50 protein-coding genes (2 of these 50 cut by a window edge) are annotated in these 57,671 nt (G+C 59.7%); 11 read left to right on the forward strand and 39 right to left on the reverse strand.

The window, feature by feature from the left end; genetic code table 11:
- Both ADB02_RS07430 and ADB02_RS07435 read right to left on the reverse strand, forming a co-directional pair.
- Positions 1–490, reverse strand: partial view of an alpha/beta hydrolase family protein gene (locus ADB02_RS07430; RefSeq protein ID WP_049190334.1) — the start only. It extends 1,475 nt beyond the left edge of the window; 490 of the gene's 1,965 nt are visible here — the first part of the coding sequence; it begins with the start codon at positions 488–490; its stop codon lies off the left edge, out of view.
- 18 nt (positions 491–508) lie between these two features.
- Positions 509–3,748 carry an error-prone DNA polymerase gene (locus ADB02_RS07435; RefSeq protein ID WP_049190335.1) on the reverse strand — a complete coding sequence of 1,080 codons (3,240 nt, stop codon included), beginning with the start codon at positions 3,746–3,748 and terminating at the stop codon, positions 509–511.
- Between the two features lie 247 nt (positions 3,749–3,995).
- Between ADB02_RS07435 and ADB02_RS07440 the strand changes: the two genes are divergently transcribed.
- The 3 genes from ADB02_RS07440 to ADB02_RS07450 all read left to right on the forward strand — a co-directional run bounded on the left by ADB02_RS07440 (position 3,996) and on the right by ADB02_RS07450 (position 6,674).
- Positions 3,996–4,862, forward strand: a complete 867-nt coding sequence (locus tag ADB02_RS07440) for a MetQ/NlpA family ABC transporter substrate-binding protein (RefSeq protein ID WP_049190337.1) — start codon at positions 3,996–3,998, stop codon at positions 4,860–4,862.
- Between the two features lie 64 nt (positions 4,863–4,926).
- Complete coding sequence (locus ADB02_RS07445; protein WP_049190340.1) at positions 4,927–5,976, forward strand: methionine ABC transporter ATP-binding protein; 1,050 nt, start codon at positions 4,927–4,929, stop codon at positions 5,974–5,976.
- A 65-nt stretch (positions 5,977–6,041) separates the two neighbouring features.
- The gene (locus ADB02_RS07450) at positions 6,042–6,674 is read left to right on the forward strand and encodes a methionine ABC transporter permease (protein ID WP_224433327.1); all 633 of its coding nucleotides are present in this window, start codon (positions 6,042–6,044) and stop codon (positions 6,672–6,674) included.
- Between the two features lie 24 nt (positions 6,675–6,698).
- On the opposite strand, the gene ADB02_RS07455 is transcribed toward ADB02_RS07450, so the two are convergent.
- Positions 6,699–7,610, reverse strand: a complete 912-nt coding sequence (locus tag ADB02_RS07455) for a sucrase ferredoxin (protein WP_049190343.1) — start codon at positions 7,608–7,610, stop codon at positions 6,699–6,701.
- A gap of 163 nt (positions 7,611–7,773) precedes the next feature.
- Here ADB02_RS07455 and ADB02_RS07460 point away from each other — a divergent pair, with 163 nt between their 5' ends.
- The gene (locus tag ADB02_RS07460; protein ID WP_049190345.1) at positions 7,774–8,454 is read left to right on the forward strand and encodes an AMIN-like domain-containing (lipo)protein; all 681 of its coding nucleotides are present in this window, start codon (positions 7,774–7,776) and stop codon (positions 8,452–8,454) included.
- A gap of 39 nt (positions 8,455–8,493) precedes the next feature.
- Here ADB02_RS07460 and ADB02_RS07465 read toward each other — a convergent pair whose 3' ends face one another.
- The 3 genes from ADB02_RS07465 to ADB02_RS07475 all read right to left on the reverse strand — a co-directional run bounded on the left by ADB02_RS07465 (position 8,494) and on the right by ADB02_RS07475 (position 11,375).
- A complete protein-coding gene (locus ADB02_RS07465) occupies positions 8,494–10,158 on the reverse strand; it encodes a Y-family DNA polymerase (protein WP_049190346.1) in 1,665 nt (554 codons plus the stop codon).
- Positions 10,158–10,853: a hypothetical protein gene (locus ADB02_RS07470; protein WP_049169941.1), complete on the reverse strand. Its 696-nt coding sequence runs from the start codon at positions 10,851–10,853 to the stop codon at positions 10,158–10,160. The genes ADB02_RS07465 and ADB02_RS07470 overlap by 1 nt, the downstream gene beginning before the upstream one ends.
- A gap of 216 nt (positions 10,854–11,069) precedes the next feature.
- Positions 11,070–11,375 carry an antibiotic biosynthesis monooxygenase family protein gene (locus ADB02_RS07475; protein WP_038629377.1) on the reverse strand — a complete coding sequence of 102 codons (306 nt, stop codon included), beginning with the start codon at positions 11,373–11,375 and terminating at the stop codon, positions 11,070–11,072.
- Between the two features lie 65 nt (positions 11,376–11,440).
- On the opposite strand from ADB02_RS07475, the gene ADB02_RS07480 reads away from it, so the two are divergent.
- On the forward strand, positions 11,441–12,202 hold the full coding sequence (locus tag ADB02_RS07480; RefSeq protein WP_049190350.1) for a hypothetical protein: 762 nt from the start codon (positions 11,441–11,443) through the stop codon (positions 12,200–12,202).
- Positions 12,203–12,206: 4 nt separating this feature from the next.
- Here ADB02_RS07480 and guaA read toward each other — a convergent pair whose 3' ends face one another.
- The 4 genes from guaA to guaB all read right to left on the reverse strand — a co-directional run bounded on the left by guaA (position 12,207) and on the right by guaB (position 18,391).
- Entirely contained in the window at positions 12,207–13,781 is a 1,575-nt protein-coding gene (gene guaA, locus ADB02_RS07485) for a glutamine-hydrolyzing GMP synthase (protein ID WP_049190353.1), read from the reverse strand.
- A gap of 13 nt (positions 13,782–13,794) precedes the next feature.
- The gene (locus tag ADB02_RS07490) at positions 13,795–15,543 is read right to left on the reverse strand and encodes an FAD-dependent oxidoreductase (RefSeq protein ID WP_049169947.1); all 1,749 of its coding nucleotides are present in this window, start codon (positions 15,541–15,543) and stop codon (positions 13,795–13,797) included.
- Between the two features lie 119 nt (positions 15,544–15,662).
- Positions 15,663–16,811, reverse strand: coding sequence for a GuaB3 family IMP dehydrogenase-related protein (locus ADB02_RS07495; RefSeq protein WP_048731529.1), 1,149 nt, complete (start codon positions 16,809–16,811; stop codon positions 15,663–15,665).
- 50 nt (positions 16,812–16,861) lie between these two features.
- Positions 16,862–18,391, reverse strand: coding sequence for an IMP dehydrogenase (gene guaB, locus ADB02_RS07500; RefSeq protein ID WP_016422119.1), 1,530 nt, complete (start codon positions 18,389–18,391; stop codon positions 16,862–16,864).
- 263 nt (positions 18,392–18,654) lie between these two features.
- Between guaB and ADB02_RS07505 the strand changes: the two genes are divergently transcribed.
- Positions 18,655–19,023, forward strand: a complete 369-nt coding sequence (locus tag ADB02_RS07505) for a DUF5319 domain-containing protein (protein WP_038629374.1) — start codon at positions 18,655–18,657, stop codon at positions 19,021–19,023.
- A 137-nt stretch (positions 19,024–19,160) separates the two neighbouring features.
- Positions 19,161–19,484 (forward strand): WhiB family transcriptional regulator, encoded by a 324-nt coding sequence (locus ADB02_RS07510; protein ID WP_016422117.1) that lies wholly within the window; start codon positions 19,161–19,163, stop codon positions 19,482–19,484.
- A 119-nt stretch (positions 19,485–19,603) separates the two neighbouring features.
- On the opposite strand, the gene groL is transcribed toward ADB02_RS07510, so the two are convergent.
- The 10 genes from groL to ADB02_RS07560 form a co-directional block, all read right to left on the reverse strand.
- Positions 19,604–21,208, reverse strand: coding sequence for a chaperonin GroEL (gene groL, locus ADB02_RS07515; protein ID WP_049190355.1), 1,605 nt, complete (start codon positions 21,206–21,208; stop codon positions 19,604–19,606).
- Between the two features lie 19 nt (positions 21,209–21,227).
- A complete protein-coding gene (gene groES, locus ADB02_RS07520) occupies positions 21,228–21,527 on the reverse strand; it encodes a co-chaperone GroES (RefSeq protein WP_005510054.1) in 300 nt (99 codons plus the stop codon).
- 156 nt (positions 21,528–21,683) lie between these two features.
- The gene (locus ADB02_RS07525; RefSeq protein ID WP_049190356.1) at positions 21,684–22,337 is read right to left on the reverse strand and encodes a hypothetical protein; all 654 of its coding nucleotides are present in this window, start codon (positions 22,335–22,337) and stop codon (positions 21,684–21,686) included.
- Positions 22,338–22,440: 103 nt separating this feature from the next.
- Positions 22,441–23,520 (reverse strand): tRNA (adenosine(37)-N6)-threonylcarbamoyltransferase complex transferase subunit TsaD, encoded by a 1,080-nt coding sequence (gene tsaD, locus ADB02_RS07530; RefSeq protein ID WP_049190412.1) that lies wholly within the window; start codon positions 23,518–23,520, stop codon positions 22,441–22,443.
- A 58-nt stretch (positions 23,521–23,578) separates the two neighbouring features.
- The gene (locus tag ADB02_RS07535) at positions 23,579–24,007 is read right to left on the reverse strand and encodes a hypothetical protein (protein ID WP_042388422.1); all 429 of its coding nucleotides are present in this window, start codon (positions 24,005–24,007) and stop codon (positions 23,579–23,581) included.
- A 55-nt stretch (positions 24,008–24,062) separates the two neighbouring features.
- Positions 24,063–25,799 (reverse strand): pyruvate dehydrogenase, encoded by a 1,737-nt coding sequence (locus ADB02_RS07540; RefSeq protein WP_016422112.1) that lies wholly within the window; start codon positions 25,797–25,799, stop codon positions 24,063–24,065.
- Positions 25,800–25,837: 38 nt separating this feature from the next.
- Positions 25,838–26,317 (reverse strand): ribosomal protein S18-alanine N-acetyltransferase, encoded by a 480-nt coding sequence (rimI, locus tag ADB02_RS07545; RefSeq protein ID WP_049190359.1) that lies wholly within the window; start codon positions 26,315–26,317, stop codon positions 25,838–25,840.
- Positions 26,314–26,964, reverse strand: a complete 651-nt coding sequence (gene tsaB, locus ADB02_RS07550) for a tRNA (adenosine(37)-N6)-threonylcarbamoyltransferase complex dimerization subunit type 1 TsaB (protein ID WP_049190362.1) — start codon at positions 26,962–26,964, stop codon at positions 26,314–26,316. The genes rimI and tsaB overlap by 4 nt, the downstream gene beginning before the upstream one ends.
- Positions 26,965–26,994: 30 nt before the next feature.
- On the reverse strand, positions 26,995–28,608 hold the full coding sequence (gene alr, locus ADB02_RS07555; RefSeq protein ID WP_049190365.1) for an alanine racemase: 1,614 nt from the start codon (positions 28,606–28,608) through the stop codon (positions 26,995–26,997).
- Complete coding sequence (locus tag ADB02_RS07560; RefSeq protein WP_049190367.1) at positions 28,605–30,275, reverse strand: bifunctional ADP-dependent NAD(P)H-hydrate dehydratase/NAD(P)H-hydrate epimerase; 1,671 nt, start codon at positions 30,273–30,275, stop codon at positions 28,605–28,607. The genes alr and ADB02_RS07560 overlap by 4 nt, the downstream gene beginning before the upstream one ends.
- Before the next feature lie 24 nt (positions 30,276–30,299).
- On the opposite strand from ADB02_RS07560, the gene ADB02_RS07565 reads away from it, so the two are divergent.
- Positions 30,300–31,361, forward strand: coding sequence for an esterase/lipase family protein (locus ADB02_RS07565; protein ID WP_049190370.1), 1,062 nt, complete (start codon positions 30,300–30,302; stop codon positions 31,359–31,361).
- 218 nt (positions 31,362–31,579) lie between these two features.
- Positions 31,580–32,932: an HNH endonuclease signature motif containing protein gene (locus ADB02_RS07570; protein WP_049190373.1), complete on the forward strand. Its 1,353-nt coding sequence runs from the start codon at positions 31,580–31,582 to the stop codon at positions 32,930–32,932.
- On the opposite strand, the gene glmS is transcribed toward ADB02_RS07570, so the two are convergent.
- Complete coding sequence (glmS, locus tag ADB02_RS07575) at positions 32,915–34,789, reverse strand: glutamine--fructose-6-phosphate transaminase (isomerizing) (protein WP_049190374.1); 1,875 nt, start codon at positions 34,787–34,789, stop codon at positions 32,915–32,917. The two genes, ADB02_RS07570 and glmS, sit on opposite strands and share 18 nt — an antisense overlap.
- 111 nt (positions 34,790–34,900) lie before the next feature.
- On the opposite strand from glmS, the gene ADB02_RS07580 reads away from it, so the two are divergent.
- Positions 34,901–35,752, forward strand: coding sequence for a dienelactone hydrolase family protein (locus tag ADB02_RS07580; protein WP_049169967.1), 852 nt, complete (start codon positions 34,901–34,903; stop codon positions 35,750–35,752).
- A 15-nt stretch (positions 35,753–35,767) separates the two neighbouring features.
- Here the strand turns inward: ADB02_RS07580 and ADB02_RS07585 are convergent, their stop codons facing one another.
- The 18 genes from ADB02_RS07585 to eccCa all read right to left on the reverse strand — a co-directional run bounded on the left by ADB02_RS07585 (position 35,768) and on the right by eccCa (position 56,851).
- A complete protein-coding gene (locus ADB02_RS07585; protein ID WP_049190377.1) occupies positions 35,768–36,049 on the reverse strand; it encodes a hypothetical protein in 282 nt (93 codons plus the stop codon).
- Complete coding sequence (locus tag ADB02_RS07590; protein ID WP_241482434.1) at positions 36,049–37,311, reverse strand: procyclic acidic repetitive family protein; 1,263 nt, start codon at positions 37,309–37,311, stop codon at positions 36,049–36,051. Before ADB02_RS07590 ends, ADB02_RS07585 begins: the two co-directional genes overlap by 1 nt.
- Before the next feature lie 32 nt (positions 37,312–37,343).
- Complete coding sequence (locus tag ADB02_RS07595) at positions 37,344–37,679, reverse strand: hypothetical protein (RefSeq protein WP_049190380.1); 336 nt, start codon at positions 37,677–37,679, stop codon at positions 37,344–37,346.
- A 99-nt stretch (positions 37,680–37,778) separates the two neighbouring features.
- Positions 37,779–38,969 carry a hydroxymethylglutaryl-CoA synthase gene (locus ADB02_RS07600; protein ID WP_016422100.1) on the reverse strand — a complete coding sequence of 397 codons (1,191 nt, stop codon included), beginning with the start codon at positions 38,967–38,969 and terminating at the stop codon, positions 37,779–37,781.
- Positions 38,970–39,180: 211 nt separating this feature from the next.
- Positions 39,181–40,236 carry a hydroxymethylglutaryl-CoA reductase gene (locus ADB02_RS07605; protein WP_049190384.1) on the reverse strand — a complete coding sequence of 352 codons (1,056 nt, stop codon included), beginning with the start codon at positions 40,234–40,236 and terminating at the stop codon, positions 39,181–39,183.
- 93 nt (positions 40,237–40,329) lie between these two features.
- Positions 40,330–41,415 carry a phosphomevalonate kinase gene (locus ADB02_RS07610; RefSeq protein ID WP_049190387.1) on the reverse strand — a complete coding sequence of 362 codons (1,086 nt, stop codon included), beginning with the start codon at positions 41,413–41,415 and terminating at the stop codon, positions 40,330–40,332.
- Positions 41,416–41,427: 12 nt separating this feature from the next.
- Positions 41,428–42,405: a diphosphomevalonate decarboxylase gene (gene mvaD, locus ADB02_RS07615; RefSeq protein WP_049190390.1), complete on the reverse strand. Its 978-nt coding sequence runs from the start codon at positions 42,403–42,405 to the stop codon at positions 41,428–41,430.
- Positions 42,402–43,427 (reverse strand): mevalonate kinase, encoded by a 1,026-nt coding sequence (mvk, locus tag ADB02_RS07620; protein WP_101687816.1) that lies wholly within the window; start codon positions 43,425–43,427, stop codon positions 42,402–42,404. The genes mvaD and mvk overlap by 4 nt, the downstream gene beginning before the upstream one ends.
- A 4-nt stretch (positions 43,428–43,431) precedes the next feature.
- Positions 43,432–44,088, reverse strand: coding sequence for an isopentenyl-diphosphate Delta-isomerase (gene idi / locus ADB02_RS07625; protein WP_016422095.1), 657 nt, complete (start codon positions 44,086–44,088; stop codon positions 43,432–43,434).
- A 16-nt stretch (positions 44,089–44,104) separates the two neighbouring features.
- Positions 44,105–45,448, reverse strand: a complete 1,344-nt coding sequence (gene glmM, locus ADB02_RS07630; protein WP_016422094.1) for a phosphoglucosamine mutase — start codon at positions 45,446–45,448, stop codon at positions 44,105–44,107.
- Positions 45,449–45,550: 102 nt separating this feature from the next.
- Entirely contained in the window at positions 45,551–47,239 is a 1,689-nt protein-coding gene (locus tag ADB02_RS07635) for a VanW family protein (protein WP_049170058.1), read from the reverse strand.
- A gap of 43 nt (positions 47,240–47,282) precedes the next feature.
- Complete coding sequence (locus tag ADB02_RS07640) at positions 47,283–49,205, reverse strand: acyltransferase family protein (RefSeq protein WP_049190393.1); 1,923 nt, start codon at positions 49,203–49,205, stop codon at positions 47,283–47,285.
- Positions 49,206–49,425: 220 nt separating this feature from the next.
- Entirely contained in the window at positions 49,426–49,986 is a 561-nt protein-coding gene (gene rpsI / locus ADB02_RS07645; protein ID WP_016422091.1) for a 30S ribosomal protein S9, read from the reverse strand.
- Positions 49,983–50,426, reverse strand: coding sequence for a 50S ribosomal protein L13 (gene rplM / locus ADB02_RS07650; protein WP_049170060.1), 444 nt, complete (start codon positions 50,424–50,426; stop codon positions 49,983–49,985). Before rplM ends, rpsI begins: the two co-directional genes overlap by 4 nt.
- Before the next feature lie 319 nt (positions 50,427–50,745).
- A complete protein-coding gene (locus ADB02_RS07655) occupies positions 50,746–51,033 on the reverse strand; it encodes a WXG100 family type VII secretion target (RefSeq protein ID WP_016422090.1) in 288 nt (95 codons plus the stop codon).
- 73 nt (positions 51,034–51,106) lie between these two features.
- Positions 51,107–51,433: a WXG100 family type VII secretion target gene (locus ADB02_RS07660; protein WP_005510029.1), complete on the reverse strand. Its 327-nt coding sequence runs from the start codon at positions 51,431–51,433 to the stop codon at positions 51,107–51,109.
- 202 nt (positions 51,434–51,635) lie between these two features.
- A complete protein-coding gene (locus ADB02_RS07665) occupies positions 51,636–53,024 on the reverse strand; it encodes a type VII secretion-associated protein (protein ID WP_049190394.1) in 1,389 nt (462 codons plus the stop codon).
- Positions 53,024–56,851, reverse strand: a complete 3,828-nt coding sequence (eccCa, locus tag ADB02_RS07670; protein WP_160310023.1) for a type VII secretion protein EccCa — start codon at positions 56,849–56,851, stop codon at positions 53,024–53,026. The genes ADB02_RS07665 and eccCa overlap by 1 nt, the downstream gene beginning before the upstream one ends.
- A 194-nt stretch (positions 56,852–57,045) precedes the next feature.
- Here eccCa and eccD point away from each other — a divergent pair, with 194 nt between their 5' ends.
- Positions 57,046–57,671, forward strand: the 5' portion of a protein-coding gene (eccD, locus tag ADB02_RS07675; RefSeq protein WP_224783772.1) for a type VII secretion integral membrane protein EccD. The gene runs 790 nt beyond the window's last position; the window shows 626 of its 1,416 coding nt (coding positions 1–626); the start codon lies at positions 57,046–57,048; the stop codon falls past the right edge of the window.

Raw genomic sequence — 57,671 nt, forward strand, 5'->3', positions numbered from 1 at the left:
CACGGTGGCCTCGCGGCCCCACCCGCACGAGGCCAAACCCGCCTTCAGCCGCTACCAGCTGGCTGTCAGTGCGTTTATCAATGACCTCATACTTTGAGTTCGTCGGGTTGACCAAACGCGCATAGTTAATGCCCTGGGCATCGACCGCGTTCATCGCTAGGAGATCGTTATCCCATTCCACCAGTGTGGCGCGCATATCCGCATCCATACGCAGGGGGCGGGCACCGTCGACCTCCGGATCGGTGGATACCAGCCAGGTCTGCAGTCGCTCCGTACCGTACGGAGAGACCTCGCAGGCGATCCACTTTCCATCCGGGGAGTGCAGCACCCTGGTAACCGGGCCTTCCACCGGCAGTTTCACGGGGCGCTCCGCCCCTAGCCCCTCCGGAGTAATCTCCTGCTGTACCGCACGCGGGTAGCCGCTATCGCGGACAATAAAGGCGATTGCACTCCCATCCGGTGCTAACGAGGATTCATAGGTCTGGCGCATGACAATCCATTCTAGTAGTCAGCGAAAATCTCTACTTCGACCTGCCACCACTGGCTGCCCCAGAGCCTCGGACATATCCACCAGACGATCGGCCACGATTGTCACCGCACCAGAGGCTGTCTGCGCGATACCGCGCACCACCATCGCCCGCGAATTCACCGCTACCGGCCGAAATCGATTCCACAGCCCCGGCGTACACAGCACATTCACCAGCCCAGTTTCGTCCTCCATTCCCAAAAATGTCACTCCGCCAGCGGTCCCCGGACGTTGCCTATGCGTCACGACTCCCGCCACTTCTACTCGTGTTCCATCGGGCACTGTTTTCAGTTCCGCCGCAGGCACCACTCCACGTTCCTGCAGGTCTGCCCGCAACGCGGCCACCGGGTACTGCCCCGGGGTCACTCCCGTTGCCGTCAAATCGGCAGCTGCCAGCTCAAACTCCGTCATGCCGGGCAACGCAGGTGCGTCGGCAAGCGTGAGCCCCGGCAGCATGCCCTCACTTTCCGTCGCCGCCACGCCCGCCGCCCACAGTGCTTGACGACGGTCAATCCCCAGCGACCCAAGTGCTCCTGCGCGCGCCAGTGCTTCCATGTGCCCAACACCCAGCCGAGCTCTGCGGGCGACATCTGCTGCGTTGACAAATGGCCGCGCTGCGACGATACGTTCCGCCACGTCATTGCCCACACCGGCAATGGCGCCGAGCCCCAACCGAATACGCCCATCGATGACGCTGGCTTCCACGCCTGAAACCGAGATATCCGGACCATCGCAGCCGATACCGTGCCGGCGAGCATCGGCAATCAACGACTGCGGAGAGTAAAACCCCATGGGCTGGGCACGGAGCAATGCGACACAGAACTCCGCCGGATAGTGGTACTTAAACCAAGCCGAGAAATACACCAAGGAGGCAAACGACTGCGCGTGTGATTCCGGGAAACCGTAGGCGGCAAAGGCCACTATCTTGTTCCACAGTTGTTCCCCAATATCCGCATCAATGCCACTGGTGCGCTCCAGCCCAGCCAGAAAACGGGCATGAAGCGCTTCCATTTTGGCCACTGAGCGCTTCGACCCCATAGCGCGACGCAGCGAGTCCGCTTCCGCCCCACTGAAACCCGCCGCATCGACGGCCATTTGCATCAGCTGCTCTTGAAATAGCGGGATGCCCAGTGTCTTCCCGAGGGACTTCTCCAGCACTGGATGCTCATAGGTCACTGGTTCGAGTCCATTTCGGCGGCGAATGTAGGGGTGCACGCTACCGCCTTGAATGGGGCCTGGGCGAATGAGTGCCACCTCCACCACCAGATCAAAGAACTCCCTCGGCTTCAGTCGGGGCAAGGTGGCCAGCTGCGCGCGCGATTCCACCTGAAACACGCCCACCGCGTCCGCGCGTGCCAACATCTCGTAAACCTCCGGTTCAGCGACATCTATTTCCCACAGGTTCACTCGGCGCCCATGCTGTTCATAGACCAAGTCAATGCAATGGTGGATGGCCTCCAGCATTCCGAGGCCAAGCAGGTCGAATTTCACCAGTCCCGCTGCCGCACAGTCATCCTTATCCCACTGCACTACCGAACGACCTTCCATGCGTGCCCATTCCACTGGCACGACATCCGCAATCGGCCGATCACAAATCACCATTCCGCCAGAGTGAATGCCTAAATGACGAGGCTGCCCACGAAGCTGCTCCGCCAGTTGCTGCACCGGCTCCGGCGGGCACGCTTCCCGGTCTCTGACCCACGCATCGATAACGCCCGGCGAGTACCCCAACACCCGCGCCGCATCGCGCAATGCACCGCGCCGCCGGTAGGTAATGACATTGGCCACCTGCGCGGCATTGTCACGACCATACTTTTCATAGACGTATTGGATGACCTCTTCCCTACGACCAGACTCGATGTCTACATCGATATCCGGCGGCCCATCCCGTTCTGGCGACAAAAACCTCTCGAACAACAGCCCGGCACTAATGGGGTCAACATTGGTGATCCCCAGCGCAAAACACACCACCGAGTTAGCCGCCGAACCGCGCCCCTGTGCCAGAATTCCCGCCCGGCGACAGAACTCACAGATGTCGTGCACGATGAGGAAGTAGCCTGGAAAACCCAGCTCTCGAATCACAGTCAGCTCATTCTCTAACTGCGCCCACGCCCGCGCTTGCACGGAGCCGTCCCGAGCTCCATCGGCCGGACCATACCGCCGCCGCGCCCCCGCACGAGCAATTTCCCGCAACCATGAGTCCTCATCGTGACCAGCAGGAACCTCCCAGCGAGGCAACTCAGGCGCAATGAGATCAAGCGTAAAAGCAGACTCACCTGCAATGTCCTGTGTTGCCTGCAGTACCTGCGCCCCCAGATACCGTGTTGCCGCCGATAGCTCCTCCCACGAACGCAACCAAGCTCCGCCTGCGGGCTCCAGCCGTGACTCGAACCCGTCTAGGTCCTCCCGCACAGCAAGGGACTGCTTCGCCCCGGCCAACCGGCTTGCCGCAGGCGAGGCCGCCGTCGCAGCAGAGGAAACCACCTCCCGCAGGCCATACTTCACAGCTGCGGCCGAAATCGCCTCCGCATCATCGGCCGCCTGTGCTGTGGGGCTCAGGCGGTGCTCGAGCGCCACGTTCTCCGCACCGAAGGCCGCAATGAGCTCTTCCAAGTCGCCGACCCAGCTGACGTCGGCAAGCACCTGCCAGAAACCGCCTGCAACCTCCCCCAATTCTGGCAGCGAGGGATAGCGGACGACGGATTTCTCCCCTGCCGACATATGCGCATCACACAGCGTGTGACTCAGGCGCCGATAGCCCTCAGGACCCCGCCCCAGCACCGTGAGGGGCCGCTGCGGAAGCCCCAGCTCCGCGCCGATGATTGTGGCGATACCAGCCTCCGCTGCAGCCTCGGCAAAACGAGCGATTCCATAGAAACCATCGCGATCTGCGAGCCCCAACACGTTTAACCCCAAACGCGCAGCCTCGGACACCAATTCTTCCGGGTCCGATGCGCCATGCAGGAATGAATAGCTCGAACGACAGTGCAATTCCGCCTTAATGTGCGCAGGCGTAAATGACACACTACCGCTGCCACTAGCACCGCTTTCCGGAGCTTCAAAAGCCCCAACGATGGAATCTGACAGCTGCCCCCGCCAGCCATTGAAGCTGCCATTAGGCTGTAGTTTTCCTGAAAATTTACCCGATAGAATACGCTCAATCCGCGACCAGCTCAGTGGCCGACCGGACTGCTCCGATTGTCCGCCCGAGATGTTTTCCATGCCACGAACATTAACCCATCCTCCGGACTGTATTCAAACGTATTTTCGATTAATATGCATATTAAGCACCACCCCCGGGACGCATCCGTAAGTCACACCTCAGCCACGCTCGACTGTTTAGGCTGAAGTTGAATTTTCAGCACTACCTGGGCAAGTGCTAGCCTTAACCCCAGAATTAAAGACAGCTTGGTCTAGTTCTGCCTTAAAACTTCAGCTAACAAATCCCATTAAATAAGGAGACCCCTCGATGAACCTCAAGCGTTTTTCCGCCGGTGTACTTACTGTCGCGTTCGCCGCAACCGGCCTTACCGCCTGTGGCAGCTCGGATGATGCCATTCGCATCGGCACCACGGATGCCGGCAAGAAGGCCTGGACCGTTTTCGAGCAGAAGGCTTCCGAACAGGGCATCGATCTGGATGTTCAGCCCTTCTCCGACTACCAGACCCCGAACCGCGCACTCGATGAGGGCCAGCTCGACGTCAATCTCTTCCAGCACATCAAGTTCTTGGCTGAGTACAACGTCGGCGCTAAGTCGGACCTGACTCCGATTGGCTCGAGCGAAATTGTCCCGCTGGCTCTGTTCTGGAAGGACCACAAGTCGGTTGATGAGCTGAAGAAGGGCACCGAGGTCGTCATCCCGAACGACCCGTCCAACCAGGGCCGCGCTATTAACGTGCTGGTTCAGGCTGGCCTGCTGAAGCTGAAGCAGGATGACCTGCTGACCCCGTCCCCTGCTGACATCGATAAGGAAGCTTCCAAGATCACGGTTCTGCCGGTGGATGCCGCTCAGACTCCGGCCGCCTACGGCGAGGGTAAGCCCGCCATTATCAATAACTCCTTCCTGGACCGCGCCGGCATCGACCCGAACACCGCTATCTTCCAGGATGACCCGAACTCCACGGAGGCAGAGCCGTACATCAACGTCTTTGTCACCAAAGCTGAAAATGCTGACAACCCGAAGTACGCGGAGCTCTCCAAGATCTGGCACTCCAAGGAGGTCCAGGACGCAGTCGCAGAGGACTCCAAGGGCACCTCGGTTCCGGTTGACCGTTCGGCTGAGGAGCTGCAGGACATTCTGAATCGCGTCGAAGAGCAGCAGCGCGAGCAGAACTAACGCCACTGCCACCTAAGCACCGCCCAACACCAGGGAACACAGACCAAGGGGCACTGATTCACTCGTGACCAACAAGGGAACGAAGCTCGAATTCCGCGAGCTGAACAAGCAATTCGGCGACGTCACCGCGCTCGCCGACATCAACCTAACCGTTGAACCCGGCGAAATCCTCGGCGTCATCGGTTATTCCGGCGCTGGTAAATCAACGCTCATCCGTATGATTAACGGCCTGGAAAAGCCAACCTCCGGGCAGGTTTTGCTGGATGACACCGACATCGTCGGCATCTCCGAGCGCCAGCTACGGGGTCTGCGCCGCAATATCGGCATGATTTTCCAGCACTTCAACCTCTTCCATTCGCGCAACGCGATTCGCAACGTTGAATATCCGCTGGAACTGGCCGGTATGCCGAAGGCTAAGCGCCGCGCTCGCGCCCAGGAGCTGCTGGAGTTCGTCGGTCTCGGCGACAAGGCGGAGTCCTTCCCCGAGCAGCTCTCGGGTGGGCAGAAGCAGCGTGTCGGCATCGCCCGTGCGCTCGCCACCGAACCGACGCTCTTGCTTGCCGACGAAGCCACCTCGGCACTCGACCCGGAAACTACTTCCGGCGTCCTGGATCTGCTGCGTCGCATCAATCGCGAAATGGGTGTCACTATCGTGCTGATTACTCATGACATGTCGGTTGTACGCGGTATTGCTGACCGCATGGCCATCATGGAAAATGGTCACATCGTCGAAACCGGTACGGTCCACGAGGTCTTTGCCAACCCCAAGACTGAGGTTGGCCGCCGCTTCGCCACCACCGCACTGCGCGATGTTCCAATTGGTCGTGAACGCGATTCGGTGAATCAGTCTGCCGAGAGCGCAGCAGCTCGCCTGGTCACCATCACTATCAATGACGGTGTTGACCTCGGTGCCCTGGCACAGGCCACTAGTGCCCACGGTGTCGCCGCCTCGGTGGCACACGGCGCGGTCGCCAATGTGCAGGCGAAGTCCTACGGCCGCCTTACTTTGCGGTTGACTCCGCTGACAGGTAATTCCGCCTCGGATTCCTCTGATTTCGATGCCGCCATTGCTGCTATTTCCGAACTGACACAGGTAGAGGAGCTTGCATCATGATCGGTCTCTTAAACTCTCTGCCATCGGTGAGTGGCAAGGACACCAACTGGGATAGCCTCGGCCCGATGCTGGGCGAGGCATTCGGCCAGACGCTCTACATGGTCTGTGTCGCCATGCTGATTGGCGGTGTCGCAGGTCTAGCAATCGGCGTGCTGCTCTACACCACCCGCGATGGTGGCGTACTGCGCAACAAGTTTGTCTACCAGGTCCTCAATGTCCTGATTAACTTTGTTCGACCAATCCCGTTCATCATCCTGGTTACGGCCATCGGCCCACTGACAAAGAACGTGGTCGGCACCACGATCGGCACCGAAGCCGCAGTGTTCGTCATGTCGATTGCCGCCACCTTCGCCATCGCGCGCCTGGTGGAGCAGAACTTGATGTCCATCGACCCCGGCGTGATTGAGGCCGCCCGTGCGATGGGCGCAAGTCCGTGGCGCATCATCCGGACGGTCGTCGTGCCGGAGGCACTGGGCCCGCTGGTACTGGGCTACACCTTCGCATTCATCGCCGTGGTCGACATGTCAGCTATGGCCGGCTACATCGGCGGTGGCGGACTGGGCAACTTCGCAATCACCTACGGTTACCAGGCATTCGACTGGAACGTCACCCTGGTGACAACCCTGGTCATCATCTTCATCGTCCAGTTGGCGCAGATCTTCGGCAACTGGCTCTCCAAGAAGATTATGCGCAGGTAGCCGCGCACATTAGCTAGCCACTAGCTAGCGGCGGATTACTTCGACCGCAGCCCAGCCCTTCTTTGGCCCTGGAGCATCACCGCAGGAAGACACAACGCCTTCCGTGGTGATTTTCTCCAGGGCCACTTCATATTCCACGACCTTGTCGCGGTCGCTGGGGCCGTCGTAAAGCGCGACGACTGCAGTCGTGCCGTCGACGTCAACGCGTGCGACATCGTCTACGCCCCACGTATCGGCTTGACGACGCACAGCCAACTCGGCCGCCTGCCCCTGCGGGGTGTAGATACCACGGCCGCGGCAGCCCTCTGCATGCACGATGCCCTGCTGAGCGTCTTCGATGACCCCCTTGGCATCCACCGCACTCAGACGTCCAAAGCTGTAATTCCATGGCAACAGCACGCTGGCCGGCGCAAAGCGGTGCCCCTTAGAGTGCGAGGTTTCCCACACAACCTCTGGGTAGAGATTGTGCATCGCAGCAGCGAGCGGGCGACCTTTAATCGCACAGCAACGATCGCGCTTACCGTGCGTACAGATGAGAAACAGTGGATGGTCCAGACGAGTGGCCCCCTCGGTGGGCTGGCCAGGGCGGATATCCAGAGTCATCAGGTCTTCAACATCGGCAACCATGCGATGTTCGAGAAAAACCTCAGAGCCATCCACTGATTCACAATGCGCGATATAGACGTTAACGCCATCACACGGCTGCTGGCCGATTCGGCCCGGTTTGCGAATCAATTGCAACGCGCCGCCGCGTTCGGACAACCAGGCTTCTAATCGACCGGTGATCTCTGCTCCCCATACCCCGCCGTCAAAAATATCGTGCGACCAACCGAGTTGGTGCTCCAACGCAATAAAGAGCTTTCCGGCTTTTGCAGTACCGGGAAGCGGCTCAGCCATCTGAGCGGAACAGGTGGTATCAAATTTGGCCTGGCTCATACGCCTAAGCGTAATTGAGTGCCTCTGCGATTGGGTCTTAGGTCGCAGCGTTCACCCCTGTTTTATTACTATTGTGCAACACTTTGACAACAAATAACTTTGACCTCGACTTTTGCAGTTCAACTTGTTGAAATTCCGCAACTGCGCACATACCGTCGGACGTATGAATACGAAATCGCTGGATGCTTCGCGCACTCGTACCCGTATCGCGGCATCCCTGTGCCTCGCATTGGGTCTAGCTCTCGGTGCCTGCTCCTCTGACTCCTCCTCAGACTCGGCTGCTGCACTGTCTATGAAAACTGACTCAACCGCTGGCACCTCCGATTTGTCGAGCAGCTCTAGCAGCTCCACTAGCTCGTCTGCGGCGGCGCAGACCACCATGGATGACGATGCTGCTCCGGAGGGCGATTTCAATAGCTCTTCTGCAGAAGCTGCTCCTTCCGATGGCGCTTACTTGGGTATTCAAGATGTCCGCGTCGGTTCCCACGACGGTTATGACCGTATTGTCTTTGAACTCACCGGCGAGGGCACACCGGGATACTTCGTCCGTTACGAGGATGTCCCAACCCAGCAGGGCTCCGGCAAGCCGATTTCTGTCGACGGCACAGCCAAGCTGGTAATCGACTTGCGGGGCATGGGCTACCCCTTTGATTTCCAGATGGAGGACTTCCCCTCTGACTCGGTCAAGCCGACATCGACTTCCGTTATTAAGGAAGTCGTCGGTGCCGGAACCTTCGAGGGGCAGACTCAGTATGTCGTCGGGCTCAAGGGAGATAAGACCCCGTTCAAGGTTTTCTCGTTGAGCAATCCGAACCGCCTGGTTATTGACTTCCAATCGAAGTAATCGGTTTGCCCACCGACGCACTCCTCCTCCACTGCGTCTCTACGCGTAAGCACCCTCGATTCTCCATGCGCCGGCATGCCCTATGAGCAACCAGGCGGCGATGGTACCGTCATTCGCTACCGCACGGATTTGTATTCTTGCCGCTCGGCGAGCCTCATCGGGTACCCACCAGCGCTCATCAATCGGCCAGGGCCCAGCCCACGATGACACGCGATATGTTGTTACTCCATGTCGCACCAGGGACGGTTCCGCCGTCATGGTCGCTCGCCCAGTTACGCCCACGGTGTGCCCATCGGCGTCGAGCACTTCCACCTCTGCATTCGCAGTCGCAGGAATAATTGCCGGATTGGGAGCAAGAACAGCTCCCGGCCATGGCTGATTAATTTCCGCGGTTTTTGTGTTTTTGGGGTTTTCTCCGAAAGCGACAAATCCCACTCTTTCGCCTGGGCCACGCCCGCCTTGCATGACTGGTTGCTGTACTGCCTCTGACCCCAGTAACCCCTGCACACGCTCGGCAGCCCGGCGCGCTTTGGCTCGCGCATCATCACTACCGTGCCACAGATCCTGCTTTACGGTCCCGGCGGCGGCCACATCCAGTGGCTCTAACTGCAGCTCTACAATTCCGCGGCTATCATCTCCATCATTTTCCTCAGCGCCGTCAACAGTTCCAGCAACAGTGCCGCTGTCCCCTCGTGGCTGCTGCCGATTCCTGTTATTCAGCCAGCCATCGAGCTGCCACCGAACCCTGTCAGCCGTAGTCTGTTCTGCCAGTGGCTCAGTGCAGCGCCATACTCTGCGCACCTCTGAGCCGTCACTAAATTGCGCCACCACCGCTAAGCGGTAACACGAATACCCATGGTTAAAAAGTTTTTCATGCAGTTGCCCAGCTAGAAAGCGCGCGACGAATGAGGCCTCATCCACTCTTCGGAGTGGACTCTCCCAAGACTGGTAGCTCACCGCCAGTCCTGGCGGCAAAGATCGCGGTGCCACCAACCGCACTTCCCCACGGCAGGCCAAATCGTGCCATCTAGCCCCCTGCGCCCCAAACCTGTTGGCTATATCCCGCTTAGGCAACGCAGCGACATCCCCCAATGTGCGCAGGCCGAGTTCCTGCCACGACTTCGCAAGCTCTGCGGGCATCTCCAGTGCACTTTCCGCCCTCAGCTCCACCAGAGAGATTCCCTGCCGAAATCTTTTGCCTTCATCTTCCCCGGGAGCTACCAGCACTCCCCTGCGCGCTGCCAAAATAGCTGTCACAATATCGTCCGCGAGCCCCAAGCTGCAGTCCACGCCCGGTACCGCAGCGGCATCAAGCAGCTTTTCCAAGGCCACATCCTGTCCGCCGTAATAACGCATTACCCCTCGCGCTGCCACAACCGCCAAGCCTGGCCGTAGAGCTTCGACCCCAGCTGCCACCGCCTCCAACCGTTGCAGCACGGACTCGAATTCTGCAGCGTCGCGCACCGCACTTTCCTCGACAACCTCCAGCTCCGGGCACAACGCTTCCGCATGGCGACGGCTTTGCCCGCGCCGTACCCCTGCACGGCGCGCACTCGGAGAACAAGCAGCTACTCCGCTATCACCCACAATCGCAACTGGACTGAGCGGATTAGCCTGCGACGTCACAGATGCTAGATGTGCTGCCTGCACTGGCCAATCAGGAAGCCATAGCGCCACCACACGGCTCGATTCCGCCGCTACCACTAGGACCTCCTCTGCGCGGGAAACGCGACCACATTGTTCTGTTCCACCTGTTCCCCCACCCGCCAACGGCACTGCCTCCGCGGAAACCGCGTCCCCGACACACTGACTTGGTAATCCACTGCTCGAATCCGGCCATAACCAGTGCCAAGCCCGGAAACACCAGCGACAGAGCTGGAAATTTCCGCAGCAGCGCCCGGCCACTGCTGCCCGACAAAAACCAGAGCACAACCACTCGTGCGCAGTCGTGCCTGCAGCGGACGTGCCTGCGACGGCGGCGGAGTGCGCGCCAACGAAGCCACCACCAAGTCAACGCCGTCCGCCAACAGCCCAATTACTTCAAGCGGCTGCATTCCAGGATCTGGCACACAGACAATGTTCGATAGCTTCCCGCCCAACTCCACCACGGAGAGCAACCCCTGTTCAGCGAGTCCAACTAGCGCAACATGACCTGTCTTCGTAACTTCCGCGATTAGACCTGCCAATACCGCACCGGGCTGTTCAATGACACTGACAGCCCCTTTTCGCACTACTCCCGCCAACGTATTTTCCAACGCCTCCGGCACCGGCAGAGCCTCACCGAGCCCAAAGGTTGCACCAGTTGCAGTCCCACCAGACTGGGCTGCCATCGCCTGCCGCAATGCCGCAATAGTCTGTTCCTTAGACTGCCCCGCAGCAATATTGACCGCCGTTGTCACTTCTTGTTCCACCTCATCCCGCTGCTATCCCACTGCCATCTCACTGCCATCCCCACTGCCCTGCCCACCACGAACACTGCTCGAATATTCTTTCCCAACAAGCGGATTAAACACTACCCTAAATAGCACGTACGTTCGATATTAATGCGCGAAGAAAAGCGCCGCACACCACCGCGCGACGCTCTAACCTCAGCCGAGTACTACATTTCGTACTACTTAGGCCTTCACATCGAGAACTACATCGAATTCGAGCAAATCAGCCGACGACGACACCGGCTTGCGCTTTTCGCCCTCATGCGAAGCCTTGAAGGCACGGCCCTCACGCCACCCCTGGTAGGCCTCCTCACTCTCCCACTCGGTAAAGACGAAGTAGCGGCTCTCTCCTGCAGTCGGACGCAGCAGTTGGAAACCAATGAAACCCGGCACATCGGTCATCTTTGAAGAGTTAGCGGAAAAGCGACGTTCGAGCTCTTCTCCCGCACCCTCAGGAACGGTAATAGCGTTAATTTTTACAATGCTCATGGCCTTAACACTAGCCACACAACTCTCAACAATCTATAGTTCCATCGCTACTAAACTTAAGAAGTATGACAGATTCCAGCCGGCACCAACACTCTTCAGGCTCTTACCAAGACGGGGCCGAACGCACGACAAAATTTATCAATAGTCCCGTGCGCCTGGGGACGGCAATTGGCGTCACCACCGCAGTGATTACGCTGCTCGCGCTGCTTAACGCCCATATCATCGGCTCCATTGGCTGGTGGATCATGATAGCGCTTTTACTGGCCCTCATCGGCGCCACTCTTTTCGTGCGCCAGGCAAAAACACCCACCAAAGAAACTCGGCCATCCTATTTCGCCGAGCCGATGCGTGAGTCACCAAACGACATCTCTTGGACCTCCAGCGTAAGCGTGCTGCTGATTTTCCCCGGCGCATGGATTATTGCTGCTGTCGCCGAACGAATCTCCTCTACACCGATCGCCTGCATAGTGACCCTAGTTCTGTCCGCCATCACCGCTACCTGCGCAATCCTGCCGCGGCAATTCGGATTCCTCCCTCTCGCCGCGCATCTTCCTGACAATTTCGCCCAGCGCTGCCCCTACCCCGCCGACTCACCAGAGGCCCGCATCCTCACAGTCCTCTTCATCGCACGTCTACGCGACGGCTACGTCTTCTTCACCGACCAGCTCCCCTATTTCGCCATGCTTGACGACGATACCGTGAGCGCAGCTCTCCACACCCTAGCCGCCGATAAGCGCATCACCATCGCCAAGAACAATTCGGCCCTGACGGAAAAGGGCCGTGCCCGCGAGTTTGCACAACTCACAGACACGGCCCTTGCCAACTAGTGGCTTACTCCCACTCAATGGTTCCCGGTGGCTTGGAAGTCACATCCAGGACCACGCGGTTGACCTCAGGCACCTCGTTGGTGATACGAGTGGAGATTTTCTCCAGCGTATCGTAGGGAACACGAGTCCAGTCAGCGGTCATCGCATCCTCAGAGGAAACCGGGCGCAGCACGATTGGGTGGCCATAAGTACGACCATCACCCTGGACACCGACCGAGCGGACGTCGGCAAGCAGGACGACCGGGCACTGCCAGACAACCTCGTCCATACCTGCGGCCGTCATTTCCTCGCGTGCAATGGCGTCGGCGCGACGGAGGGTATCCAGACGCCCCTCATCGACAGCGCCGATGATGCGGATACCAAGACCCGGACCCGGGAACGGCTGGCGAGCGACGATTTCTTCCGGCAGCCCCAGTTCGCGACCGACCGCACGGACCTCGTCCTTGAACAGCAGGCGCAGCGGCTCAACGAGGGTGAACTCAACGTCATCCGGCAGACCGCCGACGTTGTGGTGGCTCTTAATGTTGGCGGTACCAGAACCGCCACCGGACTCAACCACATCCGGGTACAGGGTGCCCTGGACCAGGAAGTCCACGGTCTCGCCCTCCGGAGCGCCCTCCAGCGCCTGTGCGACAGCGCGCTCGAAGGAGCGGATGAACTCACGGCCGATGGTCTTACGTTTGGTCTCCGGATCGGTGATACCAGCCAGAGCATCCAGGAAGACCTTGGAATCGTCGACGGTAATCAGCTTCGCACCAGTTGCGGCAACGAAATCCTTCTCAACCTGCTCGCGCTCGCCCTGGCGCAGCAGCCCATGGTCGACGAAGACACAGGTCAGACGGTCACCAATAGCGCGTTGCACAAGTGCGGCGGCAACTGCGGAGTCAACGCCGCCAGACAGACCGCAAATTGCGCGACCGGTCTCACCGACCTGATTACGGACCTGCTCAATCAGCTCTTCCGCGATGTTAGCGGCAGTCCAGTCCGGCTCCAGGCCAGCAATCTCATACAGGAACTCCTCCAGAACCTGCTGACCATACGGCGAGTGGTTGACCTCCGGGTGGTACTGCACACCGGCCATGCGCTTTTCCAAGCACTCGAAAGCCGCTACCGGAGCACCCTTGGTGGACGCCGTAACGGTGAAGCCCTCCGGCGCCTTAGACACCGCGTCACCGTGGCTCATCCACACCTCGTGTGTCTCCGGCACACCAGTGTGAGCGACACCGCCACCGTCGACGACGTTCAGCTGCGTGCGGCCGTACTCACGGTCACCGGTAGCAGCAATCGTGCCGCCGAGCACCTCAGTCATCGCCTGGAAGCCGTAGCAAATACCAAACACCGGAATGCCCAGCTCAAGCCACTCTGGGTTGAGCTTCGGGGCACCTTCGGCGTAGGCACTGGACGGGCCGCCGGACAGCACCAGCGCAGCCGGGTTCTTGGCCTTAATTTCTTCGGTCGTCGCATCATGCGAGACCACTTCGGAATAAATTTTTGCCTCGCGCACACGTCGCGCGATGAGCTGCGCATACTGCGCACCGAAGTCCACGACGAGGACGGGCTTAGTCACCTGTTCAGACACGCCCTAAAGCTTATCAAGACTTACGGACTGCAGGCATACCCAGGTTCAGTGCAGCCGGAGCATCTTCCGGCACAGCCGGGTTCACCGGAGCAATCGGATCCAGGCGCACGTAGGACTCACCCTGCGCCGGACGCTGATCTTCCTCACCCTTATTCGGCCACAGCGACGTTGCACGCTCCGCATTCGCGGAAATCGACAGTGACGGGTTCACTCCCGGGTTGGCTGCCATCGCCGAACCGTCGTGAATCGAGAGCGTCGGGTAACCCCACACACGCAAGTACGGATCAACAACGCCGTTTTCGGGTGAATCCGAAATCGTTGCGCCGCCAATGAAGTGAGCTGTCAAAGGAATGTTTGCCAACTCACCGATAGTGCCCCCAGCCAGCACACGACCATTCCGACCACGTGCACTGAGCTTGTCCGCCGCACGTTGCGTAGCTTCGTTACCCGACGGAATCCACGTCGGATTCGGCTCCCCCTCGCCCTGCTTACTCATCAGGAAACGCACCGGCCCGATCTTTTGCAGGTACGTCGTAATCGAGTTGTCGCGATTCTGCATCACCAGAGAAATCACGGTGCGCTGCGACCACTTACGCAGATTCACGAGCTGCGTCAGGTAGTTAGGATGCTTTACGACGGTTCCCACAGCCTGCAACCATCGCGGAGTCCGACGACCTCCTTCGGTCATAATCATCTGCAGCATTGCGATGGCATTAGAGCCCTTACCGTAGCGCACTGGCTCGATATGGGTGTCCTCGTCCGGGAAGAATGACGAAGTGATGGCTACACCGTTAGAGAAGTCATTTTCCGGGTCCACCTTCGTACCCATCGCGCCCAAAATAGCCTCGGAGTTAGTGCGGGTCAGCTTGCCCAAAGACTTCGGCAGCAGCGGCAAGTGCCCATCGGCCTGCTGGCGATGCAGCAAATTCTGGGTGCCCCATGCACCGGCGGCGAGAATGACGCGCTTAGCGCTAAACTGCTGCTTGCCCTTAGCTACCCAACGACCAGTGCGCTCAGTGTCAATAACCCAGGAGCCATCAGCCTGAGGATGCAGACCGGTAACGGTAGTGCGGTCAAAGACCTGCGCACCAAACTTCTCCGCCAAGTAGAGGTAGTTCTTAACCAGGGTGTTCTTAGCATTGTGACGGCAACCAGTCATGCACTCACCACATTCCGTACAAGCAGTACGGTCCGGGCCAATCCCCCCGAAGTAAGGATCGGAAACTGTTTGCCCCGGCGCACCCTGACCACCGGTCTTGGCGCCAAAGAACACACCCACCGGAGTCGAGCGGAAAGTATGGCCCACACCCATATCTTCGGCTACCTCACGCATGACGACGTCGGCAGGCGTGTCGGATGGGTTGGTGACCACCCCGAGCATGCGAGATGCATTGTCATAGTGCGGAGTGAGTTCTGACTCCCAGTCGGTAATGTGCCCCCACTGACGGTGCTGGAAGTACTCGGTGCCCGGCTTATACAGAGTGTTTGCGTAGTTAAGAGAACCACCGCCGACGCCGGCACCAGCGAGAATCATGACATCTTTCAACATGTGCACACGCTGGACACCAAAGAGTCCCAGCTTAGGAGCCCACAGGTACTTGTGAAGCCGCCAGCTGGTCTTGGCAAAGTCTTTATCTTCGAACCGTCGACCAGCTTCGAGAACTGCCACTCGGTAGCCCTTTTCAGTCAACCGCAAAGCAGAAACAGAACCACCGAAACCGGAACCGACGATTACAACATCGAAATCACGTTGTTTACTCATGGGAAAAGCCACCTTCTCTAAGGGCGTAACGCTAATGCGCGGAACTCATGTTCCTAACCCTAAGCGGAGGTGGCTTTTCAGTAAGGTAGTTTTGCGAAAAAACTATCCGATTACTTTAATTAAAAACCCTTTGGACGTACCGACAGCTCAACGCGGTGGAAGGACTTCAGGTTGGTAAAGCCGCACTTGGCCATTGCGCGACGCAGGCCACCGGCGAGATTGCGGTCACCGAACGGCGAAGCGGAAGGGCCAAACAGAGCCTCTTCCAGGCTGACCAATTCCTTCTCATCGTCGACGACCGGCCACACCGCACCGCGCGGGTACTTCGGATGTGCCGCAACAGACGGCCAGGCGTAGCCCTGCCCCGGAGCTTCGTGGACGGTTGCCAGCACACTGGACAGTGCCACAGCATCCGCACCGCAGGCGATTGCCTTGGCGATGTCACCGACGGTATCAATGCCGCCATCGGCAATGATGTGGACGTAACGCCCCTCGGTCTCATCGAGGTAGTCCTTACGAGCAGCTGCAGCATCCGCAATAGCGGTAGCCATTGGCACATCGATACCGAGCGCATCCGGGGACGTCGTAAAGCCCGTACCGACAATCACACCAGCTGCGCCTGAACGCATCAGATGCAGCGCAGTCTGGTAGTCGACAACGCCACCGGCGATAACTGGAACGTCCAGGCTGCCGATGAAGTCCTTGAGGTTTAGCGGTTCACCCTGAGCCGTGACATGCTCTGCGGAAATCAGCGTGCCCTGGATAACCAACAAGTCGATGCCGGCCTTGATAGCCAGCGGAGCCAGCTCACGGGCATGCTGCGGGGAGACACGAACTGCAGTAATCGCGCCGGTTGCGCGAATCTCCTTGATGCGCTCAACCAACAGGTCAGTATCAATTGGAGCAGAGTGCAGTTCCTGCAGCTTGCGGTTCGCTGCCTCGGATTCACGCTTGGTGGCGGCATTCTTTGCCAACTCCACCAGCTCGGCGATCTTGTCCTGCGCATCGGCGTGACGGGCCCAGATACCCTCGGCGTTGAGAACCGCCAAACCGCCCAGGCGAGCAAACTCAGCGACGGATTCCGGGCTGGCGATGGCATCTGTCGGATGCATCATCATCGGGAGTTCGAAATCGTAGGCGTCAATTCGCCAGGAGGTATCGACGTCCTTGGACGACCGGGTACGCCGAGTGGGAACGAGTGCAATATCGTCCAACTCGTAGGTCCGGCGTGCCTCGCGGCCAATACCGATTTCAACGATGTCGCGCATGAGCTTTCCTCACATGCCCTTTCCGTGGAATTTAACTCGACTAAGCCAGTTTAGCGCTGGTAGTAGTTCGGCGCTTCGACAGTCATCTGGATATCGTGCGGGTGCGACTCGCGCAGGCCTGCAGCGGTGATCTGGACGAACTGTGCGTCGTGCAGCTGCTCGACGGTAGCGGAACCGGTGTAGCCCATAGCTGCACGCAGACCACCGACCAGCTGGTGAACGATGGAGTCGATACTGCCGCGGAACGGAACACGACCCTCAATGCCTTCCGGAACCAGCTTCTCTTCGCTCTTGACATCAGCCTGGAAGTAGCGGTCCTTGGAGTAGGAGCGCTTCTCACCGGTCAGGCCGCGGCCCTGCATGGCACCCAGCGAGCCCATGCCACGGTACATCTTGTACTGCTTGCCGTTGACGAAGGTGACCTCACCCGGAGCCTCAGCGGTACCGGCCAGCATCGAACCGAGCATGACGGAGGATGCCCCGGCTGCCAGAGCCTTGGCGATGTCGCCGGAGAACTGCATACCGCCATCGGCGATAATCGGAACGCCAGCCTTCTTAGCTGCGACAGAGGCTTCCATGATGGCGGTGATCTGCGGGGCGCCCACACCTGCGACAACGCGAGTGGTGCAAATCGAGCCTGGGCCGATACCGACCTTGATGGCATCTGCACCCGCGTCAATCATGGCCTGTGCAGCGCCACGGGTAGCCAGGTTGCCGCCGATAATCTGGATGTTCTCGCCGAATTCCTTCTTAACGCGGGAGACCATCTCAAGTACACCTGAGTTGTGGGCGTGAGCGGTATCAACAACGAGCACGTCTACGCCTGCGTCAGCCAATGCGTGCGCGCGCTTCCAGGAGTCCTCGCCGGTACCGATGCCAGCACCGACCAGCAGACGGCCGGAACCATCCTTGGAAGCATTCGGGTACTGATCCTTCTTGACGAAGTCCTTGACGGTAATCAGACCAGTCAGGCGGCCTTCGCCATCGACGATCGGCAGCTTCTCCACCTTGTGAGCGCGCAGCAGGTTCAGCGCCGCATCGCCAGACACACCCTGCTCAGCCACGACCAGCGGCATCGGGGTCATGATTTCGGAAACCTTGCGGTTCAGGTCTGCCTCAAAACGCATGTCGCGGTTGGTGCAGATACCGACCAGCTTGCCGTCCTTGTCGACGACCGGCAGGCCCGAGATGCGGTAACGAGCGCACTTGGCATCTACTTCGGCGATGGTGTCATCCGGGGAACAGGTCACCGGGTCGGACACCATGCCAGCCTCAGAGCGCTTCACAATCTCGACCTGCTGCGCCTGCTCCTCAATGGACAGGTTGCGGTGCAGGATACCCATACCGCCCTGGCGGGCCATAGCAACAGCCATGCGGGCCTCGGTGACGGTGTCCATAGCAGCGGACACAACCGGAATGTTCAGACGCAGCTCACGAGTGAGCTGCGTCGAAGTATCAACGCCGGAGGGGATAACGTCCGAAGCATCCGGCAGCAGCAGGACGTCATCGAATGTAAGGCCGACTAGTGGAATCTTGTTGGGATTGTCTCCGCCGAGGCTAATTCCCGTGGGGTTGGTCATGGACTCCTCCTGCTCCACCCTTGCCGACATCCGGCCAGGGGCGCTATCGCTTCGTGGTTGCCAAACGTTATATACAGGGTAGTCCTTCAGTGATGAAACGCGACAATTAGGCGGAGCGACAGGTACCCGACAAGGGTTAGCCGAAAGCTAGCTGAGGGTTATTCCAAGGTGAACTAAACCCCAACTAAGTGCATCGCCAATCGACAGGATTGCCGTACAGAGCTGTTACGGTAGTGGTTGTGAACCACAACTTTTTCTCATCCATGCCGCGGGATCCGTTCGAAGGAGATCCCAATGACCCGGCAAGCTTTCTCGAGCCGGATGAGCCGTTTGCTCCACTGACAGACCAGGAACGTCGAGAGGTTCTTGAAGATCTGGCCGCAGTTCGCCTATTCCGTACCGCTTTGAGCCCAGAGGGATTACTGGGCGTCTGCATGTTGTGTGAGGACTGCGGTGACGAGCACTTTTATAACTGGGAGGTTTTGGAAAACCACTACCTGATGCTCCTGTCTGGACAGGCATCTCCGGTTCACGAGCCACAATTCGATCCAGACCCCTCCCGTTACGCCCCATGGGACTACTGCGCAGGCTTTGTCGACGGTCTGCGTTCTCGACGACCTGGCCGTTTCTAAAAATTTGGTAAGAGTTTGACGGAATTGTTTGCATAGTATCCCGGCTGGCCTCCTTAGGTTTACCAACCGTTCATTGTTGGCCTCCACACTTGAGCTCACTGCTTCAAGAAAGCTCAATGAAGGAGACATCAATTCCGATGACGTACATCGACCACTTGCCCGGGCCCAATGCGGATTTGTGGGATTGGCAGCTGCACGGCTCGTGCCGCGGGCAGGACTCCGCGACCTTCTTCCACCCGGAAGGCGAGCGCGGACGCGCACGCAGCCTGCGTGAAGCCCGTGCGAAGGCTATCTGCCGTTCTTGCCCTGTTCTTATGCAGTGCCGTAGTCACGCACTCAAGGTTGGTGAGCCATACGGTGTCTGGGGCGGTCTCAGCGAATCTGAACGAAATGAAATCCTTCGAGCTAAGCCGGCTGCACGTGAACGCGAACTTGAACGCGTTCTAGTCACTGCCATGTAGTCCCTCTCCTCTCTCGGACTCCAGCCAGTTCACATAAAAACCAAAATGCTCCCCACCCTCAGATTGAAAGGTGGGGAGCATTTTACGTGCCAAAGGCCCGGGCACTAGCTCACTTGCGATTAGTGAGCGTGATCGTGCTCTGGTTCCTCTTCCGGCTTATCCACAACGGAAGCCTCAGTGGTCAGCAGCATACGCGCCACGGAGGTTGCGTTGACGACTGCGGAGTGAGTGACCTTGACCGGGTCAATGACGCCGGACTCAATCAGGTTCTCGTAAGTGTCAGTAGCAGCGTTGTAGCCGTTGCCGTTCTCCAGCTCACCAATGTGGTAGACAACGACAGCGCCGTCCTTACCAGCATTCTCAGCAATCCAGAAAGCCGGACGGGTCAGAGCCTTGGCAACTGCACGGACACCGACTGCCTCGTCGCCCTCGAACTCGTCAGCGAATGCCTCGAGTTCACGGGAGATCTGCACCAGTACGGAACCGCCACCGGCGATGACGCCTTCCTGAGCTGCCGCACGAGCAGCGTTAATGGCGTCCTCGACACGCAGCTTGCGCTCGTTGACCTCGGTCTCGGTAGCAGCGCCGACCTTAATGACAGCCACGCCGCCAGAGAGCTTCGCCAGACGCTCTTCCAGCTTCTCGCGGTCCCAGTCCGAGTCAGTGCGCTCAATCTCGGCACGAATCTGGTTACGACGCTCTTCCACAGCCTCAGCGGTGCCGGCACCGTCAACCAGAACGGTCTCGTCCTTGGTAATGGTGATACGGCGTGCGTTACCCAGCACCTCAAGTCCAACGTCCTTCAGCTGCATGCCAGTGTCAGCCGTAACGACGGTTGCACCGGTGACAACTGCCAGGTCATCCATGAACGCCTTACGACGGTCACCGAAGTACGGTGCCTTCACTGCGGCAACCTTCAAGGTCTTGCGCATAGCGTTGATGACCAGTGCGGACAGCGCCTCGCCCTCGATATCCTCAGCCATAATCAGAGTCGGCTTGCCGGACTCGGCAATCTTCTCCAGAATCGGCAGGAACTCCGGCAGGGAGGAAATCTTCTCGCGGACCAGCAGCACCTGTGCACCGTCGAGAATTGCCTGCTGAGCCTCGACGTCGGTAATGAAGTACGGCGAGAGGAAGCCCTTGTTGAAGGACACGCCCTCGGTCACGGACAGCTCGGTGGCAATCGACTGCGACTCCTCCACAGAGACGACGCCGTCCTTGCCAACCTTGTCCATGGCACCTGCAACCAGGTCACCGATTTCAGTGTCGCGCGAGGAAACGGTTGCCACCTGTGCGATGGCAGCAGAGCTGCTGACCGGGGTGGCGCGCTGCTTCAGCAGCTCAACCGCCTTGTCGGATGCAGCGTGAATACCACGGTTCAGCGAAATCGGGTTTGCGCCGGCTGCAACGTTGCGCAGCCCCTCGTGGACCAGCGCCTGTGCCAGCAGCGTTGCGGTAGTAGTACCGTCACCGGCAACGTCATTGGTCTTGACCGCAACGGACTTAACCAACTGCGCGCCGAGGTTCTCAAACGGATCCTCAACGTCGATGTCGCGGGCGATGGTCACACCGTCATTGGTGACCAGCGGACCGCCGAAGGCCTTGTCCAGGACAACGTTGCGACCCTTCGGGCCAAGCGTGACCTTGACTGCGTCGGCAAGCGTGTCCACACCGCGCTTGAGGCCTTCGCGAGCCTCTTCGTTAAAAGCAATAAGCTTCGCCATGTGTGGGTACGTCCTCCCTTTAGTTCTCGATAACAGCCAGGATGTCGCGCTGCGACAGCAGCAGGTACTCTTCGCCCTGGTACTTCAGCTCAGTGCCGCCGTACTTGGAGAAGATGACGATGTCACCCTCCTTGACGTCCATAGGAATGCGGTCATCGTCATCGGCCCAACGACCCGGACCAACTGCGATAACGGTAGCCTCCTGTGGCTTCTCCTTAGCGGAGTCCGGGATAACCAGGCCAGAAGCCGTGGTGGTCTCTGCTTCGTTGATCTGGACGAGGACGCGATCCTCCAGCGGCTTGATGTTGACGTTCGCCACGATGAATTCCTCCATACATGCGGTGATGTGATGTTCTTGTGCCGGTTGGTCTGCCGTGCACAGCCGTCGTCGCGGGTGAACAACTGTGTGTCAAACAACCTTCGTTAGCACTCTACCCCTGCAAGTGCTAACACTCAACAATAGTGAGCGCTAATGCTAATTGGTCAGCTTGTCGGGGTTACACGCCATACGACCGAACACAGTAACCGTCATTCCGTGTTCCTTGATGTACTCATCGCTAAAGCACGGGCCACCAGAACCGGTTGTGTAGTTACTGTCTGGCTCCTTCCTTTGCCAGGCACCTTCGTCCCATTGGTAGACCGCCAGTCCACCACTGTTTGCGCGCCCACCCAGCGCCCACCATCCGTCACAGGCGACGATCGTAAAGTTTTCCTCCGTAGTCGGGAACGCCGACGCCTCGCAATCCCCACTAATCGGATAATCGGGCGTAGCCTTACTCATGGTTTCCCTCGTCTTGGTTTTCTCCGGCGACTTCACCTTCACGGTCTCCGTCGCAGTCGCAGTAACAGTGAGCTTTGGCGCTACTTCATCCTTTGCACCTGCACCAAACCATTGCTCACCCCGACCACTCGCAACTAGGTAAAGCACCGCTGCCACAGCGACGATCACCACAAGCAACAGCGCGACGACTGCCCATAACACTCCCCGACCACGACCGCGCTGATGTTCAACTTGCGGTGTTTGCGGTGCTTGCGTTGTTTGCAGTTCACCCTGCGGTGCAAACAGCTCAGTCTGATTATGCGAATTATCGGATGGCTGAAGTTCCCACTCGCTGTAGTCTTTACTCATTTTTGGGCAAGCGCTTTCCTGTAATTGTCCTGCGATCCATGCCAGAGAAACAAGTCAAAGTCAGTTAACGAAATTTAACATGGATCCGAGGGGCAATCACTGCTTATTGCATTACAGGATCTTCCACTGGCATCGATGGGTCGGTCGGGCAGGCGTAGCCAGAGGGCTTGACCCCCGCGGCAATGAGGTAGGCGGCAGCTGCGCCAATCATGACACCGTTGTCGGTGCACAACCTAATCGGTGGCACGTGCAGCGTAATTCCCGCCGAGGTAGCTCGCGCCGCTGCAAGTTCACGCAACCTCGAGTTCGCAGCCACACCACCACCGAGCAGCAGCGTAGTGGCCCCCACATCCTGAGCTGCGCGAACGGCCTTCTTGGTCAATACATCGCAGACCGCCTCCTGGAAGGAAGCACAGACGTCCTCTACGGAGTATTCACGACCTTCCTTCTCTGCCGCCTCGACATAGCGAGCCACGGCGGTTTTCAAGCCGGAGAAGGAGAAGTCATGGCGCGCATCCTGCTGGCGCATCATGGCGCGAGGAAACGCGATGGCCTTGCGATTTCCCTGCTTAGCCAACTTATCGATAATCGGGCCGCCCGGGTAACCCAACCCAAGCAGCCTCGAAACCTTGTCGTATGCCTCTCCGGCTGCGTCGTCAAGCGTCGATCCGAGCTCCTCCATCGGACGACCAACCCCCTGTACGCGCAGCAGCTGCGTGTGCCCGCCGGAAACCAAGAGCGCCACTGCGTTGGACAAATCCGCGCCGTCGAGAGCTCCGACAGCAACGTGGCCACCAAGGTGATTAATGCCGTAGAAAGGCACACCCCAGGCGGCGGCATAAGCCTTCGCGCCTGCCGAACCGACCAGCAGCGCACCAGCGAGACCGGGTCCCACGGTAGCGGCGACGGCATCTGGGATAAAAGTATCGATACCGAGCTTGGCAGCTGCTTGCGCGCGCGCCTCGGAGACTACTGGCTGCAGGGCTTCCAAATGAGCGCGGGAAGCAATCTCCGGGACCACACCACCGAAGCGGGCGTGCTGTTCCATGGAGGATGCGACGACGTCGGCAAGCACTTCCACCTCGGGAATGGCGGGGGTGCTGGTGTCGGTGTCGTCGTAGCGCACACGCATCACTGCAGCGCCAGTCTCATCGCAGGAACTCTCGATTGCCAGCAGGGTCAACTCGGTCATAGCAGTCATGGTACTAGCGCACCACCGGGTCACTTACCAGCGACCGAGTTTAAATTTCGAGGCGACCGAGGTTCCGCACAGCGGCACGCCAGAGAGCGTATTCCTCTGGGTAGTCATCGCGGTAGTGACGCACGGCGCGCATACCGTGCTTAATACGCTCGATTTCCTCGTCGCCGATATCCTTGCCCTCGGCGTCGACAAATACGACCGTTCCGCAAATTGCGGTGGTGGGGTCGGTAAAGAAAGCCGAGTTGCCCGTAGCAGCCTCATTGCGGCCGAGGGACGCGACCGGATTCGGTTCAGCGCCCTCAGCCTTGGCCGTCGGGTTGTAGAGAGCGGCGTAATCGGCGCCGTCTTCCTGAAACGCCACCGAAACACGGTCGGAGGAAACTCCGCCGAGGAATGTAGCAGCGGCCTCCAACTCAAATTCGACGATGCGATGCGTCAGGTCAGGGTTCACCAGAAAACCTTTAATCATGGAAACAGAGGTACCGCACCGCACCCGCTCCCGCATCTCGAGAGCGCTACCCCCACTATGGCCGCGGGATGTTGCGGAGGTTCGACCGTGCCATGTTGATCATCTGACCAACGCCGCCGCCGAAGACGGTGCGAGTAGCGGCCTTGGAGAATCCCATCAGCATGTCCCAGGTGATGTTTGCCGGGATGGACAGGGCATTCGGGTCGGTGATCATATCCACCAGCACCGGACCGTCGTATGCCAGCGCCTCTTGAATCAGGCGAGGCGCATCGGCCGGATCTTCAATTCGGATGGCCTTGATACCCAACGACTCTGCGACTCCGGCGTAGTCCACTGCGTCGTGGTCGGTCTCGTGCTCCGGCAGCCCCTGAACCAGCATTTCCAGCTTGACCATGCCGAGCGAGGAGTTATTGAACACAAACATCTTGATGGGCAGCTGCTCCTGCTTCACGGTGATGAGCTCACCGAGCAGCATTGACAGGCCACCGTCACCGTTGAAGGTAATGACCTGACGGTCCCGGTCAGCAGCCTGCACACCAATGGCCTGCGACAGTGCATTGGCCATGGTGCCGTGACGGAAAGAACCAATCTGCTCTCGCTTGCCATTCGGCGTGACGTAGCGTGCAGCCCAGACATTGCCCATGCCGGTATCCACGGTGAAGACGGCATCGTCATCGGCGTACTTATCAATCAGGTCGGCCACATACTCCGGGTGAATCGGTCGCATGTTCTCAACGTCGTGGGTGTATGCCTCGATGACGTGGCTGAGCAGGCGCTCGTGGTTCCGCAGCTGCTTGTCCAGGAAGGAACGGTCAGTCTTTTCATCCAGGTGCGGCAGGATGGTTTCAATCGTGGCAGCCACATCGCCGACGACTGGGTACTTCACCGTGGTACGACGACCGATGGCACGACCATCGATATCGACCTGGGCGACGTTCTTGGTCGGCAGGAAGTCGTTGTACGGGAAGTCAGTACCGAGCAGAATCAACAGATCAGCATCGTTGGAGGCATCGTGGCAGGCGCCGTAGCCCAGCAGGCCGGACATGCCGACGTCATAGGGGTTGTCGTACTGGATGTACATCTTGCCACCCAGCGCATGTCCCACCGGTGACTTAATCTTCTCCGCAAGCTTGAGCACCTGTTCGCGGGCGTCCTTCACACCTGCGCCACAGAAAAGCGTGACGGTTTTAGCCTCGTTGATTGCGTCGGCAAGCGCGGCGGCCTGGCCGGCGTCAGGGAATACGACTGGGCGACCGCTGCTGATAGTGGAGGTGACGAACTCATCATTTTCCACTTCATGCGTTGTAATGTCGCCCGGCAGAACCAGCACGGAAACACCGTGGCCAGTCATGGTCGACTGGATAGCGTGATGCAAAACGACGCCACCCTGCTCAGCGGAGTTGACCATCTCGCAGTAACCGGAGCACTCGTTGAAGATGAACTCCGGATGGGTCTCCTGGAAGAAGTTCGAGCCAATCTGGCGGGAAGGAATGTGCGATGCCAGCGCCAGCACCTTTGCGCCGTTGCGGTGGGAGTCATACAGGCCCTGAATGAGGTGGGTATTACCCGGGCCACAGGAGGCCGCACACACTGCTAATTCGCCGGTGACCAGGGACTCCGCGCCGGCGGCGAAGGCGGCAGCCTCTTCGTTGCGAACGTGCACCCACTCAATGGAGGACTCGCGCACAGCGTCGACAATGGGGTTCAAACTATCTCCAACGAGTCCGAAGATTCGCTTGACACCCTGCTTCTCTAGGGTTTCTACGAGCTGTTTTGCAAAGGTTTTAGCCATGTGCCTGGTTTAACGCAGATTAGTCAATACGTCAACATCTAGCTGGCCAACTCAGGCCGACACATCGTGTACGCATCCGCCCCAGAGCCCGGATAATAGTTCTTTCGCAGCCCCATATTTTCGAAGCCATAGCGCCGATACATAGCGATTGCGGGTTCGTTATCTGTGCGAACTTCCAAAAACACCGGGCCCGGATCCTCCGCCACAGCTGCCATCAGCGCGTCCATCAGCTGCGTCCCAAAGCCCCGGCGCTGCCACTTCTTCCCCACCCCGATGGTGTGAATCTCGTATTCGGCGGCCCCCGCAGGCCCCAGCTTGGTAATCCCCGCATAGCCGCACAGTTCTTCGTCCTCGTCTACATCTGCAATCAGCCCGACGTAGAAATTGTTCGGCGCGGCCAGCTCTGCCATAAAGGCCGATTCCGGCCAGGGATCGTCGCCGGCAAACAGCTCCGCCTCAATCGCCGCACACGCCTTGGCCGCAGGAGGTCCGAGACGCACTAGCTTGACGACGCTCATCTCATAGCCTTCGGGACAACGGCATCCGGACGGCGCAAGTACAGCGGCACCAGTGGGCCCGGCGCGGAGTCAAAGTCGACCGCTTCAACCATGGCTGTCGGAGTGGGAAAGACTTGTTCGGCAGCAACCTCAAGCCCGGCAATTTGCTCGATGTGGCTGAGACTGCCGCGGGCCTGGCTCGGCGCGAAGTCGGCGGCTTCTGCTGCAAGTTCTTCCTTGAGCAGCTCCATGACGTCGGCTGGCTTGGCCACTGCCGGACCGAAAACCCGCTGGCCATCGCGGTAGGCGGCGAAGTACACCTCGCGGCGGCGGGCATCGGTGACGACCAGTTCATCGCCAACCCCACCCGCAAGCGAATCCAGGCTGCAGATGCCGTAGCAGGGAATTCCCAGAGCGTCGGCGAAGGAGGCTGCGGTGGCCATACCAACGCGCAAGCCCGTAAACGGCCCCGGCCCACAGCCGACAACCACGGCATCTAGCTCGGTTGCCGCCACCCCACTGTCAGTGAGGCACTGCTGAATCAGCGGCACCAGCACCTCGTTGTGCGCACGGGCATCCAGGTGCAGCTTTTCGGCCACGGTTTCACCATCGCGGACAATTCCCGCGGTGACCTGTGGAGTCGATGTGTCAACGGCCAAAATGTTCATACTCAGTAACCTACTTGAACCGACTTGAAGCTACTTGCTCCACGTCCAGGTGACGACGCGGGCATCGTCGTCACGCGAACGATCGATACTCACCTGTAGATAGCGCTCGGAGAGCACCTCGGCGAGCCCCATTCCCCACTCGGCGACCACGACGCTGTCCTCAAGGTCGGTGTCCAAATCGAGCGAGTCCAGCGCATCGAAGGCCTCGCCATCGGAGCCGGGTCCCTCTTCGCCGAAGAGTCGATAGGCGTCGACGTGGATGAGGGTGACGCCGTCGGTTGCCAGCGGACGGTGCTCGCGGGCGATTGTGAACGTCGGCGACGTCACGCGACCGCGCACATTCATGCCGCGGGCGATGCCCTGCGTGAGGGTCGTTTTGCCCGCGCCGAGTGGGCCATCGAGAATCACCAGATCCCCAGCTGCCAACTCCCGGCCAATTTCCTCGCCGAGGTCACGCATGTCCTCAGCGGTTGACGCGAGCCGGCTGCGCACCCACTTTCGCTCGCTACGCCCCTTCGGCGCGGTGAGGATTTCATAGTTAATGGTGCCGGATGCCTCCGCGAGGTCATCGAGACCGGGCTCCCCCAGTGTGGGATCACCGACGATAACCGCAGTGTCGCCGGCCTCGACATCGGTGTCGGGTCCCAGGTCGACGACGAATTGATCCATACACACGCGCCCTACCTGCGGATAGCGTGTGCCATTGATGCTGACCTCGAAATGCCCGGAGGCCGAGCGCATCATGCCGTCGGCATAGCCACAGGGCACGATCCCGACGGTGGTATCGCGGTCAGCTGTCCACGTCTGCCCGTAGGACACCGACTGCCCCGCCGGCAGCTTCTTGACCAAAATGACCGACGCCTCCCACCGCATCGCCGGACGCAATCCATGGGTGGCACCCACAATTGGCTCGCCACCATAAATCGCCAGCCCTGGGCGCACCATGTCGAAGGCCAGGTCCGGACGCGACAACGATGCCGGCGAATTCGCCGCATGGTTAATCAGCTCGTCCAGCCCCGCCTCACGCAGTGCCGCAATCGCAGCACGGAAATTCTGCGCCTGCTTATCGACGCTCTCGTTGCCCGGCTCATCCGCGCACGCAAAGTGCGTGAAAGCACCGGTGATATTCAGAGCACCGGTCTTGTGCAGCTCAACCAGCTGAGCGACCGCATGCTCAAAGTCCCCATTGGCCATAGAGAATCCCGAGCGGCCCAAACCCGTATCGACCATCACCGTCACACGTGGTGTCACCGACAGCGCCCGCCCGGCATTGGCCACGGCCAGCGCATGAACCATCGACGGCAGACCGAGGTCAATATCTGCAGCCACAGCTCGCTGCACCAACGAGGTGGCCGCTGCGTCCCAGATCCAGGCAAGGATGGGGATGGCGTGGCCGTCGTCAAGCGTGGCGCGGAGTTCCTCGCGGAGGGAGAGCGCCTCGTCGATTGTTGCGACACCGAGCTGCGTTGCCCCGCCGGCCAGCGCGGCACGCGCGGTCTGCAGCGCACCCTGCGAGTAGCCGTCCGCCTTGACGACGGCCATGAATTCCGACACCCCTGCGATGGCCTTGACGGTCTTCACATTGTGGGTGATCGCGTCGAGATTAACGGTATGGGTCAGGATGGCTGGTGCCGAGGAAGTCATAGCCGTATTTTGCCACTGCTGCCTTCGTTGGTGAACCATGCGGTGGCATCTCGGATGGATTCAGCGATGTCCTGGGCGCTGCAGGGTGCTGGTCCGAACTCTGTCTGCGCGGCCAAGAATGCGGCGCGAGCGTGAATAATTACTGGTACGTAGAGGGATTCGCCACGCGCTACCCAGGCGCCGAGAAGTCCGGACAGTACATCGCCGGAGCCCGGCGTGGCTGCCCAGGAGCTACCCGCGTCAACCACGACTGTGCGCTGCGTTGTCGGATTGGCAATCACGGTGCGGCGTCCCTTGAGCAGCACTTCACAGGAGAACTGCTCGGCAAGTTCACGGGCATCTGCGATGGCGTTAGTGACCTCGTGCCCGGTAAGGCGCTCAAATTCGCCGGCGTGCGGAGTGAGAACAGTGCGCAGGTTGCGCTCTTGGCCGCGCTCGCGGACGAGCTGTCGGATGTCCTCATGCTTCGACAGCAGCGTCAGTGCGTCAGCGTCGATGACGACTGGTTTGTCGGTGGCCAGAATGTCGCGCAGTTCCTCGGCCGCGCGCTCATCAGTGCCCCGGCCAGGGCCGGCAACCCAGGCGTCGACGCGTACCTCTTTACGATCCACCGAGTCCGACTGCGCAATGACCGTCGACAAGGCCGCGGTGATGCGGTTGCGGGCGGCCGCGTCGCCGACATAGATAACCGCGGGACTGGTCGCATGCACGGCAGCGGTGGCGCACAGCTGACCTGCGCCCGGATACGCTTCGCTTCCGGCAGCGATTCCTGTAACTCCAGTGGAGTACTTGTGGTCAGCTGCACCGGGTTCGAGCGGGGTCATCGCGCCAAGTGGTGCCGGAAAGCTCCCGCCTAGGGCTTCGTAGAACTCCACGGTCGGAGTCTGGTGGTGGACGGCATTGTAGGTACCGTTTTCATAGAGCGTCTGCCCCAGTCCTGGAAGTTCGAGGGAGAAGGCATCGAGCGCAATTTCGTGTAATTCGACGGTGCCACAGGATTCGGACAGCGAGTGCGCGTAGCGCAGACCGCCGAAAGTCACCGTTGTCGTGGCCTCCACGTGAGATGGCAAGTACGGGTTCTGTCTCTCCTCCAAATCAGGGTCTGGATTGATGGTCTGGGCAGGCGGGTCAAAAGTACGCCCAGTATCGGTTTCTACGCCGCTCGGCACATCAACCGCGAGAATGGGAACTTTGCCCAACCGCGCTTCGCGCACCAACCACGCGGCCTCTTCACGCAGCGCGCCGTGACCTCCGAGCCCCACGATGCCGTCGATGATCAGTGCGTAGTCTTCACTAATCGACCACAGAATCTTCGATAAATCCGTCTCCCGGTCACACCCCAACGGCAGCACCCGCCCACCTGCGAGTTCAAAAGCTTTCAGTGCCCGCTCGTGTGGCTTCGAGCCCAGCAAAACCGCATCCACGCCATGCCCATCCGAGGACAAGTTTCGGCCAGCATAGAGTGCATCGCCACCATTGCCTCCCGATCCAACCAACAGCAGCACGCGACCGCGACCAGGCTCCGGAGATGCCTCTGAGAGCATCCGCTCCGCCACCTCCGACACAGCGGCGGCTGCGTGGCGCATGAGTTCGTCGTCACGCGTTTGTGCGTCCAGATAGGGCTGTTCCGCGGCGCGAATTTCGGCAGCTGTGTAGCAGTACGTCATAAACCCAGCCTACGATTAGCCCCTATGGATGACTACTCCCCGAGCACGCGAGTTTTCGGCCCTCTACTGCGCGCCTTTCCCCAGGCATACCTGCGCTCGTTGCGTCATCCCGAATGGATCCCCCACGGCGTGCAGGACGTTCGCGAAATCCTCGACGGCAAAATCACTCCCGACCTGGACAGATACAACGGTCGCATACCAATTGTCCTGGTTCACGGCACCTGGATGAACTCGTTCAACTCCTTCGCCATGTTGGGGCCGTTCCTCGCCCGGAATCGCCCCGTATTCTCACTCGATTACGGCTCCGACCCCGCCACGCTGGTCAGCCGTCTCCGTAGCGTCAAAGCCACCACCGATTTAAGCGATGCGCTCGCCGAAGTCACCGACCTTCTCGACCGCTTCCGAGCCCAACTCTCCCTACCCCGCATCGACCTCATCGGTCATTCCCAGGGCGGTCTACACTGCCGCAGTTACGCCAACGCGAGCATCGATTCGCTTTACGACGACGCCCTCAACCATGGCCTCAACGAAGAAGAAGCCGAGCAGTACGCCTCCGACAACAGCCCCGTGCGGGCAGTGATCTCGCTTGCGGGAAACCATCGCGGCACTACTGCGTGGGGCATGCGCCGAAGGCTCAGTGCCCTTGAGCGATGCGGCCTACCGATGCACAAGCTCGTCGACCGCCTTGTCGGCCGTGCCTGCATTCAACAGCTGCTGGACTCTGACTACATTGCGACTCTGAACCGCGCAGCGCGTGGCATTACCCGACGTGGTCCGCACTACCTGAATATCGGCACCCCTTTTGACACCGTGGTTCGCCCGTGGACCGGCGCCTTTTTGCCCGAACAAGAGGGTCACCACATTACGAACGTCAACAATGCCACTGGCGGTGGCGACTGGTCTGATCACCTCGCACTGCTCTACTCCCCCAATACGCTCGAACGCATTCACGAGTTCTTGGAGGAACTGGATGGCGCTGAAGCTGGTGATGTTCCGCATCATCCGCGACAGCGAGTCCTGCCTTTGTACGGCGCCCTGCCGAGGGGCCTCGGACGGAGGAGGCTCGGACGGAGGGGCCGGATCTAATTCAGCACAGAATTTTAGAACATATTTCCAGAATTCTATTGACAGTTTTTCAAACAGGTGTACGATTTGGGTTGTAGGGAAAATTTGTAAGCGAAAGTTCTTTGTCCGGTGCACAGGGGTTGGCGGGACTGGTTGACACAGCCTCTCCATGCTTCTCTCCACCACAGAACTCAATCTTCAATTCTCCGGCGGACACGTAGTAATCAGGGGGATAACCAATGTCATCGCCGCCCACAGAACTTCCAGCACCAGGTCAAAAGCCCTCATGGGCCAACCAGCAATCCGACGACCCGATTAGCAGCGCGGCCCGTGCCATCAACGCCGCAGACCTTCAACTGATCGATATCTGCGCTCCCGGTGAGGAGGTCGATGTCAATCACCATCTTGCCCGCATAAGCATTCGAACCGGCCTTAGCCGCGGCAAGTGTTCTACGCTGTGCGAAATTGCGCTGATGTTCGAACGCCTACCAAAAGTCCGGGCTCTCATCGAATCCACCTTCTGTTTCTCGTTAGCCCATCTCCGCGCCATCGCCAATGGCGTTGCCGGGCTGTCACCAGATCAGTTCGACACGGTAGAGCCCCATCTTTTGGAAATGCTCACTCCGACGCGACCTCGACAAGCAATGGTTGGTGTCTACACGCTGTCTCGTCTAATCGGCGACTTGGTTTCTGAGTACAACGACTGCGCCCGCAACGACGGCACCCAACGGGTTCCAGAAGGCGAAGCGGTCGCACTCTCCGACACGGGCGATGGCAAGCACAAAAAGGTCACAGCAATCCTTGAAAACGACCGCGCGACCGAGCTCATGGCCAGGATTCAGGGGATTCGCAACACAGCAATCAATCGTGGTGAACAGTGCACGCAGGCGGAAGCGCTACTACAGCTGGCACAGAATTCGACCAATGCCGAGATTGTCATCAATGTCTACCGCGAGGTCGGCGGTGGGCCAGCATGGATTGATGGCGTCGGCTGGTTGAGCGAGGTAGCCACCGAAGAATGGCTTGCCCGCGCAACTCACATCCGTATCTCCGCCGACAGCAAGGTGGATGGTTACCGCCCCACCGAGAGCCAGGTGGCTCGCGTCCGTGGGCGTGACGGTACCTGCCGCTTCCCCGGCTGCGACGTCCCGGCAGCCAAGTGCGACCTGGACCATATTCAGCCGTACAACCACGACAATCCCAAGCAGGGCGGGCCGACTGACACTGAGAATCTGCACTGTCTCTGCCGCCGACACCACAATCTAAAAACGCACGAGGGCTGGGATATCGACAGATACCCCGACGGAACAGAAGTGTGGACTTCCCATAATGGGGACACCGCGACTAGCGTTCCGGTTGGGCCGCTAAAGAACGTCGGCAAGCAAACTTTTCATCAGCGTGTGACACGGAAGATGAAGACGATTCAGAAACGCAACCTCGATTGGATGTTGTCATTTTGCCATGTATCCGATGAGGTCTGGGACCTATCCGAGGAAGAAGCAAAACGCATCGAGTCCCTCACGGATGAAGAACTCGATGCGGAGATTGAGCAGTACCGACGAAAGCAGGACGAACTACTCGACGGTGACTGACTTAGCCAGGTTGCGCGGCTTATCGATGTCCTCGTTACCGCACTGGCGAGCAATCTCAGCTGCCAGGAACTGCATTGGAATCGTAGACAACAGCGGCTGGAGCAGCGTGGAGGTCTCCGGGATCTCAATCAGGTAGTTCGCAAAAGGAACCACCGACTGATCCCCTTCTTCGGCAATCACGATGGTCTTGGCACCTCGGGCTCGAATTTCCTGGATGTTGGAGACAATCTTGGAGTGCAGCACGGCGCGCCCCTTCGGCGATGGCACTACGACGACGACCGGAAGATCATCCTCGATGAGTGCAATTGGGCCATGCTTGAGCTCGCCTGCCGGGAACCCCTCTGCGTGAATGTAGGCAAGCTCCTTGAGCTTCAGCGCACCCTCAAGTGCGACTGGGAAACCAACGTGTCGGCCGAGGAAGAGCATCGTCGGAATAGCACCGATTTCCTTGGCCATGTCGATGAACTCATCGCCCTTAGCGACGACCTTGTCAATCAGTGCCGGGATGGTCTCCAGCTCTTCAAACTCGCGAGTGACCTCATCCGGGTACTTAGTGCCGCGTGCCTGGGCCAGAGCCAATCCGACCAAGTAGTTTGCGGCAACCTGCGCCAGGAACGACTTGGTTGCAGCAACACCGATCTCCGGGCCGGCGTGCGTGTAGAGCACGGCGTCAGACTCACGCGGAATCTGTGCACCGTTGGTGTTACAGACAGCCAGCACGCGGGCGCCCTGGCTCTTTGCGTGTCGCACGGCCTCAAGGGTGTCCGCAGTCTCACCCGACTGCGAAATAGCGACCACCAGCGTCTGGCGGTCCAGCACCGGATCGCGGTAGCGGAACTCGGAAGCGACCTCAATCTCGACCGGGATACGAACCCAGTGCTCAATGGCGTACTTGGCCAACAAACCGGAGTGGTATGCGGTACCACAGGCGACGACGAAGACCTTCTCGATGTCACGCAGATCTTGGTCACTCAGGCGGGACTCGTCGAGAACGATGCGGCCGTCAACGAGGTGACCGGCCAACGTATCGCGGACGGCGGCAGCCTGCTCGTGGATTTCCTTCATCATGAAGGAGTCATAGCCACCCTTTTCGGCTGCGGCGAGATCCCAGTCGATGGTGAATGGTCGACCCTGCTGCTCGTTGCCGGCGAAATCCAGAATGCGGTAGTCATCTGCGGTGATGATGACGACGTTGTCCTGCCCCAGCTCCACGGCCTCGCGGGTGTGCGCGATGAAAGCCGCAACATCGGAGCCGAGGAACATTTCGTTTTCGCCCACCCCGACAATCAGCGGAGTGGAGCGACGAGCAGCGATGATGCGATCCGGGTGGTCTGCATGAGTAAACAGCAGCGTGAAAGCACCCTCGAGGCGGTTGAGCACGGACAGCGCAGAGGCCTCGAAATCACCAGCGGTAGATCCGCCGTCGGAACCGTCCAGGGCACGGGCGAGCATGTGCGCGGCGACCTCGGAGTCGGTTTCGGACTTCAGCTCAATGCCGGCATCCTCCAGCTCCTGACGTAGCGGAGCAAAGTTCTCGATAATGCCGTTGTGGACGATAGCCACCTTGCCGTCATAGGACTGGTGTGGGTGGGCATTCTCATCAATTGGGCGACCGTGGGTAGCCCAGCGGGTGTGCCCAATTCCGGTGGTTCCAGTGATTTTGTCGCGCCCATCCGCATCAAGGGCAGCCTCGAGGTTGGCGAGTTTACCGGCCTTCTTCTCTACAGTGATATGCCCCTGATCGTCGACAATGGCAACCCCCGCGGAGTCATAGCCACGGTATTCCATGCGTCGTAGCGCATCGACAGCAATATCCAGGGCGGGCTGATGGCCCACATATCCAACGATTCCACACATGTCCTACAGAATAACCCGCGAAGCGGAAAATCGTCATAACGAAATAGACATTCTCGCTCATCCTGGCACTTTTTCAGCAAAGGTATGCACCTTATAGTTAAGCTATTCACTGTGGCTGACAACTTGAAGACTCTGACATCTAATCTTTCCAAGCGTGGACCGCACCGCGTCATGGTCGGTGATCTCGCTTTTACTGGCCTGCCGGGAAAGGTCTACACGCCTGCCGAGGGCAATGGCATCCCCGGTATCGCCTTCGCACACGATTGGCGCACACCGATTGAGGAGTACCACGCCACGCTGCGTCACCTAGCTTCGTGGGGCATCGCGGTCGCTGCTCCGGACACCGAAAATGGCATCGTGGCAGATCACCGTGGTCTCGCCAACGATTTGGAGACAGCGCTCCAGATTCTCGCTGGTGTCCGCCTCGGAGAGGGCAAGGTCGTCGTCCACCCGAAGAAACTCGGCGTTGCCGGCCACGGCATGGGCGCTGGCGTAGCCGTCCTCGCCGCCGCTGGTCACGACCTCATCTCCGGCGTTGGCTGCGTCTTCCCCGCAACTACCGCGCCTTCCTCCAGCGCCGCTGCAACTAATGTCTCGGCTCCGGGCCTCGTCCTGGCCCCTGGCGAGGATCAGTGGCTCGATCGCGGTAACCCGGCTCGCCTGGCTGTTCAGTGGAAGGGCGATGTCGTTTACCGCGAAGTAGACAAGGCTGACCAGGGCAGCTTCTCGGAGACAACTCTTCTCCGTCGTCTAGCGGGCTTCTCTTCCTCCAAGGTGAAGTACCAGGAGGTCGCGCGCGCCGCACTCACAGGCTTCCTGCTGGCCACGGTCGGTGACGACAAGAAGTACTCGGATTTCGCAGACCCGACCGCCACTATCAAGGGCACAACTAACCGCGACATGGAGTGGCTCATCAAGGAGCTGCCGGAAAACCCGGAGCACTCGCTGATTCCCGGCAAGTAGTCACTAGGCCACGCTTCAGGACACGCCCCGAATCGACTTCACCGTCGGCGTCCCTTTCCCCGCCCGCCCGAACAACCGCGTAACGGTTCCCTTCGGTCGGGCGGTTTTTTGTTGCTTTTCGACGCCCGCCGCCACCTCCCTCTCCTTAATTTCGCGTGCTTTACGACGCTCCTCCAAACCCTGCAATTCTTTCTGTGCCCTCTGTACCGCCGTATCGAACTCCTGCCTAGTCATTGCAGCAGCGTCGTAATAGGCCTGCCCAATCCGGTCATATTTCGCGGCATGCTTACTCCCCATTACCACTCACCTGCCGTTGGCGAATTGACCGCGCCCACAAGCTCCTGGGCGTTGGGCTGCTCAGGGGGCTCGGGCACAGCTGAAGCAGATTCCTGCACTGATGCTGCCGAATCCTGGGCTGGTGCTGGCTGCGGCTCTGCTTGTGGTTCTGGCTGCGGTTCCGCTCGCTGTTCTGCTTGCGTCTCCTGTGGCAGCTCGATTCCCAAGTGCTTTAGTTTCTCAGCTGGAGGAGGCGGTTCAGGCACATCTTCTGGTTCGGGCTCGGGTTCAGGTTCGGGCTTGGGTTCTGGTTCGGGCTCGGGTTCAGGTTCGGGTTCCGGCACACAGTCCTCCGGCGCAGGAGCTGGTGCTGGTGCTGGCGCTGGCGCAGGCGCCTGTTCGCACACTGGCTCTTCCGTCTCCGTGCACATGTCTAAGTTGAGCAGTGAGGACGCGACACTGCCTGCAACCCCGACAGCTCCCGCAATTCCAGCGATACTGGCCGCCCCGGCAGCGCCAATGGCACCTCCAACGGATATTCCAGCAGCAACGCCTGCCTCTATCCCAATATCAACGTTGGCAACGACCCCAATTCCACCAGCGGTAGCACCGTTGCCACCGGTTACAGTAGCTCCTTCGCCACTCCCAGACTCAGCCACCTCTGCACAGGCCGCCGAGGTAGCACCCGAACTGGCAGGAACAGTAGGAGGCTGCGGCGGGGTGGCGACCACCGCGGCCTCAGTGTCACACGCTGCCTGCTCAAGACACTGCTCGATGCAACTATTACGCGCATCGTAGAGCTGACCAGTGGAGTCGACGAGACTGTTACACACCTGCTGGGCCACTTGTGCGGCTTCGGCGCCGACCTCCGGATCGTCGACAAGCGCTTCGCACTGAGAGAGGATGCCGTCGGTTTGCTCAGCCATATCTTCGGCCTGCTTTTCGCAATCCTCCAGGACCTCGTCGACTTTCTTGCCGCACTCGCCGACGCTCTGCGCGCCATTGGCGGACTGCTCATCCTGATTCGCACAGTCCTGCGCGGCTTTATCACAGCGTTCCTTGGCGGCGTCGGCGGCATCGCCTTTCAAACCGCCCCAATCGAAAGCCATAGCAATAGTTATCGCGGAGGCTATCAACCCCACGGAGTTAGAGAACTTGGATAGGGCGCTGCCCTTCCAGCCGTCAGCGCGTCGCACCTTATCCAAGACTTTGGGCAGATTCTTGCCGATGCCGCCAACCCCGCGCTTGGCTCCAATACGGCTTCCACGGCCAATAACACGCACCAATATCGGAAGAATTCGAGCAACCCATGGCATCAGTCCACTACCTCAATTCCACCGAGGTCGGCGCTCCCGTCGCTGTCACAGCCTGCAAAGACACGCCACTGTTCCCGCACTGCCGGAGCATGATTGCCAAGTCCCGCGTACATCGATTGCCCGTGCTCACGCAGCCGCGCTGCCGCCTGCTGCAGACGACGCCCCTGGGCGGCAAAACCCTGGCCACAGTCTGCCGCGGAAATATCGGGAGCGCTTCCCCACCGCTCATGGCCTTCACGGCCGCGCTGCTCGATCTCTCGGGCAGCCGATGTCACTGCATCTTCCGAAAAGTGCAGCAAGCCTCCGCCACTGCCTCCAGTAAAACGTGCGGACACGAAAAATCCCCTTCCCCGCGAAAAACAGTTCTTATTACTGTTAGGCGCGAAAAAAGGGGATTCGGTTCCGTTGAGGTACTAGCACGGGTGCCCCCGGGGCTAACGAGCGCGGTAGATGCGCTTACACCCCTCAACACCGGTGAAGCTGAATGGGCCGGTGCCAATCAGGGCGTCGTCTCCCAGGTTGGAGTACTCACCCGGATCTTCATGCGTCACCTGAGCGTGGCGGTAGTAGGTCGGATCATCGAGCTTTACGCGTTCATCCAGTTCACGAGCATTATCTTCGGCGCGCAGCTGGGACTCGTAGCCCTCGACCACATTGCCGGTGAGGAACTCAGCAACCGAGCCGGAACCATAGGAGACAACAGCGACCTTCTTACCAGCCAGGTCCTTCTCGGTGTCCAGCAGCGAGAGCAGGCCGAAGTAGGCCGATGCTGTGTAGGAGTTACCGATGATGCGGTTGTACTCAGTGGTTGGGCCGAGCTGGCGGGCCTCGTCCTCTGCGGTGAGCTCCACACCGTTATTGGCCGAAAGCTGCCGGTGCGCCTTGTAGGCCATCTTGGTAAACGGCTGGTGGTAGCTGAAGTAGTCAATCTCGCTGAAGTCCACACCGCCGCGGGCACGGTAGTCCTCGTAAGCACCCTGAACAGCGTCGATGTAAGCACTAATAGAGAGCTTGCCCTCCACCAACGCCTGGCTGCGGTGGTTCGGACGCCAGAAGTCCATAACTTCGCGGGTGAAGACGCCCGAAGCGGCATCGATAGCCAGGATGCGCGGATTAGCGGTCACCAGCATGGCTACAGCACCTGCGCCCTGGGTCGGCTCCGCAGCGGAGTCCAGGTCATAGCGGGCAATGTCGGAGGCGACAACGATGACCTTCTCCTCCGGATTGCGGGCCACCAGAGCGCACGCGAACTGCAGCGCCGCGGTACCGGAGTAGCAAGCCTGCTTCAGCTCGACAGATCGCGCGTGCGGGTCAAGACCGACCAACTCATGCACATAGACAGCAGCGGCCTTCGACTGGTCGATACCGGTCTCAGTGGCGAACATGATGGTGCGCACGCCGTCGATACCGTGGCGGTCGACGATCTTCTTCACCGCGGTCGCGGCCATCGTCACCGGATCTTCATCAGAGGCAACCACGCTGGAGCGTTCCTGCCCCAGGCCCTTGTGGTACTTTGCCGGTTCCGCTCCGAGTCGGGGCGCAATATCGGCGAGGTCAATGCAGTACGAACCCGTCGCAAAGGCGATGTCATCAATACCGATCGGGGTCACATTGCTTGTTGTCATCAAAACCGTGCCTTCACTACCTCTACAGATTTTTAAGAAATAACGGGCAACGAAACATCCCCCATGTCATCAGAACGGCCATCAGAGCAGTCATCAGACCACGGGATATTTTGCCCACAAAATGTTAATTGCCTACTACAGAAATCTAGCGCGTTTACCTGAGATTTGTCTTAGGTTTTGCGAATTGTCGCAAACGACTATTCACAAACCACTACTTCGCACGCTCGATAGAAACGTGCGCCTCCATCAGCTCACCCGGGTTCGTCTGTGCCGCGAGCAGGGAAAGCTCACCACACCAGACGATTGCCGCGCAGCACGCTGCTAGACGACGGGCATTCTCGCCCGGCTCACGGTCCTCCTTGCAGCCCAGCGCCGTGAGATTCTTCTCCACGAAGTCCAAGCCCTTGCCGTTGCCCACGGAACCGACGATCAAATGTGGCAGGGTGCAGCTAAAGCGCACGGAGCCGTCGTCAAGCGCCTCTACCTGCGTCAGCCCCTGCGAGCCTTCGACGATATTCGCAGCGTCCTGACCGGTAGCGAGGTAAAAGCCCAGCAGCATATTGGCGTAGTGCGCATTACCGCTGCGCAGCGAACCGGCCATGATGGAGCCGACGAGGTTCTTGCGTTCGTTGAGCTCAGCCAGGCGCTTGGCAGTTGTGCGCAGACGCTCGCGGACAACCGGCTCCGGAATGACGGCCTCGGCGATCACGTACTTACCGCGGCCCAGAATGCCATTGACTGCGGAAGTCTTCTTATCGGTACAGAAGTTGCCCGAGATCGAGCCATAGCCCAACTCTGGCATCTGTTCCATCAGGTAGGACATCAAACGCTCAGACGCCAGCGTGGCCATGTTGTGGCCCGAGGCGTCACCGGAGAAGAAGTCAAAGCGGACAAAGAGAAGACGCGATGCGATCTGGAAGTGAATATCTACCAGCTTGGCAAAACGCGAGGAGGACTCCACGACCTTCTTCAGCTCGTCATAACGAGACAGGATGTTGTCGCGCGCAATGACGGCATCAGCTGCCGAGTCGAGAGTGAAAATCACCGATCGGGTCATCTTCTCACCGACGAAAGTGCAGGTAATGCCACCTTCGATCATGCGGGAGACCTTCGCACCGCGACCACACGACGGCCACAGCGGGGTCTCGTAAGTCGCCAGCGGAATCTTCACCTCGTCATTCATGACGTTGCCACTAATGCGCACCGGACCAATCCAGCTCAGCGGTACGTGTGCATATTCCAGGTCGTGCGAGCTCTTTTCAGCCATTGTCCTAAGCGACCCTTTCTAGCTGCATGCAGCTTCGGTTCCCAGCTTCTGTAAATTTCAGCTGTCTTAAATTCTACGGTCAAAAAACTGTGGTCAAAGTTGAGCGGCCAGCTTCAGCGGCAACGGCTGGATGCCAGCGGCTTGCCAGCGCGCGGTGATGTCCGCGGCAGTCTCCTCGGCATCGGCATCTTTTGAGACTCCCACCAGCGCGATTCCACAGTCACCACCACCGGAGCCACTGCTCTTGCCCGCAGACCCCGCGCCATCGGCGATGTCGGCGAGCGCTTTCAGTTTCTCCGTCTCGATGCACACAGCACGCTCACGCTCATAGTCCTGCAGCAGCGTCCGATTCTCACGCAGGCAGGCAAACGCCGCGGTGTGGTCGCCGTCGGCAAGCGCCTGCCAGAGTCTTTCGCTTATCGACGAGACCCCGCGCACAAAATCACGGTCTGCGCCACCGGCCTTCTTCAACTGCGAGTCCGTCTTCACCGGACTGCCCGTCCAGCCGACCAACAGTTGTAGCCCACCGAGGTCGGTGCGGGCGTCAATGCGAAGATTCGGCCACGGTGCCGCCACGGCAGCGACAGGATCAGCCGCCACGAGCTCTGCGAGCGCCGTCGGATTCGGCCGGCGATAGAGCACCACCCCGCCGTGCGCGGAGCACGCGATATCGCCGCCGGAACCAGCTGCACCAGCCAGAAGCGTGGCCACCATCGCAATCTTGTACACGTCCAGTGAATCCAGCTCCAGACCCAGGTGCGTCCCCAGCGCACGAGTTACAGCCACAGCGACAGCCCCGGAGGATCCCAGGCCATACTTCGCACCACTGTCGGCGTCATCGAGGTCTGATTCAATGACGATATTTATGGGGCGCTCTGGGGTGTTTTCCAACTCGCCCGCAGCAATGCGATAGACCAGGGAAATCGTATGGGTAGCGATGTCATCTGGTGCATCGATATCAATGACACGCCCCCGCGGGCCGTAATAGCTGGAGTACACGCGAGAGACCGGCTGCGATGGTTCGGCATCGCGGCACCGAACTGTCACATAGCGGTCGACACCTGCGATGACGGCCAGCCCCTCGACATCCATCACCGCATACTCACCAGTGAGGTACAGCTTGCCGCAGCCACGACCGATGGACTCGCCTTCGATAGGTCCGCCTTTAGCGTTGCTCAACTACTCCCCCAGCTACACCAGGTATGCGCCAGGGCCGGAGCCGGAAACCAGCACGTCAATATCCTCGAACTCTGCGCGGAAACGATCCGCGATGGTCTCGGCATCGCCGCTGCGGCACAGCACCTTCACGTTCGGCCCGGCATCCATGGTGGCGTAGCACTCGGTGCCCTCGTCACGCAGCGTAGCGACGAGATCGAGAGCCGCCACCGAATCCGGATTCCAGTACCGCACCGGAGGAAGAGCCCCCAGCATAGTGGCGTGCATGCGCATGGCATTGGCCTCGGCAAGCTCGCCGACCGCAGTGAAGTCCGCAGCGGCAATGGCGGCCTTCATGTCCTCGATATCACGAGGCACCTGCTCCACCCAGGCCGGGAAGAACGGTGATGTCTCGACCGTGCGACGCATGGCGGCACGGCTGTCAATCTTCTTGCGCCCCGGGGCCAAAACCGCCACGACCAGGGAGAGATCCAGGCCGGAATCCGGCAGAGCCACTGCGTGGCTGGAAGCATCGTCATCGCCGGGCAGCCACTCAACGAGGCCGCCGAAAATAGAGCGACAGGCCGAGCCCGAACCGCGACGGGCCAGAGCCGAGAGCTTTTCCGGAGTGTAGTCCAGGCCGTAGGCCTTCGCCGCGGCCAGCGCGAGAGCGCCAAAACCCGACGCGGACGAAGCCAGACCCGCACCCGTCGGAATCTCGTTGGTGCTGGTCACCTCTGCGAAGCTCGTGCTGCCCGCACGCTCGCGGACCAAATCCAAAAACTTCTGGACACGGGAGAGGTCCTTGCCCACCATCTCCTGGCCGTTCAGAGTGCCCGAGTCGGCGGTGACGCTGGGATCGTCGATAAGCGACACCGTGGTCGTCGTCGGAGCGATGCCCAGAGTAAGGGACAGCGAACCTGTGGCCGGTAGCTGCACGGCCTCATCGCGCTTGCCCCAGTATTTAATCAGGGCGATGTTGGGATGAGCGACGGCGGTAGCGGTCGTGGTCACGAGGGATTTACCTCCACAGTCCAAGTAGCAACGGCATTGGCTCCCATCATGGCATGGCTAATCAGTTCCGCGTGATCGGCGGACTCTGCCAGCGCCATCACACAGCCACCGCAACCGGCACCAGTGAGCTTTGCCCCGTGGGCACCTGCCAGTCGGGCGGCAGTGACGAGATCGGTAATGGACTCATGCCCAACACCTAGTTCCTCTAGCGCTTCCTGCGCCGAGTCCATGCGATGTCCCAGACGGGCAAAATCGCCCTTGGCCAGGTTGTGCACCGCGCCATCGGCCAGCTGCCCCAAGTGGTCCAACAACTCTTGGCCGTGGACTCGGTGGGAATCGACGAAACCACGCACACGGGCAACGGCCAGCGACGTCGAACCACGCACACCGGTATCCCCCAGCACCAGCCACATCTTCTTGGCCACCTTCAGCGGATGGAACTCACCCTGCTTGAAGTAAACCGGACGCGACGCACGGGCAACCGTGGCATCCAGGCCAGAGGGGTTACCGTGCGCCAGACGCTCAGCTTCCTGCACCAGGTCAAAGCGCTGACGCTCGGTCAGAGTGCCATCGGCGAGGTCACGCACTGCGTCGATAAGCGCATGTGCCACTGCGGCAGAACCACCCAGCCCTGCAGCGGGTGGGATACCGGAGCGGAGACGAACCAGCAGGTCGCGTTCGGGAATACCGAAGGTGCGCAGGCCAGCGCGGAGTGCAGCGGCGATGGAGGCAAAGCGCTCCGGCAGCTCGTCGATGTCGATGACCTCGCCGTCCATGGAAAACAGGACGGGAGAATCCTCCACGCGGTCAATCCACGCCATCGTGCGCAGCGACGTCACCGGCAGCGCAATAGCCGGCTTGCCGTAGACGACAGAGTGCTCACCCAACAAAATCGACTTGGCATGGCCTTCACCGAATGCGGCACCCTGTTCATTGGCCAGGGCATAGAACTCCCCGGTCTCCAATTCCTCGGACTTGTCGAGGCCGAAGTCGTCGACGCTGGCGTTTTCTACGCTGGTCACGAAGCTACACATCCTTTTCCGAAACCGACTGCGCGGCAGCCTGCGCCTCCGCTGGGCCATGGATACCCGGCACACCCGCAATGTCGAAACCGTACTTGGAGAACTTCTCCGCCCCGACACCCCAGACGTGGTTAAACCACTCCGTCATCGGTTCGTTCGCACGACGTTCTGCGAGCTCCTGCGGGGTCACGTACACCACTTCATCGACCTCATCGGGGTTGATATCCACCGACTTCGGATCGACGATGCCGGCGTACACGTGGTTGTACTCGTGCTCCGCCAATCCCGAACGATCATCGATGACCTGGTAGATAACAATGCCGATTTCCTCCAACTGAGAGACATCCGCACCGAGCTCTTCCTTCGCACGACGCTCAACGGCATCGGCCACCGGCTCCCCCGGCAGTGGGTGCGAGCAGGTCGCATTCGTCAGTAGCAGTGGTGAGTGATACTTCGACTCCGCACGGCGCTGCAGCAGCATGCGTCCCTGCTCATCGAAGAGGAAAAGAGAAAAAGCACGGTGCAAAATTCCCGGTGGAACGTGTGCTTCAAGCTTGCCGACGGTACCGAGAACCCGACCGTCACGATCGACCACCTCTACCTGGATGTCGGCTTCACCCGGGGCAAAGCGGGCTTTAATGTCCTCTGGCGCGTCATTCATTTCCACACTCCTGACTCTAGACTGCGGCCACAACCGCAGCTAACTCCCCGGCAATCTTGCGGGCCGATTCCGCATCGGCGGCCTCCACCATGACGCGGAAGAGCTCCTCGGTGCCGGACGGGCGCAACAGCACGCGACCGGTGGAACCCAGCTTCTCCTCGGCTGCATCGATGGCGGCCTTGACCTCATCAGACTCCAGAATTGCGGCCTTGTTGGACACCGGCACGTTGATAAGAGTCTGCGGCAGCACCTTCATTACGGAGGCCAGCTCAGCCAGAGACTTACCGGTGCGTGCCATCCGCGCCATGAGGTACAGACCCGTGAGGGTGCCGTCACCAGTGGTCGCATGATCCGGAATGACCACGTGTCCCGACTGCTCACCGCCGAGCGAGTAACCGCCAGCGTTCAAATCAGCCAGCACATAGCGGTCGCCGACCTTGGTGGTACGCAGGGCGATATCGTTTTCCTCCATCGCCAGCTTGAGGCCGAGGTTACTCATCACAGTGGCCACCAGCGTGTTGTGGTGCAGTAGCCCCTCTTCCTTCATGGCGACGGCCAGGATGGCCATGATTTGGTCACCATCGACGATGTTGCCCTGCGAGTCCACAGCCAGGCAGCGGTCGGCATCGCCATCGTGAGCCAGCCCCAGATCCGCGCCGTGCTCCAGCACTGCCGCGCGCAAAACCTCAATGTGGGTGGAACCGCAGTTGTCGTTGATGTTGTAGGAGTTCGGCTTGTCATGAATAGCGACGACGTCGGCACCGGCGGCCGCGTACGCCATGGGGGCGGCCTGCGAAGCAGCACCATTTGCACAATCCACCACGACACGAATGCCGTCGAGCTTGGTGCTGACCGCACGGGAGAGGTGGAACAGGTAGCGGTCGAGCCCGTCTGGGGCCTCCTCGATGACACGCCCCACTCCGGTGCCCGTGGGTCCGGTCTCCGGCAAGTTGTGGAGAGCGTGTTCGATTTCCTTCTCCACCGCGTCGTCAAGCTTGGTGCCGCCCGCGGCGAAGAACTTGATGCCGTTGTCCGGCATGGGGTTGTGAGAAGCCGAAATCATCACACCCATGTCGGCACCGTAGTCGTCGGTGAGGAAAGCGACAGCCGGAGTGGGCAGCACGCCGACACGCAAAACGTCGACGCCCTGGGAAGCCATGCCGGCAGACAGCGCTGCGGCGAGCATCTCACCGGAGACACGCGGATCGCGGCCAACAATGGCCAGGGGACGACGCCCCGACGGATTCGTGCCGCTAGTCAGCACAGTGGCCGCAGCAGCGCCCAGCCGCATTGCCAGCGGTGCGGTCAGAGTCTTATTCGCCAAACCGCGGACGCCATCAGTTCCGAAAAGACGTGCCATTGTTGCTAGACCACTCCTTGGGGGTTTTATGAGTTTTGGTATCGCGGACTATTGCATTGTCAATGCTGTATTACTTTAGCCGGTCGCGCAGGCGAATCCAGACTAGCCACAGGACACAATTGGCTGCGGGTCATAAACCGTAGTCTGAGTTTCACGCGATATTTCCGCGCCCGAGAGGTCCCGAATGACGCGTGTATCGGAAGTGGTGAAGCCCTGCGCACCCGACGACGGCTGGCAAGAGCTGCCACTGACCTGCATACGCTGTGGTTGCGTGTATGCCCAACGTCCACCATTGATGGACTCAACGTTGACCTTCTTCACACCCTTGATGCGCACAGTGACGTCGGAGCCAGTAGTAACGGCCTCGATGAGAATCGGAGTGTCGGAACTGTTCTTAAACGCTAGGTCGATTGCGCCCTCGTACACCGTCGCCTCACGGCCGGCCGGGTAACGCGAAATGTAGTAACTGTGCGGAGTGTGCGCGACATCCTCCATGCCCGCAAAGTACGAAGCATTGTACAAAGTGGTAGCGAACTGGCTAATGCCACCGCCGACAGCCTTATCCGCATGGCCGTTGAGGATGATGCCCGACTCGACAAAACCCTGCGCAGTACCGCGCGGACCCGTGTAGCCGTTCAGGCTGAATGTATCGCCCGGCGCCACGAATGCGCCGTTGACCATCTGCGACACCAGGGCAATGTTTGTTCCCGATGCCGAGCTGAAGCCACCGGTGGTGAACTCACCAATGACATCATCGAAGGTGGCACTTTCCGCTTGTTCGGTGGTGTAGGTGGCGGGCTTGTCCTCGTAGACCGCATCGAACTCGCGCTTATCCGTCGAAGTCACACGCTCGGCGAAGTCCTTCATAGTTTCATCCCACTTCACGGCTACGCCATCAACCGAGGGGACCACTTCACGCGAACCACCGCTGAAGCGTATCGACGCATTGCGCTTATCAACCTCGGAAGCAGCCAGCCCCTCCTCGAGGATCTCGCGTGCGCGGTCGACATTAATATCGGCGGCCAATCCACCGTCGCGCGGCACAAAGCTGATGATTTCAGCCATGCGCTCCGGAGGAATTACACCATCTTTGCCATCACGGCCCTTGGCAACAATGGGGCCCGACACCGCATCGGTGGCCTCTCCCTCAGCTGCCTCACGGACCTGATCCTCACCGATAGCCGGGTCGTGCGCGGTGGTCTCTACATCGATACCCTCCGGCGACAACCACTTGGCGGCCAAATCCCCGCTGACCGCATTGCGGTCGACATCTTGGCCGATGACCGGTGGAGTTGTTTCCACGCGGCCGTCGACAAGCTTGACCTCACCATCGACGGGAGCAATAGTCAGTTCGCCGACGAGACGGTCGACCTGCGGCTCGAACTTAGAGCTATCGATATCGCTGACCAAATCCAGCTCACGGGTAGTAAAGAAACTGCGCACCCAGGTAACTGGGTTCGCCGTCTGCTTACCCGCCTGCGCGACCGTCTTCTCCCAGTCGATGCTCAGCCCCGCCTCCTCGGGCAGAACCTCCGCCGTGCGTTCGCCGGCACGAAACGCCACTGGATGAGTGGAAAGATCACCGAGCTGCTCTTCGAGCTTCGCCTCAGCGTGATTCGCGCTCAGCGTGCTGATGTCAATACCCGCAACGGTAGACCCGCGCGGGACATGGTCCTTGTTCAGCACGTAATCGACAGCGTAAAACACACCGAAGAGCGCGAAGATACCGAGGACGATGCCGAGGAAAATCTTTAATCCACGGTGACTGGAGGAAGACTTTTGTTTGGCCACAGCCACTTACTTTACCGTGGAAACACTACTAACTAGATTTTTATTAGATTCCGCAGGTGTCCGGAATGCGTTTCTTGTTCTTCGCATACTGCTGGAAAGCATCGACCACGGCATTGGCATAGACCTCGGCGCCATCCGGGGTCGGGTGGATAAGGTCCGCGCGCAGCTTGGACAAATCATCACGCACACCATGACACCAGTCAGACACATAGACATTGTCGCGCTTCTTTGCCGCGTCGAGGACTTCCCTCTCCGACTGCGGCATCCACACACGATCACCGTACGGGTTGATGAGGACAATGATGCGGTCTTCACCCAGCGAATCGAGGATCTCATCCAACAGGTGTTCGTCCGATGCCGCAGCCGACTGATTGATACCAAGACCCAGCACGACGAATGGATCGAGCGTACCCGCCGCCTTCATACTCGCGATGATCTCCGGGGCGGCCGGATAACCACGGGAAACAGCCGCATCGATATAGATACCGGGCAGCTTCTCTTCCAACGCGGACGCCGAGGCGAGCATCACAGAGTCGCCGATAGCGGTGATCTGGTCACCACGCGGCATAACGCGCTTGGCCAACTCGGCTTCCTCCGCCTTCTGAGCCTGCGCACGGCGCTCAGCTGCCTCCTGTAGCTGTGCCTCCAAACGCGTCATCTTCGGCGCCGTAGCCATTCCCACAACTGCACCAACCACGACGACCAGCGCCAGCCCTGCTGCAACGCGCGGCTTCCAGGAACCGGCAAACTGCGTGCCCGAAAACTGCGCCATCCAACGGCGGTAACCCATCCGGCGAATTGGCGATTCCACATTCTTGTATGACCAGTTCGCCAAAAGCAGCGATAGCGCAATACCTGCGCAGGCAGCGAGGTTCTCATACTGCATGGCCTCACTGCGCTCCAACAGTTCGCGGATGAGCACGATGACCGGCCAGTGCCACAGGTACAGCGAGAAAGAAATCTTTCCCAGCCAGCACAGTGGCTTGAACTCAAAAATCTGACGCACGGGTGAGACACCGCGAACGACAAGATAGAGAATCGCCGCCGACAGCAACGAGGCGAACACCAACCCACCGCGGTAAGTCGCCGACGCGGTATCCGACATCATCAGCAAAACCAACGAAAGGAAGATCAGCGGCAGCGAGGCCACTACGAAAGCCTGGGCGGAACTGCCAAAGAAGTCCCGCAGCAGGGGTTCTGTGCGTGGCCAGGAGTCCGCTTCCGCGCGTGACGACGTCGACGTCAACCACAATGCGAGGGCCGCGCCAAACAGGAGTCCAAAGGCGTGAGTATCGGTGCCGTAGTAGACCCGCGTGGGGTCGACCTTCGGATCATAGAGCGAGACCATCCACACGAAAGAGGCAACCGCCCCAATGCCCGCCACTGCTGCCAGCTTGCGAGATGCCAGCTTCAAGGCGAGAAGAGCCACAAAGATCAATGGCCAGAGCAAGTAGAACTGCTCCTCCACCGACAGTGACCAGTAGTGCGCTAACAGCTGCACTCCGGAATCCGCGAAATAGGACTGAGAGCCCGCAATCTGCGTCCAGTTATTGACGAAAAAGACCGTGCCGAGAAACTGCGTCGACAAGCCAACAGCGGGATCCCCGCCGACCAGACCTGCGACGGCGATGGAAATAAACAACACGAACATCGCAGCCGGGGCGATGCGGCGCAGCCGACGAAGCCAGAAGTCCTTTAGATCGATGCGCCCAGTGACCGCGCGTTCGCGCACCAGAAGCGAGGTGATAAGAAATCCGGAGAGCACGAAGAAGATATCCACACCGATGTAGCCACCGGGCAGCACATTATCGAAGTAGTGGTAGATCACCACTGTGGCAACAGCCAGACCGCGCAGCCCATCAATGCCTGGTACGCGTCGAATGCGGAAGGGATGCTTCGCCACCGACGACGAGCTAGAGGAGCTCTTCGCGTCGGAGGTCTTGGTGGCTGTGGTGCTCACCGCCATACGGTTTCCTTCTTCCCATCGCACTGCAATCGCACTTTCATCGCACTGCAATCGCACCGCGATAAACGATTCTCGTGGCAGTTTTTAACGGATAAAAGTCTAACGTACGGGGCTTGTCTCAAAAATGCAGCCATGCCTGGTAACGGCGGACTTTAACCCAAAAAAGCACCTCGGCTTGCGTGTAATACGCAAACTGAGGTGCTTTTCGAAGCAGTAAAGCTTAACGCTTGGAGTACTGCGGTGCGCGACGGGCCTTGTGCAGACCAGCCTTCTTGCGCTCGACAGCACGAGCGTCGCGGGTGAGGAAGCCAGCCTTCTTGAGAACGCTGCGCTCCTCCGGGTTGAACTCGTTCAGGGCACGAGCGATAGCCAGGCGCAGAGCACCGGCCTGACCGGACGGGCCACCACCGTTGATGTTGGCCTTGATGTCGAACTGGCTCTCGCGCTCGACCAGGACCAGCGGATCCTTGATCTCCTGCTGGTGCAGCTTGTTCGGGAAGTAATCCTCGAGCTCGCGGCCGTTGCAGACAATCTTGCCGGAACCAGCGGTCAGAACGACGCGGGCGACAGCGCGCTTACGACGACCGACAGTCTGAATCGGGCGATCCAGGGTCAGCGGTGCAGCCGGAGCAGCCTCAGCCTCGGTCTCGGTAGCAACTGCGTCGCCGATGGAAGAGGTGAACTCTTCAGTGGCAGCAGCAGCGGCAGCCTGAACATCATCGTAGGAAGCCTCGGTGGCCTCTACGTTCTGGTTCTCATTGACGTCCTGTGGGTTGGTCACTGTGCCACCGCCTTGATCTCGTAGTTTTCAGGCTTCTGACCGGCGAACGGGTGCTCGGAACCGGCGAAGACGTGCAGCTTCTTGATGGACGCACTCGAAAGCTTGTTGTGCGGCATCATGCCCTCAATAGCCTCAGCGATAACACGCTCCGGGTGAACCTCGAGGGAACGACCCAGGGTCATCGACTTCAGGCCGCCCGGGAAGCCCGAGTGGCGGTAGCGCATCTCACGTTCCCGCTTGTTCGAGGAGACGTGTACCTTATCGGCGTTGATGATGATGACGTGGTCACCGCAGTCGACGTTAGGGGCGAAGTAAGCCTTGCCCTTACCGCGCAGCAAGTCTGCGGCGTGAGTAGCCAGACGGCCGAGAACAACGTCGGTAGCGTCGATGACGTACCACTTGCGCTCGATGTCACCGTCCTTCGGATGGAAAGTAGACAACATGACTCCTTTTAGGGTCCGTGTAGATTTGCCAGCCACCGTGCACACTGTTGTTATTCCCCGGCGGCCGGTGGAGACCCGAGGCAACATTCACGTGTGCGCACACAGTTTGACTACTCTACCTTGAGATGGCACTAGAACAAAAAATGCCAAAGCCAGTCTCAGCCGCAAACTGCTGAGACTGGCCTTTCCCCCCCCTGGAGTGCTGCTAGCAAGAATACTTCAAAGGCAGATACCTAACTGAAGATCTCAATTGAGCAATGTCCTCCCCTCCCCCGGTTACATAGCTCAATCAAAAGTGCCTCAAGCAGGAACCAAGCTATCCCCAGCTAGCTGCCGCGCGGCGGTTAATATCCGCCATTCGCTGGCTACCTGCGCTGACCGTATCCGCGATAGTCGTGAGAATCATATTGAGCTCCTCCGCTGCTGTGTCCCATTCACGCTGAGCCTCCTGGTAAGAATCCGAAGAGTCACCCTCCCACGTAGAGACCATCGGCGCGATGCGCTTCTTCAAATCTCCGAGCAGCCCGTTGATGGTGCCAGAAGTGGACCGAATGTCATCGGCAGCACCGTCGATGCCGCCAAAACTGTACCTAATTGGTTGCATTAAGAACCCTTTCCCCAAAAGGTGATGTGTGTTGTGTGATTCAGTGTTGTGGTTGTGCGATTCGATAAAACGTTTAGAGGTTCAGCAACGACGCACCCGCTGCTGCCACCTGCTTGAACGACGACGCCCCCTCGTCCTCGCCCGCATCGAAGCTGCTGGAATTTGCGCGGATGTTATCCGCGATATCCGTCAGCGCATTGGATAGACGCATAGCTGCGTCATCCCAACGAAGCATCAGATCATCGAAGCTGTCTTTAGCCTGGCCCTTCCATTCCCCCGCCAGACCGTCCACGACGCCTCGAATGCGACCCAGCTCGCCCTGTACTTCCGAGTTGACGCCATCGACGTCCCCCGCGGTAGTGGTCATTTGATCTGATTCGGCTGCAAATAGGTTTGCCACTGTTTCCCCCTTATTCGTGTTGAGTGACTGATTAACGACGGCATTTTTACCTCCCCGCGCGAGCCAGCCAGCTTCCCGCGTTAAAAACCCGTCATATTGTTTGGCGCGAAAAACCCCGATTCGGTTCCATTTTGGTTTTCCAACCTTTACCCCTGCCTACCCCCGCCCATCCCCCAGTCACTTTCTCTACGCCCCTCGCGTATTACGGCACCGGCCGAGCGCTTACTACTGCCTGGTCGCATACGGGTCGTACCGGCGCAATAGTCCTTCCTCTGAACTGGCACCCCACACTGACTTGAGTTCCGTCCATCACTTTGTGATGCCAGAGCACTATCGAATTACCTGACGGCAGCCGCTCCTCTACGACTACGACATCGGTGCCCAGTACTTGTCTGCGTTCCGGCGCGGACTTTGTCTCATCCCCGGCAACGGAGCTGCTCAAAGCGGCGGCTAGATGTTCAAGCGCCATGTCCTGCGAAAGCGGGCTAGCGAGCACCAAGACGCGCATATCTCCGCCATCCACCGCAATCAGACGGTCTAACGGACTTGCCGAGTCAAGCTCCCACCCGCCGGGAAACCGAGCTTCCACGCCCGCATTGGTCAGTTTGACTACGGGAGCAGAATCGGGACCTGGTTTCGATGTGGATGGAGGCGTCGTTACAGGAGACGTAGTTACAGGAGGAGCCTGTGCGTGCGATGTCTCACGCTGCTTCTGTCTCCCTTCGTTCTCCCTAACTATGCCGCCACTAATGAGCCATGCAGCAATCCCAACAATCAGAACCACCACCGTCAACAAACCAACGGCAGCTACTGACACAACTGTGCTTTGATTCGACGCTGAGCTGACTTCTGCCCTGGCTGCAGGACGCCGCCCCGCGAAATCCTCCGACGGCTCCACTTCACCGGCTTCAGCGTCGCCGATGTTTTTCAACCAGGCCGGATTTACGCACTCCCCGAGCCGCGATGCTGGGCAGTCGAAGACTAAAAATCCACGGTCGCGCAGACGATCGACTAGTAGAGCTCGCCGCGGGTTCGCTAGCCCGGGTGGAACTTCGCCGACGATGAACTCAATATCCTCCTGCCAGCGGGGCGGATACTCAGTGATACCGCGCCCGCCACTAACTTCCACATCATCGGGTATCCCCTGGGGCGCATCCGGATACATGGTCAGCTGATAAGCCAGCGCAATGACTGTTTCCACCAATGGTGCGCTGTCGTTCGCTCCGACCAAATGTGTCATCCGACTGGCAATGTGGCCCCCGCTCAGACGAGTGACACAGACACGCGTTTCCTCTACTTCCACCAACACGCTATGAGACACAGTTGCCTCATCGAGTTCCACAACGGCGTCGGCAAGCGTCAGGATGTACGGATTGAGTTCGGTAGCCAATAGCGCGGAGGCCAGCCGGCACTGTCGCACAGCACCCCAATAGCTGGGCACAATGACTGTTTGCATGCTCTCGAGAAGCGGTCTAGGGCCATGCACCGCCAGTTCTGCGGTGTCTGCAGGTGCCGCGAGTCCCCACAGGTGCCAGGTGCCGTGGCGCAGCGTCGGGGTCTGGGTGGTGGAAGAAGATTCGACCCGAATCATCAACTGTCCTCCTGGTCACCAGCGGTATCCAACCAACCCAACTGCACAATCTGCGGACTCTGGCCGTGCGCCACCCAATAGCCACGGCCCGGCGGCTGCTCACAAGGCTTTACGCCGAGGATGGGGCCGTCGTCGCGTGTGCCGTCCATAACAAAGACGCTGGCACCCTGGTCCTTAACCGCACCCATGACCGGGTCGTGGAGGGACCGCAACGCCCCGCTGATTCGACGGGCAAAAAAGATATTGAGCCCAATGTCGGCGGCGTGAGCGATGATTTCTGCCAGCGGCTGCAAGGGGTTACCCCGCGAGCCGGCCACGAGGTCATAGTCGTCCACGATGACATTGATGGTTGGACCACTCCACCAATTTCGGGCCTTCAACTGCGCTGGGGTGATATCCGGTTGCGGGAGACGAGCCTTCAGTACCTCTGCCAGCTCTGCCAGCATGGGTGTCGCCACCGCAGCCGAGCCCGCATAACCGGCCAGCCGCTCTTGGGGCACGGCCTCCATTAGCCCACGGCGGTAGTCAATTACGACGAATTTCGAGTCCGACTGCGAGTACCGCAACTGGTGAACGATGCCCCTCAACGCGGCGGTTCTGCCACTGCCTGCCGAACCGAATATCAGTAGGTGACGATCCTTTTCTGGGTGGAATATCACCGCACCCAGACCGGCTTCTTCGAGCCCCACCGCAATCGCACCTCTCGCAGCGGCCGCTGGTCGCGGCAAACGCGCAATATCAATCCGCCGTGGCAACAACTGGAGCTTTGGTGCCTGCTCACCGTGCGGCGCTGTCTCTGCAATCCGCTTAGTGTCTGCAGCGCCGGTGAGAGCTACCAGCATCGCAAACCCGCCCGGCGCGACTCCGCGTCCTGGGCTCTCCGGCACCAGCTCCGCTGCCTTGCGGTCAATCATTGAATCCATCGACTCCGCCTGCCGCAGCTCAATCCGAGTACCAATCAGGTCGCGAACGGCAGGTCTCATGTCCGTCCAGCGATAGGCCGTGAGCAGGACATGAATTCCCACCGCCAATCCATCTGCAACCAGCGCCTGCACATCGTCACTCAGCGCCGGAAACTCCGTTTTGAACGCACCCCAGCCGTCAATGACCAACACCGAATCCGGCTGACCCGCCGCCCGTGCTGCTTCCGGAGAGAGCCATCCATTAGTGCGAAAGAGCTGTTCCCGACGACTTACCTCACGACGCAAGAAACCAATCGTACGGCGAATAAGCTCCTCGTCTCCGCGGTGTGCAACCGACGCGACATGCGGCAACTCAGCCAGGTCGCTCAGGCCGCCCGCACCACAATCGACGATATAAAAATGCAGGTCACGAGCGCTGATACCGTCGGCTAGCGCGAGGATCGCTGTGCGTGCGGCAGTGGTCTTTCCTGACCGCGGCGCTCCGACGATTGCCACGTGCCCACCGGTCGTGCGCAGGTCAATACGCAGTGGGTCCTGACGCTGAAACAGCGGCTTGTCCACCAGCCCAATCACACCGGTCAATCGCTGTCGCGGCAGCTGCTCGTCGGGCTGAAGCTCGATGGCCTCCGGCAATGGTGGCAGCCACACCCGATGCGCACGTGTCGATACGTGCGACACCGCTGCCACCACGGCACCGAGCACCGTCTGCTCCGATGTCTGCGCAGGCGGATCGGCCATTCCACCATCGCTTGACGACGCACCGAAAGCCTCCCGCGTCCAATTTTCAGCGGTAAATTCAGCGACAGCTACGGCCTGGCCCTGCAGCCCCTGCTCTGCCCCAGCCGTCGCACCGTCAATAGGCTGCGGACGGACCACCGGGCCGGAAACATACGCCGACCGAAACCGCACCGGCTCGGCGGCAGCAGATTTGATATATCCAATGCCCGGGATGGCCGGCAGATGATAGGCGTCCGGAACGCCCAGCACGCTGCGGGACTCCGCGACGGAAAAGGTCTTCAACCCAATACGATAGGAAAGATGGCTTTCCAACCCGCGCAAGCGGCCTTCCTCCAGACGCTGACTGGCCAGCAGCAAATGCATGTGCAAACTGCGCCCCAACCGACCAATCGCAACGAAGAGCTCAGCAAACTCCGGGCGTGCGGAGAGCAGCTCTGAAAACTCATCCACCACAATCAGCAACGCGGGCATGGGTGGCGCATCTATCTGCCCAGCGCGCCGGGCTTGCTCATAATCGCTGACACCGGCAAAATTCCCCGCAGCGCGTAGCTGCTCTTGACGCCGCGTCATCTCACCCCGCAGTGCGTCTTCCATGCGGTTGACCAGGATAAGCTCCTGCTCCAAGTTGGTAATCACCGCCGAAACATGAGGCAATTGATCCAGGCCCAGAAACGTCGCCCCGCCCTTGAAGTCCACCAGCACAAAGTTCAACTGATCCGGACTGTGCGTGGCTGCGAGCCCTACCACGGTCGTTCGGAGGAATTCCGACTTACCCGATCCTGTGGCGCCAACGCACAAACCGTGTGGCCCCATGCCGCCCTCGGCACTCTCCTTAAAATCCAGATAGACCGGCGCGCCGCTGTCATCAGCCCCCACAGGAATTCGCAGACGCGCACTGCCGTAGCGCGGTCGGTAGCGCAGAGTTGTCGGAGGCGGATAGAGCCCGAGCTCCTCCATCACCGGATCTTCCGAGGTCTTAACGGAATCATCTGCGCTTGTTGGCACTTCAAAACGCGCCAAGCTCCGCCCAAGCACCTCCGCTTCTGCTGGACTCAGCTGATCAGGTACGCCAATCTCCTCCCGTCCGGACGCGGTTTCCGCATGCACAGCAGTAGTGGAAACAACCAGCGCGATGCCATGGTGAACCGCTGCCTCCCACAACGTTGACTGCGCTTCCACGACGGTCAGTAGTACTACCGAGGTCTCCGACCCCGCCGCGTCAAAAATCGGTGTCAGTTCAGTGACATCGTGCTGTCCGTTCGAATCCGCCAGCACAATCAGAACTGCAGCTGGCAGTGTGTCGATAGCCGTGAGCAGCTCAGTCAGCTGCGCACACGTCGCCGCCCGCAACCGCGCTGGGCCACAGGCATCAGTAACTGCGGGGTGTCCGTGGTGTGGCGTCCATTTCAGCCATTCCCACTCATCTCCCACAACTGCAATCAGGCAATCCTCCGGATGATGCAGCGCAGCAGCTTGGGCGACCATTGCTCGAGCCAGCCCCTGCGCCGCGGTATCTCCAGTGAGCGCGATGATCTCAAAGGCTGACACATCTATGGCAAAGGGCACTCCCTCAACCTGACGAGCCGATCGAATAACTTCCCGCAGTGCTACGGCGGAAACCGGATCCAGTTTCTCGGGCGCCGGAATTGCCGGTGGTGTTACAGGCGTTGCGGGCTGCTGCGTTGCCACCCCGATGCGCAGCTGCAAGAAATCCGAGTCCCCCTTTCGACGCTCGCACGCCCGCCCCATCGCCCCCAGCTGCCACAGAGTTCCAGGCCGAGGGTGGATAAACTGCGCCGATTCACGCTGCATCCTCGCTGCTTTCGCCACCGCGCGGCGAATACTGGACAAATGCCTCTGATAGTCCTTCCGCGCCGGTGCCATGTCCTTATTTCCCGCCCCGCCCGACACCATCATGCCCACAGTGGAAAACACCATCATCAGCGGAAACATAAACGACATCGGGTTACGTCCCATCCCAGAGACAAACATCAACACCACCATGCCGACCACCGCCACGACCATGATTAACGGCATGAGTGCACGCATCAGCGGCACCGGCTGTGGCTCCGGCGCTTCTGGAGGCGCATCCGGCGCGATTGTGCCCGTCATAGGCTGCGGCCCCGCTTTTCGGGTAGCCGAAATCTCCGCCTGTGCACTAGTCACAAAAATCCCCCCCGCTATGTGTCGCCCCTTGTGTTCACTCGACGGCCAATCCCCCGACCAATCGGTGTACGCATAGCTTAAAACACACTCCGGATTCTCGCAGCGCATGACCGAAACTGATAGCGGGGGCACGCGCAGTTACTACTCCGAGTAGCGCTCTAGCGAGTTGTACGACACTCTAGAGGGACTAAAGCATGCAGAATTCATGGGGGAAATACATGCTGGGGGAACTCATTCGCGTGCGCATTGATGCCGCACACATGCCCGAAGACACCAACCGAGCACACGCAGACCTTGCGTTACCGACCAACGTCGCAATCGCCGCACTTGTACCGGATATCCTGCAAATTTTCGATATCGACATTGCGGACTTCCCGCTGGCACAGTGGCAGCTACGGACCGCCACTGGCACGATTTTGCTTGCCGACGACACCCTGAATGATGCCGGTATTGCACCAGGCGAACGCCTGGTTGTTATCAACGACCCAGGTCCCGTGCCCAAACCTCGACTCTTCGATGCCGCCGATGCTATTACCGACACCACCTATACCGATGGTATCGGGACGGCTGATTTGGTTGTTGGCTGTACCGCCGCCCTCGTGGCCACGGCTTCAATCGCAGCTGCCTCACTGAGCTTGAGCAGTACCGATTCCACACTGGCCGCGGCAATCAGCTTCATCGCGCTGCTGGCAGTAGCGGGTGGACTGCGCCTGGCGCTGTTGCGTAGCGCAAAACCGGCGATTGTCATGTCCCTGGAGCTGCAAGTGCTCATTCTGGGCACCTCTTCGGGGCTCTGCTTCGTTGGCCTCGACCTACACCG

Origin of the sequence: Corynebacterium sp. 212_CJEI, assembly GCF_001055915.1 — a bacterium.
Taxonomy (GTDB): domain Bacteria; phylum Actinomycetota; class Actinomycetes; order Mycobacteriales; family Mycobacteriaceae; genus Corynebacterium; species Corynebacterium jeikeium_D.

Bases quoted from the DNA above. Each gene is read 5' to 3' on its own strand.
- ADB02_RS07435 (WP_049190335.1), bottom strand. From the start codon at position 3,748: ATGGAAAACATCTCGGGCGGACAATCGGAGCAGTCCGGTCGGCCACTG.
- ADB02_RS07440 (WP_049190337.1), top strand. From the start codon at position 3,996: ATGAACCTCAAGCGTTTTTCCGCCGGTGTACTTACTGTCGCGTTCGCC.
- ADB02_RS07450 (WP_224433327.1), top strand. From the start codon at position 6,042: ATGCTGGGCGAGGCATTCGGCCAGACGCTCTACATGGTCTGTGTCGCC.
- ADB02_RS07455 (WP_049190343.1), bottom strand. From the start codon at position 7,610: ATGAGCCAGGCCAAATTTGATACCACCTGTTCCGCTCAGATGGCTGAG.
- ADB02_RS07460 (WP_049190345.1), top strand. From the start codon at position 7,774: ATGAATACGAAATCGCTGGATGCTTCGCGCACTCGTACCCGTATCGCG.
- ADB02_RS07475 (WP_038629377.1), bottom strand. From the start codon at position 11,375: ATGAGCATTGTAAAAATTAACGCTATTACCGTTCCTGAGGGTGCGGGA.
- ADB02_RS07480 (WP_049190350.1), top strand. From the start codon at position 11,441: ATGACAGATTCCAGCCGGCACCAACACTCTTCAGGCTCTTACCAAGAC.
- ADB02_RS07490 (WP_049169947.1), bottom strand. From the start codon at position 15,543: ATGAGTAAACAACGTGATTTCGATGTTGTAATCGTCGGTTCCGGTTTC.
- ADB02_RS07495 (WP_048731529.1), bottom strand. From the start codon at position 16,811: ATGCGCGACATCGTTGAAATCGGTATTGGCCGCGAGGCACGCCGGACC.
- guaB (WP_016422119.1), bottom strand. From the start codon at position 18,391: ATGACCAACCCCACGGGAATTAGCCTCGGCGGAGACAATCCCAACAAG.
- ADB02_RS07505 (WP_038629374.1), top strand. From the start codon at position 18,655: ATGCCGCGGGATCCGTTCGAAGGAGATCCCAATGACCCGGCAAGCTTT.
- ADB02_RS07510 (WP_016422117.1), top strand. From the start codon at position 19,161: ATGACGTACATCGACCACTTGCCCGGGCCCAATGCGGATTTGTGGGAT.
- groL (WP_049190355.1), bottom strand. From the start codon at position 21,208: ATGGCGAAGCTTATTGCTTTTAACGAAGAGGCTCGCGAAGGCCTCAAG.
- ADB02_RS07525 (WP_049190356.1), bottom strand. From the start codon at position 22,337: ATGAGTAAAGACTACAGCGAGTGGGAACTTCAGCCATCCGATAATTCG.
- ADB02_RS07535 (WP_042388422.1), bottom strand. From the start codon at position 24,007: ATGATTAAAGGTTTTCTGGTGAACCCTGACCTGACGCATCGCATCGTC.
- ADB02_RS07540 (WP_016422112.1), bottom strand. From the start codon at position 25,799: ATGGCTAAAACCTTTGCAAAACAGCTCGTAGAAACCCTAGAGAAGCAG.
- rimI (WP_049190359.1), bottom strand. From the start codon at position 26,317: ATGAGCGTCGTCAAGCTAGTGCGTCTCGGACCTCCTGCGGCCAAGGCG.
- tsaB (WP_049190362.1), bottom strand. From the start codon at position 26,964: ATGAACATTTTGGCCGTTGACACATCGACTCCACAGGTCACCGCGGGA.
- alr (WP_049190365.1), bottom strand. From the start codon at position 28,608: ATGACTTCCTCGGCACCAGCCATCCTGACCCATACCGTTAATCTCGAC.
- ADB02_RS07560 (WP_049190367.1), bottom strand. From the start codon at position 30,275: ATGACGTACTGCTACACAGCTGCCGAAATTCGCGCCGCGGAACAGCCC.
- ADB02_RS07565 (WP_049190370.1), top strand. From the start codon at position 30,300: ATGGATGACTACTCCCCGAGCACGCGAGTTTTCGGCCCTCTACTGCGC.
- ADB02_RS07570 (WP_049190373.1), top strand. From the start codon at position 31,580: ATGTCATCGCCGCCCACAGAACTTCCAGCACCAGGTCAAAAGCCCTCA.
- glmS (WP_049190374.1), bottom strand. From the start codon at position 34,789: ATGTGTGGAATCGTTGGATATGTGGGCCATCAGCCCGCCCTGGATATT.
- ADB02_RS07585 (WP_049190377.1), bottom strand. From the start codon at position 36,049: ATGGGGAGTAAGCATGCCGCGAAATATGACCGGATTGGGCAGGCCTAT.
- ADB02_RS07600 (WP_016422100.1), bottom strand. From the start codon at position 38,969: ATGACAACAAGCAATGTGACCCCGATCGGTATTGATGACATCGCCTTT.
- ADB02_RS07605 (WP_049190384.1), bottom strand. From the start codon at position 40,236: ATGGCTGAAAAGAGCTCGCACGACCTGGAATATGCACACGTACCGCTG.
- idi (WP_016422095.1), bottom strand. From the start codon at position 44,088: ATGAATGACGCGCCAGAGGACATTAAAGCCCGCTTTGCCCCGGGTGAA.
- glmM (WP_016422094.1), bottom strand. From the start codon at position 45,448: ATGGCACGTCTTTTCGGAACTGATGGCGTCCGCGGTTTGGCGAATAAG.
- ADB02_RS07640 (WP_049190393.1), bottom strand. From the start codon at position 49,205: ATGGCGGTGAGCACCACAGCCACCAAGACCTCCGACGCGAAGAGCTCC.
- ADB02_RS07655 (WP_016422090.1), bottom strand. From the start codon at position 51,033: ATGCAACCAATTAGGTACAGTTTTGGCGGCATCGACGGTGCTGCCGAT.
- ADB02_RS07665 (WP_049190394.1), bottom strand. From the start codon at position 53,024: ATGATTCGGGTCGAATCTTCTTCCACCACCCAGACCCCGACGCTGCGC.